The sequence below is a fragment of the Vibrio sp. 10N.247.310.24 genome (assembly GCF_041467175.1).
Classification (GTDB): domain Bacteria; phylum Pseudomonadota; class Gammaproteobacteria; order Enterobacterales; family Vibrionaceae; genus Vibrio; species Vibrio tasmaniensis_A.
The window spans coordinates 57672-109398 of record NZ_JBFSUD010000007.1; the positions used below are offsets into that span (position 1 = coordinate 57672).

General features: G+C 43.7%; 47 protein-coding genes, 1 tRNA gene and 1 pseudogene (1 of these 49 running past the window's edge). 36 read left to right on the forward strand and 13 right to left on the reverse strand.

What is annotated here, in order from left to right; genetic code table 11:
* From ruvC to AB6E08_RS03860, 23 genes are all read left to right on the forward strand, one after another.
* On the forward strand, nt 1-41 hold the 3' portion of the coding sequence (gene ruvC, locus AB6E08_RS03750) for a crossover junction endodeoxyribonuclease RuvC (RefSeq protein WP_009846369.1). Its footprint begins 481 nt before the window's first position; the window shows 41 of its 522 coding nt (coding positions 482-522); its start codon lies off the left edge, out of view; the stop codon is at nt 39-41.
* A gap of 213 nt (nt 42-254) precedes the next feature.
* The gene (locus AB6E08_RS03755; RefSeq protein ID WP_372065283.1) at nt 255-1715 is read left to right on the forward strand and encodes a methyl-accepting chemotaxis protein; all 1461 of its coding nucleotides are present in this window, start codon (nt 255-257) and stop codon (nt 1713-1715) included.
* Nucleotides 1716-1807: 92 nt separating this feature from the next.
* Nucleotides 1808-2419: a Holliday junction branch migration protein RuvA gene (gene ruvA / locus AB6E08_RS03760; protein ID WP_017062079.1), complete on the forward strand. Its 612-nt coding sequence runs from the start codon at nt 1808-1810 to the stop codon at nt 2417-2419.
* A gap of 103 nt (nt 2420-2522) precedes the next feature.
* The gene (ruvB, locus tag AB6E08_RS03765) at nt 2523-3539 is read left to right on the forward strand and encodes a Holliday junction branch migration DNA helicase RuvB (protein WP_009846372.1); all 1017 of its coding nucleotides are present in this window, start codon (nt 2523-2525) and stop codon (nt 3537-3539) included.
* Between the two features lie 551 nt (nt 3540-4090).
* Nucleotides 4091-5677, forward strand: coding sequence for a cytochrome ubiquinol oxidase subunit I (gene cydA / locus AB6E08_RS03770; protein ID WP_009846373.1), 1587 nt, complete (start codon nt 4091-4093; stop codon nt 5675-5677).
* A gap of 13 nt (nt 5678-5690) precedes the next feature.
* Nucleotides 5691-6827, forward strand: coding sequence for a cytochrome d ubiquinol oxidase subunit II (gene cydB / locus AB6E08_RS03775; RefSeq protein ID WP_009846374.1), 1137 nt, complete (start codon nt 5691-5693; stop codon nt 6825-6827).
* A gap of 31 nt (nt 6828-6858) precedes the next feature.
* Entirely contained in the window at nt 6859-6966 is a 108-nt protein-coding gene (gene cydX / locus AB6E08_RS03780; protein ID WP_000270284.1) for a cytochrome bd-I oxidase subunit CydX, read from the forward strand.
* On the forward strand, nt 6959-7261 hold the full coding sequence (gene ybgE / locus AB6E08_RS03785) for a cyd operon protein YbgE (protein WP_009846375.1): 303 nt from the start codon (nt 6959-6961) through the stop codon (nt 7259-7261). Before cydX ends, ybgE begins: the two co-directional genes overlap by 8 nt.
* A gap of 172 nt (nt 7262-7433) precedes the next feature.
* Nucleotides 7434-7871, forward strand: a complete 438-nt coding sequence (gene ybgC / locus AB6E08_RS03790) for a tol-pal system-associated acyl-CoA thioesterase (RefSeq protein ID WP_017104273.1) — start codon at nt 7434-7436, stop codon at nt 7869-7871.
* On the forward strand, nt 7861-8544 hold the full coding sequence (tolQ, locus tag AB6E08_RS03795; protein ID WP_372065278.1) for a protein TolQ: 684 nt from the start codon (nt 7861-7863) through the stop codon (nt 8542-8544). The genes ybgC and tolQ overlap by 11 nt, the downstream gene beginning before the upstream one ends.
* 3 nt (nt 8545-8547) lie before the next feature.
* Nucleotides 8548-8991: a protein TolR gene (gene tolR / locus AB6E08_RS03800; RefSeq protein WP_004736481.1), complete on the forward strand. Its 444-nt coding sequence runs from the start codon at nt 8548-8550 to the stop codon at nt 8989-8991.
* Between the two features lie 13 nt (nt 8992-9004).
* A complete protein-coding gene (tolA, locus tag AB6E08_RS03805) occupies nt 9005-10072 on the forward strand; it encodes a cell envelope integrity protein TolA (protein WP_102250073.1) in 1068 nt (355 codons plus the stop codon).
* Nucleotides 10073-10084: 12 nt separating this feature from the next.
* Entirely contained in the window at nt 10085-11437 is a 1353-nt protein-coding gene (tolB, locus tag AB6E08_RS03810) for a Tol-Pal system beta propeller repeat protein TolB (RefSeq protein WP_009846380.1), read from the forward strand.
* Between the two features lie 111 nt (nt 11438-11548).
* Nucleotides 11549-12091, forward strand: coding sequence for a peptidoglycan-associated lipoprotein Pal (gene pal, locus AB6E08_RS03815; RefSeq protein ID WP_009846381.1), 543 nt, complete (start codon nt 11549-11551; stop codon nt 12089-12091).
* 33 nt (nt 12092-12124) lie between these two features.
* Nucleotides 12125-12907, forward strand: a complete 783-nt coding sequence (gene ybgF / locus AB6E08_RS03820; RefSeq protein ID WP_009846383.1) for a tol-pal system protein YbgF — start codon at nt 12125-12127, stop codon at nt 12905-12907.
* Nucleotides 12908-13116: 209 nt separating this feature from the next.
* Nucleotides 13117-14178: a quinolinate synthase NadA gene (nadA, locus tag AB6E08_RS03825; RefSeq protein WP_009846384.1), complete on the forward strand. Its 1062-nt coding sequence runs from the start codon at nt 13117-13119 to the stop codon at nt 14176-14178.
* Between the two features lie 905 nt (nt 14179-15083).
* On the forward strand, nt 15084-17144 hold the full coding sequence (locus AB6E08_RS03830) for a TonB-dependent receptor (protein WP_372065274.1): 2061 nt from the start codon (nt 15084-15086) through the stop codon (nt 17142-17144).
* Between the two features lie 168 nt (nt 17145-17312).
* Entirely contained in the window at nt 17313-18128 is an 816-nt protein-coding gene (locus AB6E08_RS03835) for a siderophore-interacting protein (RefSeq protein ID WP_012603634.1), read from the forward strand.
* A gap of 117 nt (nt 18129-18245) precedes the next feature.
* Nucleotides 18246-19229 (forward strand): Fe2+-enterobactin ABC transporter substrate-binding protein, encoded by a 984-nt coding sequence (gene fepB, locus AB6E08_RS03840; RefSeq protein ID WP_017104269.1) that lies wholly within the window; start codon nt 18246-18248, stop codon nt 19227-19229.
* Nucleotides 19230-19268: 39 nt separating this feature from the next.
* Nucleotides 19269-20309, forward strand: a complete 1041-nt coding sequence (locus AB6E08_RS03845) for a FecCD family ABC transporter permease (RefSeq protein ID WP_372065270.1) — start codon at nt 19269-19271, stop codon at nt 20307-20309.
* Nucleotides 20306-21367: a FecCD family ABC transporter permease gene (locus AB6E08_RS03850; RefSeq protein ID WP_372065268.1), complete on the forward strand. Its 1062-nt coding sequence runs from the start codon at nt 20306-20308 to the stop codon at nt 21365-21367. Before AB6E08_RS03845 ends, AB6E08_RS03850 begins: the two co-directional genes overlap by 4 nt.
* A 354-nt stretch (nt 21368-21721) precedes the next feature.
* Nucleotides 21722-22534 carry an ABC transporter ATP-binding protein gene (locus AB6E08_RS03855; protein ID WP_372065265.1) on the forward strand — a complete coding sequence of 271 codons (813 nt, stop codon included), beginning with the start codon at nt 21722-21724 and terminating at the stop codon, nt 22532-22534.
* 189 nt (nt 22535-22723) lie between these two features.
* Entirely contained in the window at nt 22724-23755 is a 1032-nt protein-coding gene (locus tag AB6E08_RS03860; RefSeq protein ID WP_009846405.1) for a potassium channel family protein, read from the forward strand.
* 118 nt (nt 23756-23873) lie between these two features.
* On the opposite strand, the gene AB6E08_RS03865 is transcribed toward AB6E08_RS03860, so the two are convergent.
* Nucleotides 23874-24443, reverse strand: coding sequence for a UPF0149 family protein (locus tag AB6E08_RS03865; RefSeq protein ID WP_012603640.1), 570 nt, complete (start codon nt 24441-24443; stop codon nt 23874-23876).
* A gap of 170 nt (nt 24444-24613) precedes the next feature.
* On the opposite strand from AB6E08_RS03865, the gene AB6E08_RS03870 reads away from it, so the two are divergent.
* The 5 genes and pseudogenes from AB6E08_RS03870 to AB6E08_RS03890 all read left to right on the forward strand — a co-directional run bounded on the left by AB6E08_RS03870 (nt 24614) and on the right by AB6E08_RS03890 (nt 31040).
* Nucleotides 24614-27070 (forward strand): ATP-binding protein, encoded by a 2457-nt coding sequence (locus tag AB6E08_RS03870; RefSeq protein WP_372065261.1) that lies wholly within the window; start codon nt 24614-24616, stop codon nt 27068-27070.
* A 248-nt stretch (nt 27071-27318) separates the two neighbouring features.
* Entirely contained in the window at nt 27319-27768 is a 450-nt protein-coding gene (locus tag AB6E08_RS03875; protein WP_009846408.1) for an L-alanine exporter AlaE, read from the forward strand.
* Nucleotides 27769-27948: 180 nt separating this feature from the next.
* Nucleotides 27949-28039 (forward strand) — tRNA-Ser (locus AB6E08_RS03880).
* A gap of 596 nt (nt 28040-28635) precedes the next feature.
* Nucleotides 28636-29562, forward strand: a complete 927-nt coding sequence (locus tag AB6E08_RS03885; protein WP_372064706.1) for a LysR family transcriptional regulator — start codon at nt 28636-28638, stop codon at nt 29560-29562.
* A 225-nt stretch (nt 29563-29787) separates the two neighbouring features.
* Nucleotides 29788-31040, forward strand: a pseudogene (locus tag AB6E08_RS03890) (D-amino acid dehydrogenase).
* 80 nt (nt 31041-31120) lie between these two features.
* Here the strand turns inward: AB6E08_RS03890 and AB6E08_RS03895 are convergent.
* The 4 genes from AB6E08_RS03895 to AB6E08_RS03910 all read right to left on the reverse strand — a co-directional run bounded on the left by AB6E08_RS03895 (nt 31121) and on the right by AB6E08_RS03910 (nt 35005).
* On the reverse strand, nt 31121-31858 hold the full coding sequence (locus AB6E08_RS03895) for a dienelactone hydrolase family protein (RefSeq protein WP_009846412.1): 738 nt from the start codon (nt 31856-31858) through the stop codon (nt 31121-31123).
* A 117-nt stretch (nt 31859-31975) separates the two neighbouring features.
* Entirely contained in the window at nt 31976-32905 is a 930-nt protein-coding gene (locus AB6E08_RS03900) for a 1-aminocyclopropane-1-carboxylate deaminase/D-cysteine desulfhydrase (RefSeq protein ID WP_372064704.1), read from the reverse strand.
* Between the two features lie 127 nt (nt 32906-33032).
* The gene (locus tag AB6E08_RS03905) at nt 33033-34331 is read right to left on the reverse strand and encodes a HAMP domain-containing sensor histidine kinase (RefSeq protein ID WP_009846414.1); all 1299 of its coding nucleotides are present in this window, start codon (nt 34329-34331) and stop codon (nt 33033-33035) included.
* Nucleotides 34328-35005 (reverse strand): response regulator transcription factor, encoded by a 678-nt coding sequence (locus AB6E08_RS03910; RefSeq protein ID WP_009846415.1) that lies wholly within the window; start codon nt 35003-35005, stop codon nt 34328-34330. The genes AB6E08_RS03905 and AB6E08_RS03910 overlap by 4 nt, the downstream gene beginning before the upstream one ends.
* 125 nt (nt 35006-35130) lie before the next feature.
* Between AB6E08_RS03910 and AB6E08_RS03915 the strand changes: the two genes are divergently transcribed.
* From AB6E08_RS03915 to AB6E08_RS03925, 3 genes are read left to right on the forward strand one after another with little or no spacing between them, the layout of a single operon-like run.
* Nucleotides 35131-36150: a glycosyltransferase family 2 protein gene (locus AB6E08_RS03915; RefSeq protein ID WP_017101037.1), complete on the forward strand. Its 1020-nt coding sequence runs from the start codon at nt 35131-35133 to the stop codon at nt 36148-36150.
* Nucleotides 36147-37634, forward strand: a complete 1488-nt coding sequence (locus AB6E08_RS03920; RefSeq protein WP_372064701.1) for an ArnT family glycosyltransferase — start codon at nt 36147-36149, stop codon at nt 37632-37634. Before AB6E08_RS03915 ends, AB6E08_RS03920 begins: the two co-directional genes overlap by 4 nt.
* Complete coding sequence (locus AB6E08_RS03925) at nt 37621-38085, forward strand: GtrA family protein (RefSeq protein WP_372064710.1); 465 nt, start codon at nt 37621-37623, stop codon at nt 38083-38085. Before AB6E08_RS03920 ends, AB6E08_RS03925 begins: the two co-directional genes overlap by 14 nt.
* Nucleotides 38086-38210: 125 nt before the next feature.
* On the opposite strand, the gene AB6E08_RS03930 is transcribed toward AB6E08_RS03925, so the two are convergent.
* A complete protein-coding gene (locus AB6E08_RS03930) occupies nt 38211-40544 on the reverse strand; it encodes a YgiQ family radical SAM protein (protein WP_372064708.1) in 2334 nt (777 codons plus the stop codon).
* Between the two features lie 330 nt (nt 40545-40874).
* On the opposite strand from AB6E08_RS03930, the gene AB6E08_RS03935 reads away from it, so the two are divergent.
* Both AB6E08_RS03935 and AB6E08_RS03940 read left to right on the forward strand, forming a co-directional pair.
* Nucleotides 40875-41555 carry a hypothetical protein gene (locus AB6E08_RS03935; protein WP_372064699.1) on the forward strand — a complete coding sequence of 227 codons (681 nt, stop codon included), beginning with the start codon at nt 40875-40877 and terminating at the stop codon, nt 41553-41555.
* Between the two features lie 121 nt (nt 41556-41676).
* A complete protein-coding gene (locus AB6E08_RS03940) occupies nt 41677-41877 on the forward strand; it encodes a DUF4250 domain-containing protein (protein WP_009846421.1) in 201 nt (66 codons plus the stop codon).
* Nucleotides 41878-42033: 156 nt separating this feature from the next.
* Here the strand turns inward: AB6E08_RS03940 and AB6E08_RS03945 are convergent, their stop codons facing one another.
* Nucleotides 42034-42945 carry a LysR substrate-binding domain-containing protein gene (locus AB6E08_RS03945; protein WP_009846422.1) on the reverse strand — a complete coding sequence of 304 codons (912 nt, stop codon included), beginning with the start codon at nt 42943-42945 and terminating at the stop codon, nt 42034-42036.
* A 281-nt stretch (nt 42946-43226) separates the two neighbouring features.
* On the opposite strand from AB6E08_RS03945, the gene metE reads away from it, so the two are divergent.
* Nucleotides 43227-45575, forward strand: a complete 2349-nt coding sequence (gene metE / locus AB6E08_RS03950; RefSeq protein WP_372064696.1) for a 5-methyltetrahydropteroyltriglutamate--homocysteine S-methyltransferase — start codon at nt 43227-43229, stop codon at nt 45573-45575.
* 101 nt (nt 45576-45676) lie between these two features.
* On the opposite strand, the gene AB6E08_RS03955 is transcribed toward metE, so the two are convergent.
* From AB6E08_RS03955 to AB6E08_RS03980, 6 genes are all read right to left on the reverse strand, one after another.
* On the reverse strand, nt 45677-46075 hold the full coding sequence (locus AB6E08_RS03955) for a GspS/AspS pilotin family protein (protein ID WP_029223165.1): 399 nt from the start codon (nt 46073-46075) through the stop codon (nt 45677-45679).
* Nucleotide 46076: 1 nt separating this feature from the next.
* Nucleotides 46077-46373 (reverse strand): YciI family protein, encoded by a 297-nt coding sequence (locus AB6E08_RS03960; RefSeq protein WP_012603655.1) that lies wholly within the window; start codon nt 46371-46373, stop codon nt 46077-46079.
* 209 nt (nt 46374-46582) lie between these two features.
* Nucleotides 46583-46981, reverse strand: a complete 399-nt coding sequence (yciA, locus tag AB6E08_RS03965; RefSeq protein ID WP_009846426.1) for an acyl-CoA thioester hydrolase YciA — start codon at nt 46979-46981, stop codon at nt 46583-46585.
* Between the two features lie 195 nt (nt 46982-47176).
* Complete coding sequence (locus tag AB6E08_RS03970) at nt 47177-47797, reverse strand: septation protein A (RefSeq protein ID WP_135443344.1); 621 nt, start codon at nt 47795-47797, stop codon at nt 47177-47179.
* 161 nt (nt 47798-47958) lie between these two features.
* Nucleotides 47959-48207: a hypothetical protein gene (locus AB6E08_RS03975; protein ID WP_012603658.1), complete on the reverse strand. Its 249-nt coding sequence runs from the start codon at nt 48205-48207 to the stop codon at nt 47959-47961.
* Between the two features lie 285 nt (nt 48208-48492).
* On the reverse strand, nt 48493-49380 hold the full coding sequence (locus tag AB6E08_RS03980) for a LysR substrate-binding domain-containing protein (protein ID WP_135443342.1): 888 nt from the start codon (nt 49378-49380) through the stop codon (nt 48493-48495).
* Between the two features lie 181 nt (nt 49381-49561).
* Here AB6E08_RS03980 and hisC point away from each other — a divergent pair, with 181 nt between their 5' ends.
* Nucleotides 49562-50695, forward strand: coding sequence for a histidinol-phosphate transaminase (gene hisC, locus AB6E08_RS03985; RefSeq protein WP_135443340.1), 1134 nt, complete (start codon nt 49562-49564; stop codon nt 50693-50695).
* A 10-nt stretch (nt 50696-50705) separates the two neighbouring features.
* Nucleotides 50706-51479, forward strand: coding sequence for an ABC transporter substrate-binding protein (locus AB6E08_RS03990; protein WP_371704966.1), 774 nt, complete (start codon nt 50706-50708; stop codon nt 51477-51479).
* Nucleotides 51480-51727: the final 248 nt, after the last annotated feature.

The following is a 51727-nucleotide window of genomic DNA, read 5'->3' on the forward strand; positions in this document are numbered from 1 at the left end:
CAGGAAAAGCAACGGGAGCAAGAAAAGGGCGTTACCGTTAAATCTCATTCTATTGTTAGTTCCTAATTCTGCCTTTTAAACTTATTCTATTGATGAGCCTCACGCCATGTTTGGCTCATATCAAAACAATACGCCTCTAAATCCTTGATAAAATGAGATCTTTCGAACATAACCCAGATAATAACATTGTGTATTATTTAACATGTTATTAACATTGGTCAGAGGTCTTACAAGTTAATCAAGGATGATCACTGATGAACCCAATCAAGCTGTGGCGCGCGCTGTTTCTACCTAAAAACAATGGCTGGAGTAACAACGAAGTCAGACAAGCCGATATCTTATTACTCTTCACTTTTATCGCATTCTTCGTGGGCGTCTATAGCTTAATCAAGTGGACTAAGCACGCAGAGCAACTTCTGATCGCCACATCTGTATTTCTTATCGCATTCGAACTGATCTCTGCACTGCTACTTCGTGTGACGAGTAAGCCGAGCTTTGCACTTAACTTTGGTTTTGTCGGCATGGCGGTACACGCGTTGAACATCATTTATCAAAGTGGTGGGGTTGTGGCTTCCACTCAAGCTTATTGGGTGCCGTTGTTAGTGGTCGCTTTTTTCTTATCAGGAACACGAATTGTGGCTTTGGTGTGGAGTGGACTGGTTATCGGTGTTTCATTAGTGATGACCTCAGCACATCTCAATGGATTTGCATTTCCCCAGCTTGAGTTAACTCCTGATGCGGTAGTGGTAGAAACTTGGTCTGGTGTGATTATGCCGTTGGTGGTGATCTGCATTGCCCAAGCATTTACTGCGAAACAGAAAGAGGTGGCGATCGAAATGGCAGAGGATGCGATTTCAGAAAGCCAACAGATTGCCAATCAAGCGACTCAAAGTGAAGGTCGACTCTCTATCGTGCTCGACCAAGCCAATTCGAATTCAGAGAGTCTACAAGGTGTTTCGGTTCATTTAGAACAGCAGTCACAAGACTTGCATGCTCAAGTCGAAGTGTTGAATGTCAATTGTGAATCTCAAGCGAGCGCTGCAGAACAGATGAGCCAACAACTCCATCAAATGACTCAAGGCATCGAAGAATCCAATTCATTTGTAGGTGAACTGAAAGAGCGTAGCGAAGCGGTTGGCACAAAAGCGCAAAAGAGTTCAGAGTCACTAGAAGCCTCAACCAGTGCAATCAGCCAGATCATTCAAAGTAATCAAGAAATCATGAAAGTCGCTGATTTGATCACTTCGGTTGCTGAGCAAACCAACCTGTTAGCACTCAACGCGGCAATCGAAGCTGCGCGTGCAGGTGAAGAGGGACGAGGCTTTGCTGTCGTCGCTGATCAAGTGCGAGAATTATCGGCGAAAAGCAGTCATTCCGCGATAGAGATTCGAACTTTGTTAGACCGCAGTAAAGAAGAAGTTGAACACGGAAGAGCGATTATCGAAACCACGGCAAGCGAGATGAACGGTATTATCTCTGAGGTGCAAACCATATCAACAGATGTTAATCAGCTTACCAATATTATGGCGATGCAGATGAATTCGTTAAAAGAGCTCGATCTCGCCAGTTCAGAAGTTGCCCAAAGTGTGGCGGAAACTAAATCGGTGTCAGGCTTAGTCGCTAATTATGGTTCTGAGCTAACAGGTCATGTGACTTCGGTTAAAGAACTGGTCGCGAGCTTGAACAGCGTGGTCTCGCAAGCCAAGCAAGTCTAAATAATTCACTTCAAAAAACACAAAGAACTGGATAAGTATCCAGTTCTTTTATATTCTGTCCTCCAAATTAAATTCCATCAAGAGAGTGAATTGTGATCGGACGTCTCCGCGGTACATTAATAGAAAAACAGCCACCAGAATTATTGATTGAAGTCAGTGGTGTTGGTTATGAAGTTCAAATGCCAATGAGTTGTTTTTATGAGTTACCAAACGTAGGCGAAGAAGCAATTATCTACACTCATTTTGTGGTACGTGAAGATGCTCAGCTACTTTATGGTTTTAACACGGTTAAAGAGCGTGCCTTGTTCCGTGAAGTGATTAAAGCGAATGGTGTCGGTCCTAAACTTGGTCTTGGGATTCTTTCAGGCATGACCGCTAGCCAATTCGTTCAAAGTGTTGAACGAGAAGATATCTCAACGCTGGTTAAACTGCCAGGTGTTGGTAAGAAAACCGCAGAACGTCTGGTCGTTGAAATGAAAGACCGCCTGAAAGGGTGGGGCGCAGGTGACCTGTTTACTCCAGCAACGGATGCAGCTCCTATTGACTCTATGCCAACGGTGCACGACGCGGAAGAAGAAGCGGTAAGTGCGCTACTTGCATTAGGCTACAAGCCGACTCAAGCTTCTAAGGTGGTTTCTCAAGTAGCTAAAGATGGCATGACCAGCGAACAGTTGATTCGCGAAGCTCTGAAATCGATGGTTTAATACCCGATATACTTGTTCGACAAAATAGACTCATTCACTTTGCCTTTACACTGAATCAAGAAGCGCAGAGTCAACAAGAGCATAGTTAGGAATAGCAGAATTTATGATTGAAGCCGATCGCCTTATTGCACCGGACAACCCAGTATTCAAAGATGAAGATGTCATTGATCGTGCAATACGCCCTAAAGCACTGGCTGACTATCAAGGTCAGGATCACGTCCGTGGTCAGATGGAAATTTTCATCAAAGCAGCACAAATGCGTAATGAGGCGCTCGATCATCTGTTGATATTTGGTCCTCCAGGCTTGGGCAAAACTACATTGGCAAACATTGTTGCTAATGAAATGGATGTGAACATTCGTACTACTTCAGGACCTGTATTAGAAAAAGCAGGTGACTTGGCCGCATTGCTGACCAACCTTGAAGAAAATGATGTTCTATTCATTGATGAGATCCACCGCCTTAGTCCTGTGGTTGAAGAGGTGTTGTACCCGGCAATGGAAGATTACCAATTAGATATCATGATTGGTGAAGGCCCAGCGGCACGTTCTATCAAGATCGACCTCCCTCCTTTCACTTTGATTGGCGCAACCACTCGTGCTGGTTCACTGACATCGCCGTTGCGTGACCGTTTCGGTATTACTCAGCGTCTTGAGTACTATAAAGTTGAAGATTTACAAAACATCGTTCAACGAAGTGCTGATTGTCTTGGTCTTTCTATGGAATCGCAAGGGGCGTTAGAAGTTGCTCGTCGAGCTCGTGGTACGCCACGTATTGCTAACCGTTTGCTGCGCCGTGTTCGTGACTATGCGGAAGTGAAAGGCGATGGACATATTTGCCCAGAGGTTGCTGATAAAGCGCTAAACATGTTGGATGTCGATGCTAAAGGTTTCGACTACATGGATAGGAAGCTTTTGCTGGCGATTATGGAGAAGTTTGGTGGTGGCCCTGTTGGTATCGACAACATGGCTGCGGCGATTGGTGAAGAGAGAGATACCATAGAAGATGTGTTAGAACCTTACTTGATTCAGCAAGGTTATCTACAAAGAACGCCAAGAGGTCGAATCGCGACCGACAGAGCGTATTTACACTTCGGCATCGATAAACCATCTAATCGTTAATTTATTCATTTTTAAAGATCCCAGTTGCATAAGCGCTGGGATTTTTTGCTTTCTATTGAATAACAACTCTTTGAGCGAGTCGATAAAAAAGCTGAATAGCTCCATTAAAAATGAAAACTTTGATTTCACGTTTGAATTGAGTAACAAAAAATGAAATAAGCTGTCATGTTTTTTGTTAATACTTTATGGGTAGTTGTAATTCATATGTTGATGCGGTGCTGAGCTTTTGTCACAGATATCATATGCTGCTATTAATAGAGACATAATTGGTGTGATTTTAATCATAACTGTTCAAAAATAACTCTAATTTGCTTGAATAAAATTGATACAAATCAACGCAAGGTTCTCCTATAAACCTTTTGAAACATACTGATTTTACCAGTAATATTAGCGCCAGCTATATTAGCTCATGCTTAACAATAATCTAACTATAACGGTACGTTTTTACTACAAATTTCAATTTGTAATAACAATCTCACGAATTGTTTTAACACGGATTTTTGCGGTGAATAATCACACAAGTGTCATTCAGCCGACACAAAGGAGTTACCATGATTGATGTTGTTGATCTGTCGCGATTGCAATTTGCATTTACAGCGATGTATCACTTCCTATTTGTTCCACTGACTTTAGGTATGGCATTTCTACTTGCCATTATGGAGTCAGTTTATGTAATGACTGGCAAGCAAATTTACAAGGACATGACTAAGTTCTGGGGTAAATTGTTTGGTATTAACTTTGCTCTTGGTGTAGCGACAGGCTTAACCATGGAGTTCCAGTTCGGTACTAACTGGTCATACTATTCTCACTATGTTGGCGACATCTTTGGTGCTCCGCTGGCTATCGAAGCGCTTGTTGCATTCTTCCTAGAGTCTACTTTTGTTGGTCTTTTCTTCTTCGGTTGGGACAGATTGTCAAAGCGTCAACACTTAGCGGTAACGTGGTTAGTAGCACTTGGTTCTAACTTCTCTGCGCTTTGGATCTTGGTAGCTAACGGCTGGATGCAAAACCCAGTGGGTGCAGAATTTAACTTTGAAACTATGCGTATGGAAATGGTGAGCTTCGCTGAAGTTGTACTAAACCCAGTAGCACAGGTTAAATTCGTACACACAGTAGCGTCTGGTTACACAACGGGTGCAATGTTCATCCTTGGTATCAGCTCATACTACATTCTTAAAGGTCGTGACCTTGCCTTTGCTCGTCGCTCTTTTGCGATTGCAGCATCTTTCGGTATGGCGGCAATCTTGTCAGTAATCGTGCTAGGTGATGAATCTGGTTACGAGCTTGGTGAAGTTCAAAAAGTGAAGCTAGCAGCTATTGAAGCTGAATGGCACACTGAAGAAGCACCGGCCGCGTTCACTGTATTTGGTGTTCCAAACCAAGAAACCATGCACACAGACTACGCAATTAAGATCCCTTACGTTATGGGTATTATTGCAACACGTTCTTTTGATACAGAAGTAACAGGACTACGTGACTTGCGCGACGATCACGTTGATCGTATTCGTACCGGTATGTATGCGTATGAGTTGCTTGAAAAGCTACGTGGTGGTGATCGTTCAGAAGAGAACAAAGCAGCATTTGATGAAGTAAAAGGTGATCTAGGTTACGGACTGCTTCTTAAGCGCTATACAGACGACGTTGTTGATGCAACAGAAGACCAAATCCAAATGGCTGCGGATGATTCTATCCCAACAGTTTGGCCTCTATTCTGGTCGTTCCGTCTGATGGTTGCTTGTGGCTTCATCATGCTGTTTGTATTCGGTGCGGCGTTTGTTCAAACGTGTCGTCAGAAGATCGAACAGAAACCATGGGTACTTAAAGCGGCGCTATTCTCAATCCCACTACCTTGGATTGCGATTGAAGCAGGTTGGTTTGTTGCTGAATTTGGTCGTCAACCATGGGCGGTAGGTGAAATCCTGCCGGTTAACGTTGCTGCATCAGCACTGACTATTGAACAGCTTTGGACTTCTCTATTTGCAATTCTTGCACTGTACACAGTGTTCTTGATTGCTGAAGTTTACCTAATGCTGAAATTCGCACGTAAAGGTCCAAGTAGCTTAAAGACAGGCCGTTACCACTTTGAACAAAACGATAACTCTGTTGAAGACAAAGTTAGCCGTTCAGTCGAAGTATAAGTGAGGGAATATTATGTTTGATTACGAAAGCTTACGACTTATTTGGTGGGTATTGATCGGTGTTCTACTGGTTGGTTTCGCCGTAACTGACGGCTTTGACATGGGTGTTGCTGCTCTTTCACCGGTTATCGGTAAGAGCGACACTGAACGTCGTATTATGCTAAACACGATTGCCCCTCACTGGGATGGCAACCAAGTATGGCTAATTACGGCGGGTGGTGCATTGTTCGCTGCATGGCCATTGGTTTACGCAACGTCGTTTTCTGGTTTCTACTTTGCAATGTACGTGACGCTAGCAGCACTTTGGCTACGTCCACTTGCTCTTGATTACCGTTCAAAGATTGAAGAGCCAAAATGGCGTAAGGCATGGGACTACGCACTTTGCTTTAGTGGCACAGTTCCGCCAATCATCTTTGGTGTAGCATTTGGTAACTTACTGCAAGGTGTTCCATTCGAACTGAACTACCTGATGATGTCTAAGTATCATGGTACGTTCTTCGCTCTGCTAAACCCGTTTGCATTACTATGTGGCGTGTTGGCTCTGATGTTGTTCGTGATGCAAGGTGCAACATGGCTTCAAATGAAGACAACAGAAGAACTGCACAGCCGCGCACGTAACGTTGCTCAGATCACTGGCCTAATTGCTATTGCTCTGTTCGTTATCGGTGGTTTCTGGGTTCAATCTATCGAAGGCTATGTAATTACAAGCACGATAGACACGTTTGCTGATTCAAACCCACTAAATAAAGAAGTATCACTTCAAGTTGGTGCTTGGATGACAAACTTCGAAACGTATCCAGCAATGTGGGCTGCGCCGATTCTTGGTGTAGTAATGCCACTACTTGCTGTGATTGCATCTCGCTTTGAGCGTGGTGGTTTCGCATTCTTGTTCTCAAGCCTATCTAACGCTGGTGTTATTCTAACGGCTGGTTTTGCAATGTTCCCATTCGTAATGCCATCAAGCCTGAACCCTAACCATAGTTTGACTATGTGGGATTCAACAGCAAGTGAGCTAACGCTTGGTCTTATGACTGGAGTTGCGGCGGTAATGGTTCCTGTGATTCTTGGCTACACAACGTGGACATACTACAAAATGTTCGGTCGTCTAGATAAGAAACACATCGAAGATAACGACGTTTCAGCTTACTAAGCTAGAAGTTAAATAACTTAGGAGAAATTTTATGTGGTATTTCGCATGGATTTTGGGTGTACTTCTAGCATGTGCATTCGGCATCATCAATGCTCTATGGTTAGAGCATTCAGAAATGATGGATAAAGACAGTGAGTAATCTCGCAGAGCAAATCGCTAAACTGCATCAACCAATGGATAAGACTCTGTTAAGAGCTTTATCTCTAGTATTGGGGTTCATGCATGTAGGTTTAGTGATGTGGGAACCTGAAGCGTATGCGACAAGTATCGGTGGCTTTAACGCGATCATCGGGCCAATGTTCATTTGGGCAGCATGTTCAAGCATGGTTTACGGTATCGGATTTAAGCCGAGAGCTTGGATGTGGCAACTACTGTTCAGCCCATACGTTTCACTCACAATTTTGCTCTACCTAACGGTGCTGCGCCTTTTATAAAAGGCAAAGGATTTAGGTTCATAACGACGTGAACCTTTATACTTGTTGGGTTTTTAGCCAAAAAGAGGTCATCTTATACAGATGGCCTTTTTTTTCGTCTCTTAAATCAAAAAATTCACAGCGATATACTATTAATGATAAGGAGTTAGGTTATAGTGAGATCTTTATCGTTTTGAATTGTGGTATCAAATTGCAGGGATTATCTAAGCCATTTACGTGGCCAGTGACAGTGTATTACGAAGACACCGATGCAGGTGGTGTTGTATACCATTCAAACTATCTTAAGTTTTTCGAACGCGCTCGAACTGAGATGTTGCGCTCAATTGGCGTCTCTCAGCAAGTCTTGTTAGAACAAAATATCGGTTTTGTAGTCCGACATATGGACATCGATTTTATTCAAGGTGCGCGCCTTGATGATTCTTTACAAGTCATTACAAATATTTACGAGTTGAAGCGAGCTACCTTAGTCTTCTGTCAAGAGATCGTAAATCCTGATGGCAAAGCATTGTGTAAAGCAATGGTTAAGGTAGCATGTATCGACAATCAAAAAATGAAACCCAAAGCAATGCCAACATTTATTCTCACGGAGCTAACGAATAGTGACTGCTGAAATCTCAATCTTAGGCCTAATTTTAGAAGCTAGCTTACTAGTTAAGATGGTCATGCTAATTCTCATGGGCATGTCTGTTGTTTCTTGGGCGATGATCATCAAACGAAGCAAAGTATTATCTCAAGCTACTAAACAAACTGACGTGTTTGAAGATAAGTTCTGGTCTGGTGTTGATCTCGCTAAATTGTATCAGGAGAGTAATAAGCGCAAAGACGAACTCTCTGGTACTGAAGAGATTTTCTACGCCGGCTTTACTGAGTTCGCTCGCCTTCGTAAATCGAATGCAACATCACCTGACTTCATTATGGAAGGCACTGGCCGTGCGATGCGCGTTGCCGTTGCTCGTGAAGTCGATGAACTAGAAACTAACTTACCTTTCTTGGCGACTGTTGGCTCTATCAGCCCATACATCGGCCTATTTGGTACGGTTTGGGGCATCATGCACTCATTCATCGCGTTAGGTGAAGTGAAGCAGGCGACGCTCGCAATGGTTGCCCCTGGTATTGCAGAAGCACTGATCGCAACAGCAATGGGTCTATTCGCTGCGATTCCAGCAGTAATGGCGTACAACCGCTTCAGCAGCCGAGTAGGCAAGCTAGAGCACAACTACGCGACTTTCTCTGAAGAGTTTCACAGTATTCTTCACCGTCAAGCGATGGCTGGCAGGGAATAATAGATGGCCGGATACCAACCTAAAAAACGCAAAATGACAGCAGAGATTAACGTTGTACCTTACATCGACGTTATGCTTGTTTTGCTGATCATTTTTATGGTGACTTCGCCATTCGTTACTCAAGGCGTAGATGTTGAATTGCCTAAGGCTTCAACGGCTCAGTCTGCACAAGATCTATTGGGTGACGACAATGCGAGCTTTATTATCGTTGAAGTGAACAAAGACGGTGAGCTTGGTTTGAGTGTGAACAACGAAGAAGTACAGCGTGGTTTATCGATGGAAGACATTATCGTCCGAGTGAAAGCTGAGCTGTCTCTTAAGCCAAACTCTCCAGTGGCTGTTGGTGGTGATGCCGCAACGCCTTACGCTGAAGTGGTTTTATTACTTGATGAATTAAGCCGTGCAGGTGTGCCAAAGGTTGGCCTATTAACGGATATAAGGGAATAGCTCCGTAGCATTCATGAAAGCGAATAATAAGAAATCCAATAATTTTAGATCACCGCTTCTTATCTCTCTTGGGCTGCACGTCATCTTATTCGTTGCGCTTATTTGGGGGGCGGATTTCACGATGTCGGAACCAAAGCCTACTGGGCAGATGGTTCAAGCAGTGGTGATTGATCCTCAGTTGGTTCGCCAACAAGCTCAACAGATTCGTCAACAAAGAGAAGCGGCGAGCAAAAAAGAGCAAGAGCGTTTAGATAAACTAAGACGTGAAAGCGAACGACTTGAAAAAAATCGTAAAGCTGAAGAAGAGAACATTCGAAAGCTGAAAGAAAAGCAAGCTAAAGAAGCCAAAGCGGCTCGCGACGCGGAAAAGCGTCGAGTTGAAAATGAAAAGCAACGTAAAGTTGAAGAGGCTCGCTTAAAACAAGAGAAAAAGAAAGCCGCTAAAGCAGAAGCTGATCGTAAGTTGAAAGAAGCCGCGGTTGTGAAAGCAGAGAAAGAACGCAAGGCAAAAGAAGCGGCCATTGCTAAAGCTGAACAAGAACGCGTGGCGAAAGAAAAAGCCGCGAAAGAGGCCGCTGAAAAAGCCCGTAAAGAAAAAGAAGCCGCTGAGCGTGCTGAGAAACAACGTATAGCGAAAGAGAAAGAAGCGGCAGCCGCAGCAGAAAAAGCTCGTAAAGCGAAAGAAGCTGCAGCAAGAGCGGAGAAAGAGCGTAAACAGCAAGAAGCGGCATTGAATGATATTTTTGCTGGGCTTGAAACTGAAGCGACTCAAAACTCTTCAGCTAGACAACAATTTATTAGTGATGAAGCGCAGCGTTATGGTGCTATCTATACCCAACTCATTCAACAAAACTTGTTGTTAGAAGACAGCTACAGAGGTCGTTCATGTCGAGTGAACCTAAAGCTTATTCCAACGGGATCTAATGCGATATTAGGTAGATTGAGTATCTTAGATGGTGACAGTCGCTTATGTGCGGCAACGAAGCGTGCGGTAGCACAAGTGCAATCTTACCCGTTACCTAAGGACCCAGACATTATAAAATCACTGAAAGACATTAACTTAACTGTATCACCAGAGTAAAAGGACGAACTTGTGTTAAAGAAACTATTACTGAGTTTTGTTTTCTTAATAGCTACAAGCAGCCAGTTTGCCCATGCGGCACTGGAGCTGGTTATTACAGATGGTATTAACTCTGCACGACCTATCGCTATTGTTCCTTTCCGTTGGGAAGGCGCAGGACCATTGCCGCACGATGTGTCAGCAGTTATCGCTTCTGACTTGCAACGCAGTGGTAAATTTAGCCCAGTTGCGACAAGTAAAATGCCTCAAACGCCTTACAGCGAAACCGAGGTGAATTTTGATGCTTGGACTAACCTAGGTGTTGATTCACTGCTAACAGGTAGCATCACTAAAAATGCCGAAGGGCAGTATGTGGTGAACTACCAACTGATCGACATTGTTCGTGGTCAACTGACTAAAGGGCAAAGCCGTGCACTAAGCGATGAAGGCCAATTAGTACTTTCTAAAGATCATGTGCTGTTCAACAAGAAAGCGACAGTGCCAGGTAAACGCTTGAGAGAGTACGCACACCGAATCTCTGATTTAGTGTATGAAGAGCTAACGGGTGAGAAAGGGGCGTTTCTAACGCGTATTTCTTACGTAGTTGTGAACGACAAAGACAAATACCCGTACCAGCTTCGTGTTGCTGACTACGACGGCTTTAACGAGCGTTTGGTGCTTCGTTCTAAGCAACCTCTTATGTCACCAGCATGGTCGCCAGACGGTAAGAAGCTTGCGTATGTGAGTTTCCAAAATGGCCAAGCTGAAATATTCATAATGAATATTTACACGGGTGAGCGCGAGAAAGTGACGTCATACCCTCGTCATAATGGTGCGCCAAGATTCTCGCCAGATGGTAAAACATTGGCGTTGGTATTGTCGAAAACAGGCAGTCTTCAGGTGTACACACTCGACCTTGCTAGCCGTAAGCTGACTCAAATTACCCGCGGTCGTTCTAACAATACTGAACCATTCTGGCACCCAGATGGCAAGTCTCTAATTTTCACATCTGATCGTGGTGGTAAACCACAGATTTATAATGTAAATTTGTCAAATAATTCGACATCTCGTATTACTTGGCAAGGTAGCCAAAACTTAGGTGGCCAGATCACCCCTGACGGACGATTCCTGATTATGGTTAATCGTAGCAATTCGGGTTTTAACTTGGCTAAACAAGATTTGGAAACCGGTGCGGTTCAGGTGCTAACAAAAACATTGTTAGATGAATCTCCAAGTATTGCACCGAATGGAGGTATGGTTATCTATAGCTCTATTTACAATAAAACAAACGTACTATCGATGGTTTCTATCGACGGTCGTTTTAAGGCTAGATTACCGGCAACGAACGGACGCGTAAGAGCGCCTTCGTGGTCACCGTTTCTCTAGTTGATTTGATACATTCTTTTAGCTATTGATAGTGTTAACTATTGTGGCATTTAACTATCTATAGCACTTAGTCGCTGTAGAAACTAAGTTTGATAACGTAAGGAAAAAAAGATGCAACTTAACAAAGTTCTTAAAGGCTTGATGATTGCACTACCAGTGATGGCAGTAACGGCATGTAGCTCAACTGATGAAGCAACTTCTGCAACATCTGGCACAGAAAGCAACCAAACAACTTCAGGTTCAGAAGGCAACGTAGATACAACTGTTGTAACGCCAATTGACGCTAACGGTCAACTGTCTGAGCAAGAGCTTAAAGAGCAAGCGCTACGCGAAACTCAAACAATCTACTTCGCATTCGATAACTCTACTATCGCTGGCGACTACGAAGAAATGCTTGCAGCTCACGCAGCATACCTAGTTAAGAACGTTGATATGAACGTTACTGTTGAAGGTCATGCTGATGAGCGCGGTACTCCTGAGTACAACATCGCACTTGGTGAGCGTCGTGCACAAGCTGTAGCGAAATACCTACAAGCTCTAGGTGTTCAAGCAGACCAAATCTCTATCGTAAGCTACGGTGAAGAGAAGCCACTTCTTCTAGGTCAATCTGAAGACGTGTACGCTAAAAACCGTCGTGCAGTACTAGTTTACTAATTTCAGTAGGCTATATAATTGAGGAATTGCCTCATGTTCAGTAACACAAAGCGAGTCATTTTGCTTTCGTTACTGGCAAGTGCAGCGAACACTACGTTCGCTGCACCAGCTCCAGTATCCGATCTCAATAGCACCGCAACAAATTCATCATCTTCCTCTCGATCAGCATCTAACGAATCAGATATTGAGCGTTTAGAGCGCTTGCTTCAAAATCGTAATCTCGTTCAGCTTCAAATGCAGCAGCAAATCGACGATATGTCACTGGAGATCAGTGAACTTCGTGGTGAGTTGGAGCGAAACAGCTACGATATGAAACAAATGCTCGAGCGCCAACGTGAATTGTTCATTGAACTGGATCGTGTGAGAGGCGAGGTGAAAGCAGCAGGAACAGCAACGGTAGCAGTAGCAGCGAGCGAAGGCTCTAAGGATGCTTCTGGTACGTTCAGTACTGATGTTGATGAGCAAACCGCTTATCAAAATGCTGTAGATATGATTCTAAAGCAACGAGACTACACGGGTGCGATTGCAGCATTCCAAAAGTTTCAAAAAGACTTCCCAGACTCGACCTTCACGCCTAACACCCATTATTGGTTAGGTCAGCTTTATTTCGCTAAAAAGCAAGATAAGGAAGCTGTGAAGAGCTTTGCCGCTGTTGTGTCATACAAAGACTCCAACAAGCGCTCTGATGCTCTGGTTAAGCTTGGTGACATAGCTACGCGTAACAACAACGCGACGCAAGCTAAGAAATATTACCAGCAAGTTGTAACCGAGTATCCAAACAGTGCTTCGGCTAAAGTGGCTAAAACCCACTTGTAAACAAAATAGGGGTGCTCAGGTACCTCTTTTTTATATCTGATCACTTTCGTTTTGTGTCTACTTCTCTTCTTTGTAATGCCAACGCATCGCTTTGTTTATGCGTTTTAAGCATTAGTTAGTCATCGCTTGAAACCAATCCTTTTTGATCCCAATCGCTGTCCTGTGTAGAATACTCTAATTCTCGGAAGAAGTTGCGTAGAGCAAGAGCAATGAGTCATATACTAGATAAAATCGATACAGTTTACCCGTTTCCGCCTAAGCCAGTTCCACTGAGCGACGCTCAGAAGCAGGCCCACATCGCAAACATCAAAACACTACTTCAAGAAAAAGATGCAGTTCTAATTGCACACTACTACACAGATCCTGAAATTCAGGCCCTGGCTGAAGCAACTGGTGGTTTTGTTGGCGATTCATTAGAAATGGCTAAGTTTGGTAACCGCCATTCGGCAAGCACTTTGATCATCGCTGGCGTTCGTTTTATGGGGGAGTCAGCAAAGATTCTTACACCTGAAAAACGCATTCTAATGCCAACACTAGAAGCTGAATGTTCTCTTGATCTTGGCTGTCCTGCAGACAAGTTTACAGAATTTTGTGATGCTCACCCTGACCATACAGTGGTTGTATACGCGAATACCTCTGCGGCTGTTAAGGCTCGTGCAGACTGGGTAGTTACGTCGAGCATCGCTCTAGAAATCGTTGAAAGCCTAGACGCTGAAGGCAAACCCATTATTTGGGGTCCAGACCGTCACCTAGGTTCTTACATCGCAAATCAAACTGGCGCTGACATGCTGCTTTGGCAAGGTGAGTGTATTGTTCATGACGAGTTCTCAGCTGATGCTTTGAAGAAAATGAAATCAGTATACCCAGAAGCGGCTATTTTGGTTCACCCAGAATCACCAGCAAGCGTGGTTGAACTGGCTGACGCTGTTGGTTCAACAAGTCAACTGATCAAGAAAGCAAAAGAGCTGCCTCATCCACAGATGATTGTCGCGACTGACAAAGGTATCTTCTTCAAAATGCAGCAACTGGTTCCTGAAAAAGAACTGATTGAAGCGCCGACAGCAGGTGCCGGTGCAACTTGTCGAAGCTGCGCGCACTGTCCTTGGATGGCAATGAACGGCCTTGAAGCGATTGAAAATGCGCTTGAGAATGGTGGCGAGCAACACGAGATCTTCGTTTCTGACGAACTGCGCGTGAAGTCCCTTATCCCATTGAACCGCATGCTAGATTTTGCTGAGCAGCTTAACGTGCAAGTGAAAGGCAACGCTTAATCTAATGACGTGAGGTTATAAATAATCCAATATTTATAACTATGCAGTCTTTATAATGTGGTGCATTTGTCATCATTAAAAAACCAGCCGCAGTGCTGGTTTTTTTGTATCTGAATATTAGCCTCTATCTAGTCTGACTAGTAGCTGCTGTTTGCATTAGATATGTACCAATCGTAGCAAATACCACTATTAGTAATAGCTATCAGTTAATAAGTCCTGATTTTTATGGACATGGTAAGTTTGAGACAGAGTGTTCACGAGCCAGTATCAGCGAGATGGTCAGTCCGCACGAGCGCTTTAGCAGGAGAGCAATATTCGATTATTGGTGTCAGTGATAGCGGAATTGCAGGCTACCGCTTAACTATTCAAGAGATGAGTAGGATTACGTACTCAGCCTGCTAATCATTTGCTCAAGTACCTCTCTAAAGCTCTTAACTCTGTCTCAGATTAACTCTACATAAGCTTAATACTGTCTTATTTTTAATTTTTCTTCCCTTCTTCATGAATAGGGCGTCTCGTTAGGTGCTCGAACCATCAAAAATCAGAATTCTCAATTCAAGTTAATTAATGACAGTGATAATTATTATCAATATTAAATGAGAATGCTTTACATTTAAATATGCAACCGATAAGGTACGGTTGAAAATTCGTCAGGTCATTGAAAGGGAAATCATTTTTCAATTTATTCGTTGAGTGACTTAGGGCTTGTTCAATGTGACGGTTTTCAGTCGGAATTTTGGCTCATGTATTAAAGCAGTGGTCAATAAGGAGCTAAGGAAGCACAGCTTATACTCATTTTGAGTTGTTGCGTTTTCAACACCTTTTGAATGTCTTCCCTAGTTTTCATTATAAATGCCGTTACATGAGCCCACCTAAAGTTAATGCTTAATCAAGGAGAATTTTAAATGACAGCATTACGCCCCGCGACAGTGAATGAGCTAGGAAATAGCAGATTCAAACTTCGCACCTTATCTGCAATCATCATGGGACTTAGTGTAAGTGGTCAAGCTTTTGCAGCGACAAACAATAATAATGAAACTACCACTAACGAAGACAAAACTACTTTTGAAGTTACCGTGTATGGCGAAAAAATAGAACGTTCGATTTATGATACAGGCTCAAGCGTGCATGTGTATGATGAAGATCGTATCGCGAGTACTCCAGGCGCATCTGAGGTCGACGATCTGCTGCAGTTAACACCAAACATTGTGGATTCAGGGCAGGGTAATAACCTACCATCGATTCGTGGTGTTGATGGTTCTGGACCTTCTATTGGCGGGTTGGCTGCTTTTGGTGGCTCCGTGCCAAGGTTGAACCTTTCAATTGATGGACGTTCACTCAGCTATTCTGAAGTTGCGTTTGGCCCTCGTTCTTTATGGGATATGCAGCAAGCGGAAATTTATCTTGGACCGCAAAGCTACGTTCAAGGCCGAAATGCATCTGCGGGTGCTATCGTTTTAAAATCTAATGATCCGACTTACGATTTTGAGAGCAAAGTAAAGGCTGCTATTGGTCAGCAAGACTATTCTCAAACCGCAGCGGTTATCTCGGCGCCAATACTAGAAGATCAACTGGCCTTCAGATTGAGTGTTGATCAACAAAAACGCAGTAGTTACGCAGACCTTACTGCTTATGAACCAGTCGGTGACCCTAATCGCATTGAAATGACGACAGCTCGTGGTAAATTTTTGCTAGAGCCAGCAGGCCTTCCTGGGTTCAAAACCACGTTAACGATTGCCCATATGGATACTGTGGGACCTCAATCTGAATCTCAACAAACAAAGATCAATAGAGCTGTTTACGAAACTCAGTCAACAAGCGGCATTTGGGATGTATCTTATGACATCTCAGATACGTTAGTGTTTGAAAATAATTTGATCTACACCGAGCGCACTTACGACCGAATCACTGACCCTGCAGGCAGAAAGCAGGATTTCAAATCCAAAGGTAATGAGTTCCAAATAGAGCCTTTGGTTCGATTTGATTCCCTTAGCGAAGATCTCTCTGGTTTGTTTGGTTTACGCTACTTCAAATCTGAAGATGACGATGTATTTGAACAGACTGGGTCATCTATACCAATGGAAGGCAAAAACCGTGCTATGTCGGCATTCGCTGAAGTGACGTACTTGGTGATGCCGAGCATCGAAGTTGTAGCGGCAGGGCGATTCGAACGCGAAAGCAAAAAACGCTATGTTGCCCCGGGTCGTTTTGGCTTAGATTATGATGAAACATCAAATGTATTCCTTCCCAAGCTTGAAGTTGCCTATAAGCCTGAATCAGACCAAACCGTGGGTATCCGAGCAGCTAAGGGCTTTAACTCTGGAGGTGGCGGCGTTGGCTTCAATAACAAAACGTGGGCATTTTCTTCATATACGTACGAAGACGAATACGTTTGGAACTATGAATTCTTCACTCGCCATAGTCTGCTAGATAATGAACTTGAGTTAACAACTAACGTCTTCTACAACGACTACGATAATTTCCAAGTTCTGGAGACTTCATCAAAAGGTGATGTGAAAGTTGATAATGTTGATGAAGCATATACCTACGGTGCAGAACTAGGAAGCCGTTGGTTAACGACATCAAATCTAGAACTATTGGCTTCACTTGGTTTGTTGAAAACAAGCTACAAAGATCATGCTAATAGCTCAAAAGAACTCGCTCGAGCCCCTTCTTTGACGGCAAGCTTCGGTGCTTTATACATGTTTGCTGAGAATTTCGAATTGAGTGGTAATGCGAATTACACTGGAGATTACTTCAGTGACGTTGAAAACTCAGCTAACCAGAGTATTGATGCTTACTGGGTTGCAAATGCACAAGTTGCCTATGTGTTTACTAACGGACGTATGTCTTTATTCGCTACAAACTTGTTTGATTCTGAAAAAGAAACATTCAATTTTGGTGGAGACGATATTACGAAGCAAGCACCTCGCCAAATTGGTGGTTCAGTAGAATTGTACTTCTAATCGGTTAGATATAAGAAAACGCCTTGCTCAAAACAAGGCGTTTATTTTGAAATCATTAGCATGGAAAGTGGCGAAGACCCTATGAGTAAAACTCTGAACATTAGGAGAGGCTCCCACCAAAGTCATGCTTTCCTCTCAATACTGTAGATCTCTTTAAGAGGAAAATTGATGAGCGATCAACCAGTGCGTTTACATCCGATGTTGTTGGACTTTGTTCGTAAGGAGAAGATCTCAAAGCATCTACTGCGAGTAACTGTTACGGGCGACTCTTTAAAAGGGTTCCCTGAAGATCAAAATGGTACACACATAAAAGTGTTTTTCCCCAATAGAGCTAGTGGGATATTGCAGTTACCTTACCGAGAAGGTGAAACTGTGATTTGGCCTGAGCATAAACCCGTGCCCCGAGCCTATACCGTAAGAAAGTATCGAGCTGATGTGAATGAGCTTGATATCGATTTCGTGATCCACGGAACCGATTCTCCCGGCGGCGGGTGGGCAATTAAAGCAGAACAAGGTTTCCAAATTGGCCTTGTAGGTCCTGCTGGGCCTGACCCATTACTTGAACCCGCAGATTGGCATATTATTGCGGGAGACTTAACAGCAGTACCAGCCATTAGTGCGATTTTGGAGAGCCTTCCCTCTGACACTCAAGGCTATGTATTTATCGAGATAGAGGATGCCGCAGATAAGCATGATATTCAGCATCCGCAAGGTCTGGTTCTGAAGTGGCTAATTAGAGACGAAAATAGCGATCAATCTCTATTGAGCGAAGCTATTTCCGGCTTAATTGCACCGAATGGATCTCACTCGCTTTCGGCTTTCATTGCGGGTGAAAATGAAAGCGTGATTGCGTGTCGTAAAGCGCTTAAACAAGAGTACAAGCTGTCTAAAAAAGATATGTATGCGATTCCTTACTGGAAACGAGGTAAGGATGAAGAAGCGTACCATGATGAACGTCATGAAGTTATGGATGAAGAGTACTAATCAGCTTTATTGAAGTTATTCGATAGATGTTTCAGCCATGATTTTTCTGATTTAGTAATCACCACAGCAAGTCCATCTTAATAATTAAACTCAGACTAAATGAAGTGCAAGTAGTAAATGAGAATCAATGTAATTTTTAAAATCAATATTGTGTTTAAGTTCGTTGTTGTTTTTTTGATTTCAGCTTCGGCTTCTGTTTTCGCAGAAACCGAAATGACATATCAAAATACTTATCCCAAGACTTTCGTCAATGCGGATGGCTCACAGACAGTGATCCCATCTAAACCGACTCGAATCCTTTCTACCTCGGTGACGATTAGCGGGACGCTACTGGCTATTGATGCTCCTTTAGCCGCAACAGCACTCACTTATGAAGGAAAGTTTTTTAGTCAATGGGCAGATATTGCTGAACAGAGAAGCGTGGAAAAGGCATGGCCTGCCGGCAGCGTTGATTTAGAATCTGCCTATATCTATGAACCTGATTTGATTGTTGTAGCATGGCGCGGTGGTGATTCGGCGAGAGATCAAATAGCTGAATTTAAGCAAATAGCACCAACCATTATTTTGGATTACACCGCACAATCATGGCAAGACTTGGCTTTGAGGCTTGGACAGGCGACAGGGTTAGAAGAACAAGCCCAACAAAAAATTAGCCAGTTTGAGTTGTTCGTTAACCAGAGTAAAAACAAGCTACAGATACCAGAAGGCGAAACCAATATTGTGGCGTATTTTGGACCTGGAGCAACCAATGCTATCGCATTAGAGGACGGCGTTCATGCCGACTTGCTCATTGACCTCGGTTTCAAAATGGAAGTGCAAAATCGTCAATGGCATGACAACACCGTGCCTTTATCAGATTTTATGCGAGTCCACTTTGAACTGCTGACTCAACTTAAAGCTGATACAACATTTTTGCTAGAAGCGAGTGATGATAGCGCTAATCGATTTATGCACGACCCAATCCTGATCAACCTTCCGTCCGTCCGGAATAAACAAGTCTTTGGTTTAGGTGAAAATTCATTTCGTATCGATATGTATAGTGCTACTGAAATCGTTAACGACATTGTTCAGCTTTTTGAACGAGATACAAATGCAGGTTAATGGCTAATGCCGATGGGAAATGGGTAAAGGGTGTCCGTGATGACAAGTATTACTGGTCCTGCAGAAGCATTTGAACAGATAAGAAATGGACAACGACGACTATGGCTGATGGCGGGAGTCGTTTTGTTATTTTTTGCCTCGTGTTTTAGCATTTTCATCGGCACGCATTACATATCGCCGGTAGTGACTTTAGATGCGATTCTTTCTTTTGATCCAACCAACAGCGATCATCTATTGGTTGTCCACCTTCGAATTCCACGCACCTTGTTAGCTTTAGTTGTTGGCGGTGCGCTTGGTGTTGCAGGCGTTATCATGCAAAGCTTAACTCGTAACCCATTAGCAGATCCTGGGATACTCGGTGTCAATGCGGGGGCGACAGTTGCCATAGTCTCAGCGATAGCCTTTCTGGGCATCCATGATATGGCCTATGTGATGTGGTTTGGTTTACTTGGGGCGGCTGTTTCCGGAGCGGGTGTTTTTGCACTTGCTGGGGTAAATAAAGGGGTTAACCCTGTAAGAGTTGTATTGGCGGGAACTGCTTTGTCGGTTGTGTTGCTTGCACTGACTCATATGGTCACAATAAACAGCAATGAAATGGTGTTTGAACAATATAGACATTGGGCTGTGGGGTCATTTCAAGGGCGAGGTTACGATGTCTTGATCCCGGCTGCCATGTTAATAGCCATTGGATTAGTAATCGCATTTTCATTAAGTAAAGCCTTAGATACTGTCTCGTTAGGGGACGATATTGGTCACGCCTTAGGTGTTGACCCGATCAAAATATGGTGTTTTGCTTCTATTGCTATTGTGGTTTTAGCGGGGACCTCTACTGCGGCGGCTGGTCCTATCAGCTTTGTTGGTCTTACTGCCCCTCATATTGCAAGGATGGCGTCGGGGCCGGATCATAAATGGTTGATGCCTTTCTCTTTACTGATTGCATCCATTCTGGCGGTTGTCGCCGATGTGCTAGGCCGGATCGTCGGGTATCCCAATGAGATCAGTGTAGGTATTATGATTGCTCTAATCGGTGGGCCATTCTTTGTATTCTTAGTGAAACGTTGGAAGATATCTCCCCTATGATGATTGAGCCTTACACTCTTCAAAATTCTGGCTCGGGAAGTGTCGTACGCTTCGGTCAGTTTTCTTTCTGTTATCAACCGTCTCATATACTTGTCGCTTTGATTTTGTTGATATCAGTTTGCGCTATTGCAACTTATTCCATGACATTGGGTAAGTTTAATATCTCGTTGCCTCAAGTGGCCGATATCATTCTTGGGGTTGGAGAGGGGGGCGTAAAAGATCGAATAATTCTTAACATAAGACTACCTAAGGTTCTTACTGCGGTTTTTGTTGGGGCTGCGTTAGGCATTTCTGGTGCGGTATTTCAATCGGTATCAAGAAATGCTCTTGGTTCTCCTGATGTCATTGGCTTTACAACGGGGGCTGCTACCGGTGCAATTGCTCAAATAGTTTTGTTTGAGCAAGGGGCAATAGAAGTTGCAATCGCGGCGATAGTCGGTGGAGTAATCACGGCCGTTATCGTTTACTTACTTGCAGTAAAAGCAGGAGTGGTTGGAGGGTATCGCTTAATACTCACTGGTATTGGGATCGGGTCCATTTTGAGTGCGCTGAACAGCCTGATGTTAGTTAAGGGTAATTTGGACAATGCCATTTTGGCTAATCTATGGCTTGCAGGATCACTGCATGCTAGGACATGGACACATGTATATCCTGTACTTATTGGGGTATTTCTCCTCCTCCCTTTTATGATGATGCTAAAGCGTGCGCTTGCCATGATAGAGATGGGGGATGACATCGCAACTCAGCTGGGTATCCGAGTTGAGCGAGTCCGTCTTTCTATGATTTTCTTTGCTGTGGTTTTAGCCGCATTCGCGACAGGAGCTGCTGGGCCTATTGCCTTTATTGCCCTTGCTGCTCCTCAATTAGTTGGTCGATTGAGAAAGTCGCGAGCATTATCCTTATTCTCCTCAGCCCTTATGGGCGCGTTGTTGGTCTTAACTGCGGACGTTTTAATTCAATGGTTGCCTTTTCAAGCAACCGTGCCCATAGGCAGGATGACGGGTATTGTTGGTGGCATATATTTAATTTGGCTATTGACTCGATCTCGCCAGTTTTAAGCATAGGTACTCATATGATTAATGAGAGCGATACTTCTTAAGTTTACCGATTATTTGTCAAGTATATGAGTGTTAGAGCAAGACTCGTTTTACCGAGTTAGATCAGTACTCAAAAATGACAAGTTGGTCCAATGGGTTATGGTGTACCCAACTGAACTTGAAATTGTGTAACGCTGCCTGTTTTAGCCCCGAAGAAACCAAGCGTAACCTTAAGCAGTAACAAGTCTATTCTTGATGCTACGCTTTCCCAAGCAACTGAATAGCTAGAGCTAATTAGTTAAGTAATTAGCTAAATAAGCAAATAGCTAAAAGTTACTTGGGGATATTGTTTAACATAAATTAAATCAGAAACTTATGAGCCTATCGACACCGGTTAAATCTAAAATCACCTCTCGACTAAATGGAAGTAACCTTAAACTTGCATACGAGAATCGCGTTATTTGTGAAAATCTCGAACTTCATATTCCTGAAGGTAAATTTACGGTCATTGTCGGACCCAACGGGTGCGGAAAGTCGACCTTATTGAGAAGCTTATGCCGTTTATTGAAACCTTCTAAAGGCCAAATTTGTCTAGATGGTCTGAATATCCAAAAAGTACCAGCTAAAGAGTTGGCGAGAGAGTTGGGGTTACTTCCCCAAAGTTCACAAGCTCCAGAAGGGATTCGAGTCGTTGATTTGGTAGCAAGAGGCCGTTATCCGCATCAAAAACTATTTAAGCAGTGGAGCTTAGATGATCAAGAGGCGGTCTTCCAAGCGCTGGAAGATACTGGTGTCACCGATTTGGCCGAGAGGCAGGTTGATGAACTATCAGGAGGTCAGAAACAACGAGTTTGGATTGCAATGGTATTAGCACAAAAGACACCGATAGTATTACTTGATGAGCCGACAACTTATTTGGACGTCGCACACCAGATCGATTTGTTGGAGTTGTTCCGCAGCCTCAATAGAGAGAAAAAACACACTATCGTCGCCGTGCTGCATGATTTGAATCAAGCCTGTCGTTATGCGGATCATCTGATTGCATTTGCTGGTGGAGAAATTGTCGCACAAGGGGAACCTAAGTCTTTAATTGACGCCAAACTCGTTAAGCAAGTATTTGGCTTAGATAGCGTTATTATTGATGATCCCGTAAGTCATACTCCATTGATTGTGCCTTTGGGGAAGTAACTCATATGACTTTTTGCTCAGTTTTGATTAACTCCAGAAATTGTTTGTAGATATTTCTAAGTCTTTTTGTACCTAAATGTGGACTATTGGCATTATTTTGGGTTCATGTGCCTTTTTCTTAAGATACATCTTGTTGATATCATTTATTTTTTCTAGCATGTAATTAAGAGAAATGGATTAGAGGCTCTAATGATAATCTGGTTACAACTCAAACGTTGGGTCAAAGCGAATATCTTTGTTTTGAATGGCAAAAACCTACTGTTTACTTTCCTCGGCTACGTGTTTTTATCGTGGTCGACATTGTATTTAGCGGGTGAAACGGACTTAACCAACTCGTTTACTACATTTGCATACTATTTAGTCGTGACGGCTTCTACAGTTGGTTATGGCGATTTGTCACCGACAACGGAAGCGGGGCGATGGATTGTTATTTTGTTTGTTATCCCTGGAGGGCTCAGCCTTTTCGCTGCTTTACTGGGTAAGGTGGCAACAGAAGGTGTTGAATATTGGCGAGCGGGCTTGTTAGGTAAAAGGAGAGTTAGAGTGGAAAACCACATTTTGATGTTGGGGTGGAATGAACAAAGAACCATTCATCTCATCCGTATGCTGCAACATGAAGAAACGGGCAAGCGACCAATCGTATTATGTACGCGTTCAGATATCGAAAATCCGTTACCCGGTGAGATCAATTTCGTTAAGGTCAACAGCTACACCGATGGTAAAGAGATGGAGAAAACGGGCATTGAGTCAGCCAGCTGTATTCTTATTGATAACCCCGAAGACGACATCACGCTGTCTGCAGCGCTTTATTGTGCGAACCGAAACCCTAAGGCTCATCTTCTGGTTTACTTTAAAGATGAGGCGTTGAGCGATTTACTGCATCAACATTGCCCAAACTCTGAATGTATTCCGGCAGTGGGTGCCGAAATGCTGGCTAAAGCTGCGGTTGATCCCGGTTCAAGTGCGCTTCATCAAGAGCTTTTAAGCTCAACTAGAGGTATGACACAGTATTCGACGTATTACCCTAAAGATGCCGAACCTGTAACCGTCGCGCCTATTTTCTCTGTATTCAAAGAGAAGTATAAAGCAACGCTGATCGCGATTGATACGGGGAGTGGTATAGAGCTTAATCCGGAGTTAGACCAAGTTGTCAGCAGCGGTACTAAGTTGTTTTACATTGCCGATGAGCGAATTGATCATTTCGATTGGAAAGGCTTTTAGACGGCTATTTAGTGTCACCTGAAACGAAAGAAGGCCTCATTGTGAGGCCTTCTTACTATCGTTCGAATATAGCGCAGCTTATTTCTTTTATATCTCTCGCTTTAGAGAGAATGGAAAATTATTGTGCTTCGGCTAATGCGATACCGCGTTGCGTTAACCCGCAAAGCATCACTGGCACAGCATTAAAGATCTCTTCAAATTGCTCAAGGCCTTCGATGCCTTGTTCTGCAAGCGTAGCAATGGAAGTTTCTGGATCGTAAAGCATGCTGAGTGAAAGCAACACGCCGCCGACCAGTGCGTTGTCTTCACTGTCTTCGGGCATCAGTGTTTCCCAATCATCACGGGCAATCTGCCAGCCTTGAAGTAAGCCTTCACAAAAATCGCGAGCGGCTGTGTTTACAACTTCTGCATCGTCTAATTGACAAGCTTCGGGCCAACCCCAAGTACCTTCGATCAGTTCTGGGCGGGTTTTGTTCCAAAGCGCGATGATAACTTCAATGTAGCTTTCCAGCTGTTCACCATCGGTAAAAGGTGCGACTTCTTCACCACCCCAAAGGAATGGCAGCCATTCATGAGGGGTTAACACATTTGGAGCGGCTGCCATTGCAGTGACAAAGCCCATGGTTTTGTGTTCTGTGATTAGCTTTCCTTCCAACTCTGGAAGCGCAAGAATATCTTGTAAAGTCAAAGTGAGGTACCGTAAAAGGGAACATATTTGTGCTTATAGTACCAATGAACTTGCGCCAATCAAGCTTCATCTAAAAACGCTTGATGTCATTAGTGATAAACACTAGGTTAAACAGAAAAGAAAATAACAAGATAATTATGCAAATACGCTCGTCTCTCAAGAAAAAAAGTATGGTAGCGCTTGGTGTATACCTCGCAATGTTCATTGCTATTGTCGGTAGTGTGACGTATTACGTCGTAGAATCTCCTGTACGCGCTAAGTTGCAACAAAACCTCGACTTACGTACACAACTGTTATCGGAATTGATTACAGCACCCCTCGGCAGCTCTCAAGGTTTTGTTGATAGTTTGGTTGGTTTCGCTCAGGCGCAGCGCAGTGATACTGATGTTATACCGTTATTTATTAAGTCAATGTTGGCGGCGAGCGATGACACGATCGTCAGCGCAGGTATTTGGCCAGAACCGCATGCATTGGATTCAGATAAAATCCTTAACAGTTATTTTTTCAACAAAGCCGACGATGGTGATATTGACCAGCTCTTTTCTTATAACAACCCCAAAAATGCGCCTTATCAAAACGAATATTGGTATACATCTGTAGTAAACAAAGTGCAGGGAACCATTGCATGGAGCAATGTGTATATTGACCCATATACACATGTTCAAATGATCACAGCATCTTCACCTTACTATTACGATGGAACTTTTGCAGGTGTCGCGACGGTGGATCTCTCACTCGAAGAGTTGCTCGGCTTTATCAAGAACCATGCGGAAGAATACAACCTTGGTATTACTCTAAGAGACAAACTCAACCAAGTGTTGGTTTCTCATAACTTCAATCTCGTTGATGGGATTTATATTAGTAGTAACCAATTTGGAGAGTTTGGATGGCAAGTGGATGTCGTCAACTCAAAATCACGAGTAGCAGACGAAGTGTTTCGTCAGGTAATGAGCGTTGAAGGCGGTATTGTGCCGCTGTTGTTGTTGTGTGTCATGGCCGGTTATTACTTACTGAACCGCTATTTGATAAGCCCAATCATAACGATTGCCGCCCAAGTTGATAGTTCTAAAGCGGGCGAGATCATCGATGTTGACTACTCTAGTGATGATGAAATCGGACATTTGATCAAAACCTTCAACGAAAAAACCATCTATCTCGAAGCTGAGAAGGTTAAAGCTCAAGCATCAACCAATGCCAAAACGGCCTTTCTTGCGACCTTGTCACACGAAATTCGTACCCCGATGAATGGTGTATTAGGAACGGCTCAGATCTTACTGAAAACCCCTTTGAGCACAGAGCAAGAGAAGCATCTTAAGAGCCTGTATGATTCGGGTGATCATATGATGACGTTACTCAATGAAATTTTGGATTTTTCAAAGATAGAGCAGGGTCGGTTAGACCTGGATGAAACACGATTCCCGCTTGATTCAATCATAGGAAGTATCAACAGTGTCTATTACACATTGTCTTCCGAGAAAGGGCTTCAATTCAAAGTGTACTCCGAAGTGCCTTCTGGCCGTTGGTACTTCTCAGACAAAGCACGCCTTCGCCAAATTTTATTTAACCTCTTGAATAACGCAGTCAAGTTTACCTCTCGAGGCTTTGTCGAGGTGTATCTTAAAGAAGTCGTAGAAGGAAGTGACACCTACCTTAGTATTCGAGTTCGCGACACTGGTATTGGTATATCTAAAGAAGCACAAAAACGTATTTTTAAACCGTTTGAACAAGCTGAGTCTTCGACTACGAGACGCTTTGGCGGTACTGGTCTCGGGTTAGCGATTGTGAAGAAAATTGCCCAATTGATGGAGGGCAGTATTAGTGTCACCAGTGAAGAAGGGATAGGCACCAGCTTCGATGTTCGCTTGAAGATTAAGCCTTGCCAGCCTGGCGAAATAGAGAGCTTGCCACATAAGAAGTTAGATTACTCTGGCTTGAAGGTACTGATTGTCGAAGATAACCGAACCAATACCGTCATCATTGAAACCTTCATGAACAGTAAAGGCTTTACTTGTAAGAGCGTCGAAAATGGTGAACTTGCGATACAAGCCGTGGTGGCTGAGCGCTTTGATCTGGTATTAATGGATAACCATATGCCAGTGATGGACGGCGTTGAATCAACCACTGCAATTCGAGCTTTGATAGGCGAGATATCATCGGTACTGGTGTTTGGTTGTACGGCTGATGTCTTTAAAGAGACTCGCGAACGTATGCTTGGTGCGGGTGTGGATTATATTATTGCCAAGCCGATTGATGAGCGTGAGTTGGATGATGCGTTATTCCGCTATTCAAACAAGCTTTACCAATACCATGAAGTTAAAGTTCATGATCTTGATAGCCTAGATGTAGAAAAAAACGATTCGCAAAGTAACAGCGAGTCACTACCTAAACCAGATCTACGAAACAAAGATAACACCGAAGAGCTACTCGTCACGCTGTACGTTGCGCTCGAAGATAATAACTTAGCGCTGATTAAGTCTGCATTAGAGAGCTTGCGTGTTCATGCTGAACCTATGAATAATGCAAAGCTCACAGATCACGTCGATAAAGCTTTAGAGCAGGTTTCTCTCGGTTTCACTCCTGAACAAGAAATCATCAATACCATTACGGTAAATCTTCCTATGGCATAATTGTTGTTTAATTACGGAAATATAATAACAAATCGCTCGTTATTTGACCCTTGTGGGTTTTGTTGGTGGAAGTGACTGCTTTTAAAGTGGTTTTTGGTTGTTAATTTACAACTTTATTTTTAATTTGGAATGTATGACTGCTTATATTGTGATTTAATAGTGACATTATCTGGCTAGGTGTAATCTAACCTTGTTCATGTGTTGTTAAATCACTAATTAAGTAGTGATATATTTTAGGTTTATCGTCAATGAAGTCTCGTGGTCCATTCTGTATTCGAAACGCAGCTGCGGATACATTCGCTATGGTCGTTTTCTGTTTTATTTCTGGAATGATTGTTGAAGTGTTTATTTCTGGTATGACGTTTGAGCAGTCTCTTGCTTCTCGAACGTTATCTATTCCGGTAAACATAGCTATCGCTTGGCCTTATGGAGTCTTTCGTGATTGGTTCTTGCGTAACGGCGCAAAGCTTTCACAAAGCTCATTGATGAAAAATTTGTCTGACTTGGTGGCGTACGTGTTATTCCAGTCACCTGTGTATGCCGGTATTTTATTGGCAGTAGGTGCTTCGAGCGACCAGATTGTTACGGCTGTCACCAGTAACGCTGTTATCTCATGTGGTATGGGCGTGCTGTACGGTTATTTCTTAGATATGTGCCGTAAATGGTTTAGAGTTCCGGGCTACTATCAACAAGCTTAAGAAAAGCAACAAGCGTAAGTACAACGATAGAATGAAATTTGGTTTGTTTTTGATCTAATGAGTTAATTTGTAATCGAACAAACTGAAAAAGGCACTTTTTTTGATAATGCCTCTTGACCAAAGCAAGCAGAATCAATAAAGTAGCGCCTCGTTGAGTGACAAGCTCAACACACAATTTGTGGAAGGATGGCTGAGTGGCTTAAGGCGCTCGCCTGGAAAGCGAGTATACGTTTATAGCGTATCTGGGGTTCAAATCCCCATCCTTCCACCACTATTCAAAACCCTAGCAGAAATGCTGGGGTTTTCTCGTTTTAGAGCACCTATATTTTATCTCTATCTCTATCTCTATCTCTATCTCTATCTCTATCTCTAGCCCAAAGTCCTTTGCCTAGTTATCACGCCTTCCAACGCTATTTATGACCACTTGCTTACTGTGATTGGTATTATACCAATCGTAGTAAATAACTGGTCACCCTAGCTTGTTAAAAACCTCGATAACTTCGTTAGAATTTTTGATTGTAGAATAACTACTTATCGAAAAATTCTGCCTTGTTCTCAAGCTTTTTTCCTACGCTATGTTTGATCACTTATTTACTGTGATTGGTATTACTCAAGTGAAAGCCGAACCTCACAGGTGCCATGTCATCGAAAATGCTTCGTTAAGCGGTTTCAAACAGGTTCTTTAAGCTCTTTCCATCTGTCTATCAAGAGTAGAGCGAATAAACGAGCATGAGCCTTTAGCTGCCTTGAAGTGACTCGGTGCACAAGTTAGTAAGTGTAAATACGTTCTTGATAAAATGGGATACATGTTCGCAGTCAATTTGTGAGACGCTTGATCTAGTGTCAGTCGAATCACAAGGAAGTTGAATGCATCACTTTAATATCCGCGCTCTTGAGTATTTAAACGCGTTGTCTAAGTATGGCTCATTGCGTAAGGCATCCAAGATGATGAATGTTGACCCTGCTGCAATGAGCAGAATGCTGACACAGCTCGAAGCGCAAGCGGAAATGAAAGTATGGGAGCGCAACAACCGCCAATCACTGTTGACTGAGGCGGGTAATGAACTGTTGCATTACTACCGTTCCATTGTTCGTGGAGAGGCTGCAGCGCTTGCTCGACTAACCAAGCTCAAAAACCTCAAAGGAGGTAATGTCAGTATTGCCATCGGTGAAGGGTTTATTACCAACTTGGTGTCAAAGCCGATGCAAACCTTCATGGCTCGATACCCTGATATCAACTTATCAATTGAGATTGCAGGGGCATTGGACGCAGTTAAGATGTTGGAAGATCAACAGATAGACTTCGCAATAACCTATGCTTCTGCACCGCACCCTAAACTACACTCACATGTTGAACGTAGCCATCCGCTCGAATTGATTGCTCCGAAGGGGCACTTCCTTACGATGAAAGAAGCACCTGTGACACTGCAAGATATTAAGGATGTGTCTTTGGCGTTGATCGACAACTCAACAGGGATGGGTCGATTGGTCAAGCATGCCGAGCAAATGTCACATTTCACGTTAGAACCTAAGCTTCAGACGAACTCAGTCACTGCACTGACGAACTTTGTTTCAGCAGGGTTGGGTGTCACCTTTATGCCTAAGCTCACGGTGATCGATGAAATAAAGTCAGGGCAGATTGAAGTGGTTGCGACCGAGTTGGAGATGCTATCGAAGGCGACGGTTAAGGTTCAATCTTTAAAAGACCGCGCACTCACGCTACAGGCCGAAACCTTGTTAGATTTCTTACTCGAAAACGCCACTTTCTTAAGCCATGACGCTTACAATATCTAGGCTTAATCGATTTACTTAGCAACTCCTCCTAAGCGACCAAATGCCGCCAATATCACAGTTCCAAATTGCCGAATTCGTTTTTAAGTTGAATTGAGTTTTTGTCAACGCTCCCTCTATTGTTAAGTCAACATGCGCGGAATAAGTTACAAATTATTAACGAAACGAGTTTTAGACTGACAGCTGTGTTCGACAGATTTTGGCTTTGTCGGGCATTAGGAGAAGAGAATGGAAGTTATTGTAATTGGTAGCGGTGTTATTGGGTTAACCAGTGCTTGGTACCTTGCGAAAGAAGGTCATACAGTGACGGTTATTGATCGTCAAGATAGCAGTGGCAAGGAAACCAGCTTTGCGAATGCAGGGCAAATTTCTTACGGATATTCTTACCATGGGCGGCACCGGGGATTCCGTTGAAAGCAATGAAATGGCTTACCCAAGAGCATGCGCCTCTAAAAGTGAAGCCGTCACTTTCTCCTGAATTAGTTGCTTGGGCGACTAAGATGTTGGCCAACTGTAATGAAGCCAAGTACGCCATGAATAAGTCACGCATGTTAAGAGTGGCAAACTTCAGTCGAGAGTGTCTTACTCATCTAAGAACCAGTGAAGATTTAGCTTATGAGGGCAGGCAGAAAGGCACCTTGCAAGTATTCAGAAGCGAGAAGCAACTCGATGCTATTCAGCAGGATATGAAGCTATTAACAGAGAGTGGGATCGAACACTCGCTGTTTGATGTTGACCAGTGTCTGTCAGTGGAGTCGGGTTTAGCGGACGTCAAAGACAAGCTGGTGGGCGGCTTATACTTACCTCATGATGAAACCGGTGATTGCCATCAGTTCTGTTTAACCTTGACTGAGAAAGCCAAGCAACTCGGTGTTAGGTTCGTGTTTGATACTGAAGTGGTAAGTTTGAATCATCAGAATCAAGCCATTGAGACTATTACAACGACTCAAGGCGAGTTTAAAGCGGATGCTTACGTGGTCGCTTCAGGCAGTTATTCTCGAGACTTGTTGAAGCAAGTCGATTTGTCTATACCGGTTTACCCAGTGAAAGGATATTCACTAACATTGCCTATCGTGAATGTAGATAAGTCACCGACTTCGACTGTTATGGATGAAACCTACAAGGTCGCGATGACGCGATTTGATGATCGTATTCGTATCGCGGGTACGGCAGAACTCGCTGGTTTTGACTACCTAATCCCAGAAAAACGCAAAGCCACGATTGATATGGTGATAAAAGATCTTTTCCCACAAGCGGGGGACTTTTCTAAGGCTGAATACTGGACTGGGCTAAGACCAATGACGCCAGATGGCACGCCTATCATCGGCAAGACGCCTATCAAAAATTTATTTACCAATACAGGTCATGGAACATTAGGTTGGACAATGGCATGTGGCTCAGGAAAGATCTTAGCAAGCATAGTCAGTGGCTCTGCCTGTGATATTAAATCTGATGACTTAAGTATCCATCGTTATTTGTAACAACATGATGTAGTGATGGTGAAAGTAACCCCATTCTAAGTTTTAGAATGGGGTTGTTTTTTCTGGGTGGGTATCGAAAGTTATCTGGTGGTGGTTTCTAGTACATGGGTAAATCTATCCCACGATTTCTGGTCAGCTTCTTGTTGATAGTTGTTTGAGCCGAATACGGTAAAGGCATGTGGCGCACCACTGTAGGTGATCATTTCATGCGGAACCTTGCTTGATTCAAGTTGAGCTGCGAGGCTTCCAAAGTCGTGCATTGAGATCATGGCGTCTGCTGTACCATGGAACACGACAACTGGAGCTTTTGTCTCAGAGTAGTCTTGTCCTTTAGGTGTCGATAAACCGCCATGGAAGGTGACATAAGCTTTCGATGGGATGCCAGCACGAGCGGCTTCTAAAACGGCTGCGCCACCAAAACAGTAACCCATTATCACGTTGTTATCTAAGTTACCACCAAGCCTTTTCGCTTCCATCGCTCCCGCATTAAGTAGTGCCCGCATTTTTTCTCTGTCTTTATACAACTCGCCTGTGTGTTGTTTTTTGTCTTTCACTTCGGTAGGGCGAATGCCTTTACCAAATAGGTCGATGGCGAACACGTTGTAACCGAGTTCGTTGAGCATCTCAGAACGTTTCTTTTCGTAATCAGTTAAGCCATCCCAATCGTGAATTAGCAGCACCAAAGGCGCTTGGTCACTGGCTTCACTCCAATAACCTTCGTAATCCATACCATCGACTTGGTAAGTGATGTTTTCTCCTGAAATCGCAGAGAAGGGCAGTAAAACTGAAAACAGGCCGAGCGTAGTGATTGTTCGCATGCGTGATTCCTTTCGATGACAATTGATGTTCCAATCGAAAGTATAGATAACGCGATGATTCTCGCCAGATTTCAGTTTATAACTTGAATAGCTAAACTGGAGAATAAAGGAAAAAAATTACCAAGATGTGTTGGTTTTGCTAATGCTCATCTCCGGATACTTCCGCTGATAGCGCGGCAACATCGATTCATTGCCTAAGATGCCGCCTTGATGAATATAGATGATGGTCTTAGTTGGGTTGTCTTGTTGCCACTGTACTAAGCATTGCCACATCAAAGGGTCATAGAGCAGGTCAAACTCAATGTCAGTTTGCTCTTGCAGGTCTAACCAAGTTTGATAATCCTGCTGATACAACTTACCAAAATGGTGTTTGGTTTTGAGCGGTAAAATCTGTGGGTGCTCGGATTCGCCAAGTTCATCGAATTGCTGAGTTAAATAGTCATTACCACCTACACACGCACAGGTTAACACCGGGATATTGTGTACTTTTAAATGCTTATGTAGATACAGAGCCGTACTGCCTGTACCAGCGGGTAGTGCCACCACAAAATCGTGTTTGTTTTCGAAGCGCGTCCAGCTGAGTATTTCCATCGCCAGTTGCTTCACGCCATATTCAGAAAGCTGAGAACGTCCACCTTCAGGTAACACAATACAATCGGAACCTGGTTGCCTTATTTGTCCAATATACGCTTGTGGATGAAGCTCAGAGCCTGTTTCTTTGACTGAAATAACCTTAGCCCCAAGATCGATAGCGCCACGGTAGTTGCCGAGTGGGCGTTCTTGTAGCCATTGAGGAAGGTGGTCGACGTAAAACTCAAGCGTCCAGCCTTTGATTTTTGCAAGTGCGGCTAGCGAGAACAAGGAGTTAGCTTGAGCGGACCCATAGCTTATTAGAGTGGTGGTGTTTGGGTGATCGTCTTCCAGTAGCTTCATGAACTTTCTGGCTTTGTTGCCGCAAAAGTGGGAGTGAAGCTTATCGTCTCGCTTTAAGAAAAAGGTGTGATCGTTGTATTGATGCTGAGTTACAGGGCTATTATTTAGTTTCATCGCACTTAGACAAAATGCTGACTCAAGAGCCAGCATTTTTAAATCAAAAAGGACTACTGAGTATCTAGTAGCTAGCGAGCGCTGTAAACCAACTAAATCAAGTTTTCATAGGGTATTGAGCTTCGTATTACGAGTTTGCTTGCTTTAATGTGGATAAGGAGGAATCTGTCTGAAAGGCGATTCTTGCAGTACACCCTCCAGAGTTGCGATTGACCAACTCAAAGTCCCAATGGAAGCGCTGGCACAAGTCGTCGACAATCAATAAACCTAATCCATGACCATTCGGATTGTACTGTTCCTGAAGGCCTTCTCCTTGGTCTTCAATTACCAGGTTGTCTTGTGAGAGAGTGATGCTCACTGTGCCACTATTGGTCGCTGCAATCGCATTTCTCAACAAGTTGCCAACCAACATGTTCATGATCGCACTGGTGGCTTGAATTATAGGCTCAGATTGAACGAGTAGGGATATTTCGACTGCTTTCTCATTTGCTTGTAACGTATTTTTGGAAACGATGGTCTCTAATTCTTGCTGGCTAAACAAGCGCAGCGGTGCATCGTCACTATTTCTTTCGTAACGAACTAGGCCAAGCAGGGCATCGACCATCTCAGACATCTGAACAATGGCTTCATCAATGCGTTCAACCTGCCGAGATTGAAACTCGGTTGTTTCGCTTCTCAATAGCAATTTATTCGCACCACGAGCAACGGTTAGTGGTGTTCTTAACTCATGGCTTGAGTATCGAGCAAAGGCTTGTTCACGCTTGACCAAGGAATTGATTTCTCGACGATACTGATTCAGTTGATCGGTTAGCTGACGAAATTCAACTGCCGCATCATCACTCACACCGAACTCTTCGTTGAGATTGAGTTTATTCGACTCAAGTTGCTCAGAGAGAGAGTTGAATGGTTCAATCAGTCGTTTTGACAGTCGATAGAGCAGAGCACCAAAACTAAAAATTAAGATAGAAAGTAACGTGAGCACAAAGGCGGTCGCGTACACAAGTTCAGAAATAGCAAATTCAACACGGTCTATTTCGGAAAGTAGGATTATTGGGTGGGTTTTTCCTTTGTCAGAATACTCGCCAACATAGACCATTCTTGACTCTGGCTCTTCGCCGATCTCTCCGAGAAAGCTCTCTTTATTTGCAATGAGCTTATAATATTCGGGAGGTACGAATGACGGGTCGTTATAGGCGACTGTCAGATCATCAATTCTTAACTCACCACTTTCTCCGGCTTGAAATAGCTCGACGGCGTAATTGCGGTCAATCAAGATGCGTCTTTCACCGACCCGGTCTTCAGACATGTAGAGCGCGACAATAAAAACGACATAGACGAACGCAGACACAATCACGGCCATTAGCCCAAAGAAAACAGCTAAGCGGCCGGTGAGGGTTTTAGTGCTTGTCAGAAAGTTGGAAATCAATTAGATGACTCCAAGCGGAATCCTATTTTAGGAACCGTAATCAACATTTGACTGTCAAAAGGCTTGTCGAGTTGATTTCGTAATTGATAGATGTGACTGCGCAGCACATCATTATTGGGTTCATCTTCTTCCCATAATTTGTAGGAGATATCTTCACGAGTCACCACTTCCGGTGCGTTTTGGCAGAGCATCTCAAGTATGGTGTAAGTGGTTGGGTTTAGCGCAAGAAGCTTATCTTGGCGGTAAGCTTTACGGGTTTTTTGGTCGATGGTGAGTTCACCGAACTGAAGTTTTGAAGAGGCTACTTTTCCGCGGTAACGACGAACTAGTGCGTTCATTCTTGCTTCTAAAATATCCAAATCAAAAGGCTTGGTTAGATAGTCATCGGCACCATGCTCAAACCCTTTCAACATATCATCGCGGCTATCTAGCGCGGTCAGCATCAAAATAGGTGTCGCGTTGCCTTGGTCTCGCAATTTATTACAAACCGTGAGGCCGTCCATTCTTGGCAACATCAGATCCAATATTATGATATCAAATGAGTTTTCCAACGCGAGTTGGAGGCCGAGTTCGCCGTTGTCCGCATAATCGAGTTCCATACCAATACACTCAAAATAATCAAACAAGACACCTGCGATTTCACGGTTATCTTCGACTAATAGAACTCGTTTCATTTTGATTCTCATACAGAAATAGACGGTAACATTATCCTGAGTGAGCGTGAAAAATATGTCAATAACATAACTTTCACTTATGGGAGGGTAGATTGGATTCAGATTAAAAAATAGAAGAACGTATTATGTCTGAACTTCATATAAGCCGCCCTAAGATATCTACATCGCAGATCAACCCTGCGGTTTCTCTGTCTATCATTGTGCCTTTTTACGATGAACAAGAGGTATTGGAAGAGTTCCACTCTCGCCTTACCAAGGTGCTGGATAGCTTACCCATCACCAGTGAAATCGTTTATGTCGATGATGGCAGCAAAGATAACAGCTTGGAGTTGGTGAGTTCATTCACTTCAATCAATAGCTCAATTTCTGTTATCGGTTTAAGCCGTAATTTTGGCAAAGAATCAGCGATGAGCGCAGGCCTTGAGCACTGTCGTGGACAAGCGGTGATTTTGCTAGACGCTGACTTACAAGATCCACCTGAGCTTATCCCGCAAATGATTGCCAAGTGGCGCGAAGGTTATGACGTCGTCAATATGCAGCGCAGCCAGCGTGATGGTGAAACATGGTTTAAGAAGTTTTCAGCAGCGAGCTTTTACAAAGTCATGAACGTGGCTGCGAAGATTGATGTTCCTGAGAATGTGGGTGATTTTCGACTGTTAAGCCGAGAGGTTGTCGACCATATCAATCAGCTTCCAGAACGTAACCGCTACATGAAAGGCATTTTTTCATGGCCGGGTTTCCGACAAGCGACACTCCAATTTAAGCGTGATGCTCGCTTCTGTGGCGAGACCAAGTGGAACTACCTCAAGTTAATCGGTTTGGCGATGGATGGGATTACCTCGTTCTCTATCCGCCCTCTGCGTATTGCGACGGCCGTTGGTGGTTTAGTGGCTCTTACTGCTTTTGTATATGGCGTCTTCATCGTATTCAAAACCATGATGTTTGGCGAGCCAATTACGGGTTATCCGTCAATGATGGTCGTGCAACTTGCACTTGGCGGAATTCAACTGTTGAGTATTGGTTTAATGGGGGAGTACATAGGTCGTATTTTCATCGAAACCAAGAATCGCCCTCTTTATCTGATCCAATCGGTCGTTGATACTCCCGCATTGAAAACACATTTTAAATTAGAGGAATCAGCATGAGTTTGAACAGAACGCATCTATGGTATTTGTTGGCTTTTGCACTAGTTTTAAGGCTTTTATCTTTGGCGACTTATCCGTTAATGGACACCACTGAAGCTCGCTATGGAGAAATGGCTCGCTTGATGGTAGAAACTGGCAATTGGTTAACCCCTCAGTTTGATTACGGTATTCCTTTTTGGGGTAAGCCACCGTTGTTCACATGGATGAGTGCTGCTGGTATTGAGTTGTTCGGCTTGAGTGAGTTTGCTGTGCGTGCTCCGCATTGGTTAGCAGGTTTCGCGACGATTCTATTGGTCGCGTATCTGGCGAAGCGTACGGGACAAAGTGCCTTAGTGGCGGCTGTTGTATTGGCAACATGTGGGATTTTCTCTATCGCCGCGGGTGCTGTGATGACCGACATGGCGTTAACGTTAGCCATGACCATCGCGATGCTGGGCTTTTACTTATGTTGGCTCGGTGGAGAAAACTGTAAAGGCGAAGGAAGTGAGAGAACCAACAAAACCTGGGGTTACGTTGGATTTGTAGGCTTGGCGTTGGGCTTGCTTGCAAAAGGTCCTGTTGCGATCGTGATCATGGGTATCGCAGTATTCCCTTGGTTGCTATTACAACATGGTATTTTTGGGGCTTTTAAAGTGTTGTGGCAACGCTTTCCACTGTTGTCTGGTTTAGGTGTCATGCTGGCGATTGCCTTGCCTTGGTACATTATGGCTGAAATGGCTACTCCGGGCTTTATTGATTATTTTATTGTTGGCGAACACTTTAAGCGTTTTGTTGTGAGTGGTTGGGAGGGCGATTTATACGGTTCTGCTCATGATGAAACCAGAGGCATGATCTGGGTATTTTGGATTCAGGCCGCTGCGCCGTGGTCGATTGTATTACCTATTTTAACTTTCGCTCGTCGCAAGAAAATTGCAGAAATTAATACTGAAAATCGCGGCTTGTTTTCATTTCTTGTCTGTTGGTTGATTTCACCTCTGATTCTTTTCACTATGGCGGGCAATATTCTCCCAGCTTACGTCCTGCCAGGTATTCCGGCCCTTGGCTTGTTGATTGCTATACTCGTAGTGGAAAAAGATAAGAAGTGGTTCTCGAGCGTGGCTTTGGTTCTACCTGTGTTGCTAATGATTGCGATGGTCTACCTGAATCTCGGAAAGGCGAACGAGAAAAGTGACCGTATTATCTTCGAGCAGATCACGGATGAAGCGCCGAGCTTTTACGTCGGTAAACGACCTTTCTCCGGGCAGTTTTACAGTCATGGACAAGCGAAAAGACTTCTCGATATCGAGCAGATAGATGGCATTGATGAGTTCTATCTGATTGGTAAAAGATCTGAAGTGGAAACCAAGATTAAAGAGAACGCATTAACGTGTATTCTAGAGCCAACGGTGAAAATAAAGCGTGCTTTGTTCAGCTGCCATAACCAGAGCAACACACCAAATTTTTCGTTGAATCATATTGAAAGTGAAAATGATGTTCAGCGTTAACTCAAGGCTACGAATGTTCAATGACAAGCTTCAATCACATAGCCAAAGACTACAGTCCCACCACAAGATGGTTCGATTTGCTGTGGTTGGTGTTGGTGGGTTTGTTGTTGATTGTTTGGTTTTTGCATTGCTGCATTATGTTGTTGGGCTGCCTTTAATGATGGCGCGAATTAGCTCCTTTATTGCTGCTGCAACGACGACATGGTTGGGTAATCGTATACTGACTTTTGAATATAAAGGGCGAGGTCATTGGTCTGAGAAGCTGATTCAGTGGCAAAAGTTCATGTTTACCGCATCAATATCAGCGGTACCTAATTTGCTGTGCTTTAAGCTGATGACGGAATTGCTTCCTACCTTTATCGGAGCTGTTTTTATCGCAATGGCGGTTGGTATCTTGGTGGGCATGGTCACTAACTATTTGTTTAGTCAGTATTGGGTCTTTACCCGTTAGAATCCCTTGTAATCACATAACCAAGTGAAACTTTTGGGTAGTTCATTAGTAACAGACACAAAAAAGCGCAGCTAAATAGCTGCGCTTTGTATTTTTATGATAACCAAGTAAATGGGGTCGCTATATTAACGCTGTGTTGCGCGCTGGCGATTCTTTCCGTTACTCGCAGGTTTACCACCTTGACCATTACCCGCTTTGTTACGGTTTGGCTTGCCATTCCCGCCGCCATTGCCTTGAGATTGCTGACTAGCAGGGGCTTTTTTGATGAAGCCCGTCGCTGGTTTATGCGCGTTACCATTGCCGTTCTGCTTTCCGTTGCCCTGATTGCCATTACCTTGGCTACCCGTTGGCTTCTTACCGCCCGGTTTTGGCTTATTGCCACCTGGCTTAGGCTTATTGCCGCCAGGCTTAGAATGGTTACGTGGGCTTTCGCCACCAAGACCTGGTTGAGACTTACTGTGCTTAGTCGCAAAGCGCTGTGAGCCGTGACGACCAGACTTACGACGCTGCGCCGGTGTCTGAGCTTCAAAATCTTCTTCTGGTACTAGACAGTTTGCTTTGTCACCAATTAGGTGTTTTTTACCCATGCTGATCAGCGCTTCACGGATGATTTTCCAGTTTTCAGGATCGTGGTAACGAAGCAGCGCTTTATGCAGACGACGTTGACGATCACCTTTCGGTACAGGAACATCTTCACGCTTCTTATATTTCACGCGTTTCAGAGGGTTGGTCTCTGAGTAGTACATCGACGTTGCATTACACATTGGCGATGGATAGAAGTTCTGTACTTGGTCACACTCGTAGTTGTGCTTTTTCAGCCACATTGCAAGGTTAAGCATGTCTTCATCTTCTGTGCCCGGGTGAGCAGAGATGAAGTAAGGAATTAGGTACTGTTTCTTACCGGCTTCAGCGCTGTATTTCTCGAACATCTCTTTGAAACGATCGTACGTGCCCATACCCGGCTTCATCATCAGATCCAGTGGGCCTTTTTCAGTATGTTCTGGAGCAATCTTCAAGTAACCACCAACGTGGTGAGTCACAAGCTCACGAACGTATTCTGGAGATTCAATCGCTAAGTCGTAACGTACACCAGAAGCGATCATGATCTTCTTAACGCCCGGTACTTTTCTCGCAGAGCGGTACAGGTCGATGGTGTGTTGATGGTCTGTGTTTAGCTTTTCACAGATTTTCGGGAACACGCATGATGGACGACGACAGTTAATTTCTGCTTTAGGATCTGAACAACCTAAACGGTACATGTTCGCCGTTGGGCCGCCCAAATCAGAAATAGTACCGGTGAAGCCCGGCACTTTATCTTTAATGTCTTCGATTTCATCCAAGATAGATTCTTTCGAACGGTTCTGGATGATGCGACCTTCGTGCTCTGTGATTGAACAGAAAGAACAGCCACCAAAACAACCACGCATGATGTTAACCGAGGTTTTGATCATGTCGTATGCAGGGATTTTCGCTTTGCCATACATTGGGTGAGGAACACGCTTATAAGCAAGGCCAAACACGTAGTCCATCTCTTCTGTGGTCAATGGAATCGGCGCTTGGTTAACCCAAAGTTCGCGATCACCGTGACGTTGAATCAGAGCACGACCTGAGTACGGGTTTGTCTCAAGGTGCAGAATACGGCTAGCGTGAGCGTAAAGAATACGGTCATTGTTTAGCTTTTCGTAACCTGGGATACGAACCGCGGTTGTTTTTGCGTCGTGACGAGAAGGACGAATAGTAATAGGTTGCGCTTTTATTTCTTCTTTTTCGTCTTTCTTAGTATCACACTGGGTTTCAACTTCGTAAGGGTTAACCGGAACGTACGCTTTGTTCGGCTTTTCGATACGAGAAGAGTCAATGATCTTGAAGCCTTCTGGGGCAGCAGGAAGATTGATAGCAGTACCGCGGATATTGGTCAGCGTAGACATGTCTTCGCCATCGGCAATGCGGTGTGCCACTTCAACCAGTGCACGCTCAGCGTTACCAAAAAGAAGAATATCTGCTTTTGCGTCAAACAATACAGAGCGACGAACTTTATCTGACCAGTAGTCGTAGTGAGCAACACGGCGCAAACTTGCTTCGATACCACCAAGAACGATTGGCGTGCCTTTGTAGGCTTCGCGACAACGTTGGGAATAAACTAGAGTTGCACGGTCAGGACGCTTGCCACCTTCGTTGTTTGGCGTATAAGCATCATCGTGACGTAATTTGCGATCAGAGGTGTAGCGGTTGATCATGGAGTCCATGTTACCCGCTGTAATGCCGAAGAATAGGTTAGGTTTACCTAGCTTCATGAAGGCGTCTTTATTGTCCCACTTTGGTTGCGCAATAATGCCCACGCGGAATCCTTGAGCTTCAAGAAGGCGACCAATGATAGCCATGCCAAAGCTCGGGTGATCGACATAAGCGTCACCAGTTACAATAATAATGTCACAGCTATCCCATCCAAGAGCATCCATCTCCTTTCTACTGGTAGGCAAAAAAGGTGCAGTTCCGTAGCACTCGGCCCAGTATTTTTTGTGTTCGTGAATAGGAGTGATATCGCTGTACATATTTCAACCTCTGATTTTTGAGGCGGGAATTATAGCGGCATGAGCCTAGACTAGCCAGTAGAACATGCCCCTGTTAGTTTTGATGTCTTTCGTATTTTTACGGTAAATGGCGACAGAAGAGCCATACATCAGCATAGTTGAAGCCTTGAATCTCGTCTCTAATTTATGATTTTGATTAGTGTTCGCACCAGTTTTTGATATTATTCGCGAAAATAAGTTTGAAGAAGTAGATCCACAATGGTCGAAACGTTATTAGTACAATTTGCTCCGATGCTATTAGGAGCCCAACTGATCTTAACCCTCATCTTAGTGAAAGGGGATATTTGCCCGGGACAACGTGGCCGCATTCACAAGATGTTGCCTGCAATTGGCGTGCTTTGGCTTGCCGTTGCCTCATTAAGAATTGAAGCATTTCTTGTCGTGTTCGCGATCTTTTATTTCTATTCTCAAGTTCAAACCAAGAAGACTCGAGATTCTGGCCCTATTTGGGTGATGTATTTAGCTTGTGGTTTAGCACTGTCATACGTTGCTATACAAGCGACGGAGCAAGCAACCACAGTCGGTATTATTAGCACTTTATTACTCGTGGTTTTATTGGGGGCAGCGTTTGGTCATTTACTGCTGACGATTGCAAGAACACGCTTACAGGCTTTTCACCGTGTTCTGCCCGTTGTTGGTGTGCTGACGGGGATGTTGGTGGTTTTGGCGACGGTCATCAATGTTTACTCTCTGTCTGAAGCTCAATTAGAGCCAATGATTTCAACTCTGCTGTTTAGCTTTGCTTTGCTAATCTCAGCTATCGTGGTGTGGTGTTGGCATTTATTGTTCGTTAAAACCCCTGAAAAGCTTCAGCTGACTATTTCATTTTTGATGTTATTGGCGGCGGCTGTTGGTTTAACGCCAGTTTGGGCGATGTAGGCGGTTACTGATCTCACAAGCCTTTCGGTGTTGAATCGAAAAAGTGTGATCTGTTTTTTAGCGTGGTGTTGGTAAGCGTTCTAAACTTAAATCTAGTCGGTGTGTTCGTTAGGAGTACGGGATGGATTTAAGCAACGTCAAAGGTTTCGATAGCATTATTTTGCTGGGAATCGTGAATGAAAAACTTCGCTTAGAATGCGATAGCTTTGAAGAGCTGATCAGTATGTATGAAATGGATATAGAAAGTGTCGTGGGCAAGCTTGATATGTTGGGCTATCAATACGACCCACTGACTAATCAGTTCAAGTCTTACTCAAGATAAGCTCACAATGAGAGTTTCTTCTATCGTGGATTAACACTCATTACCTGTTGTCGGTATTGGCAATAAAAAAGTCACAGATAATCTGTGACTTTTTTTGTTTCTGGCGCATATCTATCAGGTTCAACGCAGGCATAAACTAACCCAACAACGAGTCTCTTAAACGACCTCAATGCCATCTAGGTGACTCTTACTTTGCTGTCTTGCCGTGCTAAAGAAAGCTTGTAGGTAACGTTTGTCTTTTTCTGAGTTTCTTACCGCTGCGAACAACCTTCTTGAAAGCCCGTTACCCAATGGTTTACTGGCGATTAACCCTTGTCTCGAAAATTCACTGATTGCCCAATTTGGCAACGCAGCAACCCCTAAGCCTGCCGATACCATTTGCACCAGCATCAATGTGTTGTCTGCTTGTTTCCATTTCTTTGGTTCAACGCCTGCTGGTTGCAAAAAGTGTTTCACTACATCGAGACGCTGTTTTTGAACCGGATAAGAGAGCATGGTTATATCGCTAAGATCTTGCGGTTCTATGCTCTGTTTTTCTGCCAAAGGTGAGTTGATTGCAGTGATCAAACGCATCTCAAAATCAAAGAGAGGTTCGTAGTGAACCTCAGAGCGAGGCTGAATGTCTGATGTGATCACCAAGTCGAGTTCGCCTGCCATTAGTGCGGGTAGGGGTTCAAAGCCAAACCCTGACGAGAAATCAAGGGTTACACTTGGCCAAGCAACTTGGTACTCCTTCAAAGCGGGCATTAACCATTGGAAGCATGAGTGACACTCGATCGCCATGTGCAATCGACCATTCACATCTTCTTTTAGGCTTGCGAGTTCGTTTTCAGCTTTGGCGATTTGTGGCTGTATCTCATCAGCCAGTTTTAACAAGATTTCGCCTTCCGAGGTAAATTTAACCGGCCTTGTTTTACGCAAAAAAAGCTGACCGCCAATTCGAGCCTCAAGGTCTTTCAACTGGTGAGAAAGTGCCGACTGAGTCAGATGAAGAGAAGTTGCAGTCGCGGTTAGCGAGCCGCTGTCTCTCAAGGTGGTCAATGTTCGAAGGTGTTTAAGCTCTATCATGAGTATTCCTCATATTCCCTAAGCTAATTCAATATTTCTTAATAATCACCCTACGGTGTTTTCTTTCATTTGTAAACGTCTGGATGTCCAGATGGATTTAATAAATTAGCAGTTAGATTATCAAAGATGAAAATTATTAATAAACAAGATGAATATTTGGACCTTGTTCATCGTTCAGATTAGGGAGATAGTTTAGCCATCCAGACGCCTCGGTTGAAAGTTAAAACTACGGACTAAACCGTCTGACCGGAAATTAAAATTATCGAATAAGGAACAGACACATGACGACAACAACGCATATTCTTGGCTACCCACGTATCGGTGAAAAACGCGAACTCAAATTCACTCTCGAGAAGTACTGGCGCGGTGAGATCGATCAATCTGAGCTCAAGCAGACCGGCAGTGAATTAAGAAATCGTAACTGGAATGTACAAGCTGACGCGAATCTAAGCTTTGCAACTGCGGGTGACTTCGCATGGTATGACCATGTACTAACTACGACTCTACTTCTAGGTCACGTTCCCAAGCGCCATGCTGGTGGATCAGAAGATGAAAAATCCTTCCCAGATTTAGATACCTTGTTCCGTGTAGGTCGCGGTCAGTCTCAAGTTCAATCTACTTGCTGCGGTGGTTCGCATACGTCGAATGATGTCACTAAAGACAGTTCAGCTGCTTCTGACATGACCAAGTGGTTCAACACTAACTACCACTACATTGTTCCTGAGTTCAGCAAAGATGACTCTTTTGAAGTAAGTTGGCCTCAACTGTTTGATGAAGTGAATGAAGCGATTAAAGCAGGACACAAAGTTAAGCCTGTACTCCTTGGGCCACTCTCTTACTTATACCTAGGCAAAGAAGTGGAAGAAGGGTTTGACCGCTTATCTCTACTTCCTCGCCTTCTTACCGCGTATCAAGCCATTTTGGCAAAGCTCTCAAAGCTTGGCGTAGAGTGGGTCCAAATTGATGAGCCAATCCTGGCTTTGGAGCTTGATAATCAGTGGGTAGATTCATTCAAGCTGGCTTACCAAGTGATTCAAGGCGATGTAAAACTACTACTTACCACTTACTTTGATTCGGTCACAGATACATTAGATAAAATCGTAGATCTGCCTATAAACGGCTTACATATCGACTTAGTAGCAGCACCGCAGCAACTCGATGAAGTGGTTAATAAGTTACCGGAAGATTGGGTACTTTCTGCGGGTGCAATCAATGGACGCAATGTGTGGCGAGCTGACTTAGCCGCGCAGCTTGAGTTACTGCAACCTGTGAAAGACAAACTAGGAGATAAGCTTTGGATCGCAAGTTCATGTTCATTGCTGCATAGTCCTGTTGATTTGGAGTTAGAAGAAACGCTTAGCGAAGAAGTGAAGAGTTGGTTTGCCTTCGCAAAACAGAAAGTCACCGAGGTGAGCTTGTTGGGTGCGGCGTTAGACGGCGATCAAAATGCCATTTTGGCGTGTGAGACTTACAGCCAACCAATTGTTGCCCGTAAGAACGCGACTCATGTGAACAAGCCACAAGTTCAGGCTCGTATCAATACCATTACCAAAGCACTGGCAGAACGCAGTGCTCCATACGCAGAGCGCGCAGCGCATCAGTCTGAAGTTCTCGGGTTACCGCTGTTACCAACGACAACCATTGGTTCGTTCCCACAGACAGGAGAGATTCGTCTTCAGCGTAGTGCTTACCGAACTGGCAAACTGAATGAAGCGGAATACACAACCGCATTGAAAGGTCATATTGCTGATGCTGTTAAGCGCCAAGAAGCCTTAGATTTGGATGTGCTTGTGCATGGTGAGGCGGAACGCAATGACATGGTGGAGTACTTTGCAGAAAACCTAGCCGGCTTCCAAACCACTAAGTTTGGTTGGGTACAAAGTTATGGCTCTCGTTGCGTGAAACCGGCGATTGTGGTTGCGGATATTGAGCGTGAAAAACCAATGACGGTCGAGTGGTCGACTTATGCTCAATCTCTAACTTCAAAGCAGATGAAAGGCATGCTCACAGGGCCAGTGACTATCTTATGTTGGACATTCCCACGTGAAGACATCTCACGCAAAGAGATCACTAACCAACTGGCGTTTGCTCTACGTGATGAAGTGTCTGATTTACAAGACGCAGGTATTAACATTATCCAAATCGATGAGCCTGCTATTCGCGAAGGTTTGCCTTTGAAAAAACGCGACCATGCAGAGTACTTAGAATGGGCAGTGGATGCCTTTAAGATCTCAGCGGCGAGTGCTAAACCAGAAACTCAGATTCATACCCATATGTGTTATAGCGAGTTCAACGAGATCATTGATTCAGTGGCCGCGCTAGATGCCGATGTGATTACCATTGAGACTTCTCGCTCGAACATGGAATTGCTGAAAGCGTTTGAAGAGTTTAACTATCCGAATGCGATTGGACCTGGCGTTTATGATATTCACTCGCCAAACATCCCTTCAGAAGAGTGGATTGTAGATTTACTTAAGAAAGCGGCAGAAAAAATACCTGCAGAACGTTTGTGGGCAAACCCTGATTGCGGATTAAAGACTCGTAACTGGGCAGAGACAGAAGCGGCACTGACTAACTTAGTTTCGGCGACGAAGACACTGCGTAAAGAGTGGGGATCCGCTGAGGCATAATTTAGTCTAAGATTTGATTGACCCTCTAATCTACGATGAACCACAAAAAAGGCCTCGCATTTGCGAGGCCTTCTGGTTTTATGCTTGTTCGAATATCGAATCTAGCTGCTGCTCTGGCAAGTCTCTTTGCTGATCAGCTTTTCAACCATCAGTTGTCCGCGAGTATTGCGAATTTTGATGTTGTAAGCTAAGCCCATGTCGAGGTTAGCTCTTACTTCAGAGTTGGTGCAGTAGCTATTCACACTCATATCTACAACTTGGTTTAAAGGCTTAGCACCTTTTGCATCTTGGTTGTAGATCATCATGATTTCGACGACAGTATTTTTTGCTAGCACACGCATGATAGAGAGTGGACCATACTCAATAGGTAGGCCGGCAGATAAAACGCCCGCACGATGGTGAGCCATCATCTCTAACTGTCTTTGTTTGTCTTGTTCACTTGATGAGCTACAGCCTGCGAGTAGGGCAATAGCCAGTGACCCAATAATCCATTTTTTCACGTTAAAATACTTTCTTGAATGGTTTAACAATTACATTCTGGTAGACACCAGCAGCGATGTACGGGTCTGCATCAGCCCATGCTTGTGCGTCTTCCAAAGAGTTGAATTCAGCAATAACAGTAGAACCAGTGAAGCCTGCTTCGCCAGGGTTATCGGAGTCAATTGCTGGCATTGGACCTGCTGTTAACAGTCGGCCTTCATCGTGAAGTGTTTGTAGGCGTTCTAGATGTTGTGGGCGAACACTTAGGCGTTTTTCTAATGAGTTTTCGACGTCTTGAGAAAAAATCACGTACCACATGTTGAGATATCCTTATGTTACTTCACTGAATGAGAGCGATTAAATTAGTTATCTGGCTAATTTACGCGAACTAATCGGTATTGGAAGAGTTAATGATAAGAAATTGTGAATTGGTGCGAGGTGAATTGGTACGAGAGAGTTGTATGGTCTTTAGTAATTTCATTTGCTGAAACTAAAGACCATTTGCGTTAATGGCTTAATGAAAAACGTTATTTGTTGATTGAGCGAGGTTTACCGCTTTCGTCCACGGCAACGTAGTTGAATGTCGCGCCACATACCTTGTAACGATCGCCAATACCGTGATCAAGTACAGGCTTCACCCAGACTTCTAGGTCGATATTCATCGAGCTACGGCCAATCTTGGTGCAGTCGCCATAAACACAGACCACATCGCCAACCGACACTGGCTGTTTGAATTCGATGCTTGATACTGACACGGTGACTATCTTGCCGTTAGAGATCTCTTTCGCCAGTATCCCGCCAGCAAGGTCGAGCTGAGACATTATCCAACCACCGAAAATCTGGCCTGCTGCATTGGTATCAGAAGGCATCGCCAAAGTGCGAAGAAGTAAAGAACCAATCGGGTTCAAAGTTGATTGAATAGTCATTGTTGTACTCTTAATGGTATTGATTGTTTTAAATTTAAATAGATGTGTTTGCGGGGTTCGCGGTGGTCGTATTTTTAACGTATTCACCGAACACAAACAATCAGTGGCCAATGATCACGAGTATCATTGGCCACTGTTAAATCGCATATTGATAATAATTGTATCAAAAAGGGGATGGGGACTCATCCCTAAGGGTTATTTCTCCTCGGTATTTTTACCTGAGAGCTCTTGTTGCGTATCGTTTTGTGTTTCTTGGTCTCTTTGCTGATGCTTATCTTTTGGCAAATGTTGGTCTTTTGGTAAATGTTTATAGATATAAACGCCCGTTAGTAAGGTAAATGCAAAAGTAGCGATCAGTAAGCCAAACACTTTGAAGTTGACCCACACATCCAATGGCAGGTTGAAAGCAACGTAAACATTGAGGATCGCACACAATGTGAAGAACAGAGTCCAAGCCCAGTTGATCTTGCCCCATACTGCTTCAGGAAGAGAGATCTCTTTACCCAACATGCCTTTAATCGCTGATTTGCCCATTAGGTGACTGACTGTAAGGCCGATAGCAAATAGCGCATAAACGATGGTCACTTTCCATTTTATGAAGTTGTCATCATGCAAAAAGATGGTCATGCCACCAAATACGGCAACCATTAGAAAGGTGATGATCTGCATTTTTTCTACTTTCTTGTAGATGGTGTACGTCAAAATGATTTGTACTGCGGAAGCAACAATCAATGCACCTGTAGCCGTGTAGATGTCGTACATCTTGTAAAGCGCAAAGAAAATAATGAGAGGAATGAAATCAAGAATTTGCTTCATGTGGCACTGACTATCCAGTTAGTTGAGTTGCAGACAGTCTAACCAAAACTGTCTCGATGCTAAATAGCTCGAGACAATTGGATGCCAATTAATTACATCTAACCGTTTTGGCGAGTTTAACCCCAATAAAGGATTGAAGCGCCCAATCGAGATTAAGAACGTTATTGCATTGATGTGGTTTGGTAGCGAGGTATTAGCTTCTTGATATCTTCAAGGTAACCTTCGCTCTTTAAACTGTCTAAGGTATTCTCGAGCTCTTGTTCACTCATGGCAAAACATGTCGATTTGCCGGTCGTTAGGTCAAGGTATTCGTGATATTCACGCTCTGTGAAGTGGCCAATTCTGTCCATTAATAGGGTTTTAATTCCATGGTGAATTAAGCCGTAATATGTATGTCTTTGTAAGGTCATAGCCTATCCTCCGTGACAAGCTGCAATGTTATTGGTGCAACCTGCTGTATATTGGTTGGGTTATCTATGACAAAGCAATTCGAATGCCATTTAATCCATTGGGGTAGAATTTCTGACGTAAAAAGTTGAATTAATTTTCTTTTCAACTAGTTAAAGAAACGTTCGTTCTAAACTCTAAACACCAATACGTAGCTACCGGAAAATAGTTTCATTTTGAGAACGGTAAAATTCTCATTATGACGATCTATTAAAGCTACAGTGGGGGCTTACCCAAGATGATTGCCGCTAATCGACGAGCCAATCAACCAGCGTAGATAAGGATGTATTTTGTCGATTCTTGGGTTGCAGTAAGAAGTAACCATTTCCAGAGAAGACACTGCCTTCACTCACTTTCACCAATCTACCCAAATCAATATCTTGCTTGGCCAGCGTTATGTCGCCTATGGCAATACCAAACCCTTGAATGGCGGCGTTCATCGCTTGATCGAGCGTCGCGAATTGTTGGTTGTTCTTGCTTGAAAGGTCGTGGCTGCCTATGTGTTCCAACCAAAGCCGCCAATCACTCTGCTCATTGTTGGCGTGCAACCAAGTGTATTGAGCGAGCTTGTGTGGCTTGATGATAGTAGAAGCGCTACTTACAAGATGGCTTTGCGTAATGCTTTGCGCTTGGCAAACGGGCGCTAGCTGCTCGTTAAACAATAACTGGCTGATAATCGATTGCTGGTTTGGCTTCTTACCATAGGTAATTACGGCGTCAAACGGGTCAAAGCTTGGTTCGAAGACGTGCTTGATGGTCGACGTGAGTTCGACATCAATTTCAGGATAGGCTTGCTGAAAAGACATCAACTTAGGCAGTAGCCAAGAGGTGATACAACTTGGTGCGTTGAGCTTGATCTTCGATGGAGAGCTGGCAATTTGATTTAACGCCGATTGCAGTTGTTGGATGGTATCTTGAATCAGCGGAACCAGTTCTTCTCCCTTAGGTGTTAATGACAAACCGCGAGCATGTCGGTAGAAAAGATCGCACCCGAGACTTTCTTCAAACGACAATACCTGACGACTCACTGCACCTTGCGTAACATTGAGCTCATGTGCCGCGCGCGTAAAGTTGAGATGCCTTGCCGTAGACAAAAATGCGAGCAAGGTTTTGGTTGAAGGAAGTGTGCGATTCATATCTTTACCTATGAGTTTTTGTCATGGCTATTATGTGATTATTTCGATTCATTTATCAATAGTGTTCTGTTTGAATGTAAATACTTAGTCATCATTTGTGATTCAATATGTGTATAGGTCACATTTATTGAATATGAAGGCAATGATGAAGACATTGTGATTTTGTGAAAGGGATAGCTTCTTGACATCTTTTATTGATAGCTTAGTGCCTCAGGCTGTAAAAAAATTAATACCTTATCAATCGGCAAGAAGAATTGGTGGTGATGGGCGTGTTTGGTTAAACGCTAATGAATTGGAAAGCTCGCTGTTTCAAGGAGAAGCAAGTCACAACCGATACCCAGACTTCTTACCACAAGATATTGCTAAGGCTTACCAAGATTACTGTGGCACTGATGCCGCGACGGTTGCTGTCCGTGGTGCAGATGAAGCGATTGATTTGCTGATTAGAACATTCTGTAAGCCGGCGAGCGACAACATACTTATCTGTTCTCCAACGTATGCTATGTATGAATTTTGCGCCGATGCATTGGCGATAAATACCTTGGACTCCCCATTGCAGGAAGACTTCAGCCTTAACGTCGCTGATATAGTGAATAAAGCGGAATTGGCTAATATCGTGTTTCTTTGCTCACCAAACAACCCTACGGGCAATGTGATCCCTAAATTGGATTTGATTCAGGTACTGGAAGGCACGATTGGCAAGTCGCTAGTGGTGGTCGATGAAGCGTATATCGAATTTGAACCACAAACGTCAGCGGTGAGCCTTATTGAGCGTTATCCGCATTTGGTTGTGATTCGCACCTTGTCTAAGGCGTTTGGACTCGCAGCCGTACGTTGTGGCTTTATCTTAGCGAGTCAAAATGTGATGCAGTATGTAGCTAAATTAATTCCACCGTATCCAATGCCAGATTGCTCATCTCAAATCGTGCTAGACGCATTGTCTGATGAACGAATTGCGTTGATGGAAAGCGCGACGTTAAAGTTGGTTGAATTGCGTAATCGGTTTGCTTGTGAGCTAACGCGGTTTGAATTTATAGAACAGGTTTACCCTTCATCGACTAACTTCGTTTTGCTACGTCAAAAACCGGGGCACCATGTGTTTAGCGTATTGGCGAAGGATGGCATCGTGACAAGAAACCAAAACCATGAACCAGCTTTGCGTAACTGTGTTCGAATCAGTATTGGTAGCCAAGAGAGCATGCTAGAAGTGATAACGTCACTAACACGCTACCAAACCGAATTAGAAAAGAATCAACAAGGCAAACAATCTCAGCATAAAGAAACTCAATCTCAACTCGATAAAGATCATATCTAGGATGGCAATGATGAAAAAGATAATACTAGGACTCGCTTGTGCGGCCGCTTTACTTGGTACAACGGTACAGGCGAAAGAAATCCGTTTGGCGTCAGACTTTACGTATCCGCCATTCAACTATAAAAACAGTGACGGTGTGCCTGTCGGGTTTGATATTGAGATAGCTGACGCTTTGTGTGAGCAAGCTAAATTAGACTGTACTTGGGTTTCACAAAATTGGGATTCGCTAATTCCAAGCTTATTGGCAAGAAAGTCAGATGTGATTATGGCTTCGATGCGTATTACTGAAGAGCGTAAGCGCAAGATTTTGTTTACTGATAAGTACTACCAAACTCCAGCCGTATTTGTTGCAGCTAAAAGCGTGGAGTTCAGCGTAGATGAGGCAGGCTTAACAGGCAAAACCATAGGTGTTCAGCAAGGTACGATTCACGATCGTTACGTAACCGACAAGTTTGGCGATGTGGCAAACATTAAGCGTTATACCGGCCAAGATGAAGTCTATCTGGATATGCAGAATGGGCGTCTAGATTTAACGTTTGGTAACTCTGATCAACTTTCATTGGCTTTCTTAGATAAGAAAGAAGGTGAGGGTTTTGAATTCAAGGGTAAAGCGGTAACAGACAAAGCCTACATTGGCGAAGGTACGGCTTTAGCACTAAGAAAGCAGGATTCAAAACTGGCGAAACAATTCAATGCCGCGATTGAAGAGATTAGAGCAAATGGCACCTATGATAAGATCGCAGCGAAGTACTTCACATTTGATATCTATGGCGCTGATTTGTAATTCGCCTAACATCTGAAAGTAGAACACAAATAAAAACCCGAGGGCTGTGAGGCTCTCGGATTTTTATTGGCTCCAAAAGACCATTGTTTAAGTGTTTAAGTGTTTAAGTGTTTAAGTGTTTAAGTGTTTAAGTGTTTAAGTGTGTAGTTGGGAAGGGGAGAAGAGACGTACAAAAAAAGCCACTCGACTGAGTCAACACCTATCATTTAAGGTGTTTAGATCGCACAGTGTAGCGAGTCTTACTAAAA

Coding starts and splice junctions, on each gene's coding strand:
- AB6E08_RS03755 (WP_372065283.1), top strand. CDS start 255: ATGAACCCAATCAAGCTGTGGCGCGCGCTGTTTCTACCTAAAAACAAT.
- ruvB (WP_009846372.1), top strand. CDS start 2,523: ATGATTGAAGCCGATCGCCTTATTGCACCGGACAACCCAGTATTCAAA.
- cydA (WP_009846373.1), top strand. CDS start 4,091: ATGATTGATGTTGTTGATCTGTCGCGATTGCAATTTGCATTTACAGCG.
- cydB (WP_009846374.1), top strand. CDS start 5,691: ATGTTTGATTACGAAAGCTTACGACTTATTTGGTGGGTATTGATCGGT.
- cydX (WP_000270284.1), top strand. CDS start 6,859: ATGTGGTATTTCGCATGGATTTTGGGTGTACTTCTAGCATGTGCATTC.
- tolR (WP_004736481.1), top strand. CDS start 8,548: ATGGCCGGATACCAACCTAAAAAACGCAAAATGACAGCAGAGATTAAC.
- tolA (WP_102250073.1), top strand. CDS start 9,005: ATGAAAGCGAATAATAAGAAATCCAATAATTTTAGATCACCGCTTCTT.
- pal (WP_009846381.1), top strand. CDS start 11,549: ATGCAACTTAACAAAGTTCTTAAAGGCTTGATGATTGCACTACCAGTG.
- ybgF (WP_009846383.1), top strand. CDS start 12,125: ATGTTCAGTAACACAAAGCGAGTCATTTTGCTTTCGTTACTGGCAAGT.
- nadA (WP_009846384.1), top strand. CDS start 13,117: ATGAGTCATATACTAGATAAAATCGATACAGTTTACCCGTTTCCGCCT.
- AB6E08_RS03830 (WP_372065274.1), top strand. CDS start 15,084: ATGACAGCATTACGCCCCGCGACAGTGAATGAGCTAGGAAATAGCAGA.
- AB6E08_RS03835 (WP_012603634.1), top strand. CDS start 17,313: ATGAGCGATCAACCAGTGCGTTTACATCCGATGTTGTTGGACTTTGTT.
- fepB (WP_017104269.1), top strand. CDS start 18,246: ATGAGAATCAATGTAATTTTTAAAATCAATATTGTGTTTAAGTTCGTT.
- AB6E08_RS03845 (WP_372065270.1), top strand. CDS start 19,269: ATGACAAGTATTACTGGTCCTGCAGAAGCATTTGAACAGATAAGAAAT.
- AB6E08_RS03850 (WP_372065268.1), top strand. CDS start 20,306: ATGATGATTGAGCCTTACACTCTTCAAAATTCTGGCTCGGGAAGTGTC.
- AB6E08_RS03855 (WP_372065265.1), top strand. CDS start 21,722: ATGAGCCTATCGACACCGGTTAAATCTAAAATCACCTCTCGACTAAAT.
- AB6E08_RS03860 (WP_009846405.1), top strand. CDS start 22,724: ATGATAATCTGGTTACAACTCAAACGTTGGGTCAAAGCGAATATCTTT.
- AB6E08_RS03870 (WP_372065261.1), top strand. CDS start 24,614: ATGGTAGCGCTTGGTGTATACCTCGCAATGTTCATTGCTATTGTCGGT.
- AB6E08_RS03875 (WP_009846408.1), top strand. CDS start 27,319: ATGAAGTCTCGTGGTCCATTCTGTATTCGAAACGCAGCTGCGGATACA.
- AB6E08_RS03885 (WP_372064706.1), top strand. CDS start 28,636: ATGCATCACTTTAATATCCGCGCTCTTGAGTATTTAAACGCGTTGTCT.
- AB6E08_RS03895 (WP_009846412.1), bottom strand. CDS start 31,858: ATGCGAACAATCACTACGCTCGGCCTGTTTTCAGTTTTACTGCCCTTC.
- AB6E08_RS03900 (WP_372064704.1), bottom strand. CDS start 32,905: ATGAAACTAAATAATAGCCCTGTAACTCAGCATCAATACAACGATCAC.
- AB6E08_RS03910 (WP_009846415.1), bottom strand. CDS start 35,005: ATGAAACGAGTTCTATTAGTCGAAGATAACCGTGAAATCGCAGGTGTC.
- AB6E08_RS03915 (WP_017101037.1), top strand. CDS start 35,131: ATGTCTGAACTTCATATAAGCCGCCCTAAGATATCTACATCGCAGATC.
- AB6E08_RS03920 (WP_372064701.1), top strand. CDS start 36,147: ATGAGTTTGAACAGAACGCATCTATGGTATTTGTTGGCTTTTGCACTA.
- AB6E08_RS03925 (WP_372064710.1), top strand. CDS start 37,621: ATGTTCAGCGTTAACTCAAGGCTACGAATGTTCAATGACAAGCTTCAA.
- AB6E08_RS03930 (WP_372064708.1), bottom strand. CDS start 40,544: ATGGATGCTCTTGGATGGGATAGCTGTGACATTATTATTGTAACTGGT.
- AB6E08_RS03935 (WP_372064699.1), top strand. CDS start 40,875: ATGGTCGAAACGTTATTAGTACAATTTGCTCCGATGCTATTAGGAGCC.
- AB6E08_RS03940 (WP_009846421.1), top strand. CDS start 41,677: ATGGATTTAAGCAACGTCAAAGGTTTCGATAGCATTATTTTGCTGGGA.
- AB6E08_RS03945 (WP_009846422.1), bottom strand. CDS start 42,945: ATGATAGAGCTTAAACACCTTCGAACATTGACCACCTTGAGAGACAGC.
- metE (WP_372064696.1), top strand. CDS start 43,227: ATGACGACAACAACGCATATTCTTGGCTACCCACGTATCGGTGAAAAA.
- AB6E08_RS03960 (WP_012603655.1), bottom strand. CDS start 46,373: ATGTGGTACGTGATTTTTTCTCAAGACGTCGAAAACTCATTAGAAAAA.
- yciA (WP_009846426.1), bottom strand. CDS start 46,981: ATGACTATTCAATCAACTTTGAACCCGATTGGTTCTTTACTTCTTCGC.
- AB6E08_RS03970 (WP_135443344.1), bottom strand. CDS start 47,797: ATGAAGCAAATTCTTGATTTCATTCCTCTCATTATTTTCTTTGCGCTT.
- AB6E08_RS03975 (WP_012603658.1), bottom strand. CDS start 48,207: ATGACCTTACAAAGACATACATATTACGGCTTAATTCACCATGGAATT.
- AB6E08_RS03980 (WP_135443342.1), bottom strand. CDS start 49,380: ATGAATCGCACACTTCCTTCAACCAAAACCTTGCTCGCATTTTTGTCT.
- AB6E08_RS03990 (WP_371704966.1), top strand. CDS start 50,706: ATGAAAAAGATAATACTAGGACTCGCTTGTGCGGCCGCTTTACTTGGT.